Consider the following 57,304-nt stretch of genomic DNA (forward strand, 5'->3'; position numbering starts at 1 on the left):
CGAAACCTCCGGCCATGTGCTGGACATGCAGGGTCGGGTCGACACCCGGGCACCGAACGGCCGCGTCGGCACCTTGTTGCTGGATCCGACCAACATCTTCATTGCGACCAACCAGGCCAGCGCCACGGCGGCGGGCATGGTGGGCGGCGACACCTCGGCCAACACCTTCGTCGCCGCTGGCGCGGTGGGCGACTCGCTGCTGACCGTGGCGACCTTGCAGGCGGCACTTGCCAATACCCAGGTGATCGTCACCACCGACAACGCGGCGGGCACGGGCGCCGGCAACATCAACGTGGTTGACGCCGTGAGCTGGACCAGTGACACGAGCCTGACGCTCAATGCCACGGCGGACATCAACATCAACGCGACCATTACCGGTGGTGGCGGCAGCCGGCTCGCGCTCAACAGCGCCAATGGCAACATCAACCAGACCGCCGCCATCAGCATGGTGACGCTGTCGGCCACCGCGAGCGCCGGATCGGTCAACCTCACCAACCCGGGCAACCAGGTGCAGCGGCTGGCTGGTTTTGCCAATGGCGCCGGTGGCTTCAACTTCCGCAACAGCGGCACGCCCCTGACGATTGGCGCGGCCGGCCCGCAAACCGGCATCACGTCCGGGGGCAGCGGTCCGATCAACGTGAATGTGGCCGGCAGCCTCACGCTGCTCAGCCCCGTCACTTCGCGGTCGGGTGACATCGTGCTGGCCGGCAACACCCTGGACAACCAGTCCACCGTGAGTTCCACCAGTGGCGGCATGACGGTGCAGGGCGTTGTGCTGCGGCCGTCACTGACCAGTTGCATCGCGTCGCCTGCCACCAGCGGTTGTTCGGCGGTACTGCCGACTCTGTCGCAATGCGTCAACGCACCGACGACCGCCGGCTGCTCGGTGGTGTTGCCCTCGTTGGCCACCTGCGTCGCCGCGCCCGTCACCGCGGGTTGCGTCAGCGTGCTGCCGACCTTTACCCAATGCATCGGTACACCCACCCTGGCGGGCTGCGCGGCGGTGTTGCCATCGCTGGCACAGTGCTCCGCCAATCCCGCCATGTCGGGCTGCAATGTCGTGCTGCCATCGCTGTCGCAGTGCTCCGCCAACCCCACCTTGCAGGGTTGCGGTGCCGTGCTTCCGACGCTGGCGCAGTGCACGGCTTCGCCCGGCTTGCAGGGTTGCAGTGTCGTGTTGCCGACACTGGCCAAGTGCGCGGCGGCACCTGCTTCCCAGGGGTGCAGCAGTGTGCTGTCGTCCACCGCGACCGCCACCAATTCGTCCCTGGCCATGGCGTTGAATTCAACAGATGACCTCATCAACACCAGTGTCACTGGCGCTACCACCAGCGCTCCGAATAAGGCTGACGCCAAAACGGCCGATACCAGCAACGTCGTGGCCAAACGCGACGTGATTAAAAAAACGTATTGCAACTAAGCGGAGCAAACCATGAACATCTATTCGCCTGTCATAACTTCCTTCCTGTTCACCCTGTCTCTCTTCGTCCACCCGGCGGCCCACGCCGGCACGCCAGCGGGCAAGGTCACCCAGCTCAGCGGTTTCGTTTTGGCGCTCAAGGCCAGTGGCGGCCTGAAAGTGCTCGCACCCCAATCCGTGGTTGAAAGCGGTGACACCCTGGTGAGCGAGGACAACACCTACGTTCGTATCGACCTGGCCGACGGCCGCCAAGCCGTGCTGGGCCCCCAGACCCGACTGACAATTGCCAGCGCCACCACGCTGAGCCTGGCGACGGGCCAGCTTCAGGTCCTGGCGCCTGCGCAGCCCGGCACCGGTCGCCTGAGCATAGCGGCGGGAGAAACCACCGTCGATGCCGGCGCGGCCAGCTTCAATCTTTTTTACACGCCGGACCCCGCGACTGCCATCGCACAGCGCGCTTATGCGCGGGCCAGCCTGGCGGCACTGGGCCCGTCGGTGCAGAGTGATGCCACCACCGTCCTGCCAGTTTGGGAAAAAGTGGCGCAGGGCCCTGTGCCGCCGGTCCCAGGAGGCGCCAGGGCACCGGGCCTTTATGTGCAAGTGCTTGATGGGCTCATCACGGTCAAAAACCCTGCGGGAACGTCAAACTTCTCGGCCGGGCAGTTTGGATACACGCCTTCCTTCACGTCGCCACCGGTGATGGTGCCCACCAACCCCGGCCTGAAATTCTCGCCGCCACCCGTATTTTCGTCATCGACTCCCAGCGCAGGAAACAGCGCTTCGACGGCCGGGAGTAACAAAAGCGGCGCTGTCGACTGCGAAGTACGCTGACGCCTGCGGGACCTCCGGCCGCACAGGGTGCCCTTCCAGGCGGGTTGGCTCACGGAAGGGGATGCGCGGATCCGGTCCCACCGCGGAGTCATCGCCGCGTGCCGACTAGGCGGCCAGCGGAAGATCCAGGCGACCGTCATCAAACTGCCATCAAACCGACATGAACACGTCACCCTCGACTTCCAGAATCTCCCCATCAGTCAAAAAAACGATGGAGAGTGATTCATGGGTCAGGGATTCGGCAAGGATTACGAGCAGGGTGAAGGCGTCAACACGACGTCCAATCCCTTCATACATGAAGTAGACGGCGGGCGCCGCCATGTGCTGCGTTGCACGACGGCGGCGGTGGCGTTGCTGATGGGTTCGCACACCCTCACGGCACATGCCGCCACGGCAGCCAAAGGCCAACCACTGGGGTTTACCGGGGTGCCGGTGTCCAGCGACGATACGCTGGTGGTGCCGCCCGAGTACGAAGCCCAGGTGCTGTACCGCTGGGGTGACGCGACCGGCGTGGCCGGATCGGCAACGCCGGCTTTCAGCGCCGATGCGTCCAACAGCTGGCAGGAGCAGTTGCTGCAGTCGGGCATGCACCACGACGGCATGGAGTATTTTCCGCTGGACAGGAACCCGCGCCACGGCCTGCTGGCCATCAACCACGAATACACCGACGACGGCCTGCTGCACAGCGACGGCATGAAGACCTGGACCGCCGACAAGGTGCGCAAGTCGCAGGCGGCGCACGGCGTCAGCGTGATCGAGGTGGTGGAACGTGCCGGTGTCTGGCGCGTGATGCCCAATTCGCGTTACGCGCGCCGCATCACCGGCAACACGCCCATGCTGTTCAGCGGTCCGGCGGCCGGGCACGCACTGCTGAAAACTTCGGCCGATCCGGCCGGCCTGCGGCCGCTGGGCACGCTGAACAACTGCGCCGCCGGCCAGACGCCCTGGGGCACCTTTCTGACCTGCGAGGAAAACTGGAACGGTTACTTCTCGGCTCAGGACAAGCCGAACCCGGACGAAGCGCGTTACGGCCTGCGTGCCAAGGGTTTTGGTTACCGCTGGCACGAATTTGACGAGCGTTTTGACGCAGTCAAAAACCCCAACGAGCCGCATCGTTTCGGCTGGGTGGTGGAGATCGACCCGCAGGACCCGACACAGACCCCGATCAAACGCACGGCGCTGGGCCGCATCAAACATGAGGGGGCCACGACAACCTTGAGCCGCGATGGCCGCGCGGTGGTCTACATGGGCGACGACGAACGGTTTGAGTACATCTACAAGTTTGTCAGCCGCGACAAGGTCAAGCCGGGTGGCTACCGCGCCAACCAGGACATTCTGGACCACGGCACGCTGTATGTGGCGCGCTTTGATGCACAGGGTTACGGCCGCTGGCTGCCGCTGGTGCATGGCGAGGACGGCCTGAATGCCGCCGCCGGCTTTGCCAGCCAGGCCGAGGTGCTGATCAAGTGCCGCCAGGCCGCCGATGCCGTGGGCGCCACCAAAATGGACCGCCCCGAATGGGTGGCAGTGCATCCCAACACCGGCGAGGTGTTCGTCACGCTGACCAACAACAGTAGCCGCGGCAAGGACGGCCGCATGACCGATGCGGCCAACCCGCGCAATGACAACATCATGGGCCACATCATCCGCTGGCGCGAAGGCAAGAGCCGCCAGGACAGCGCGGTCAGCCGGCTCGACGGCGACGCAGGTGCCACCGAGTTCCGCTGGATGCACTTTGCGCTGGCCGGTGACCCGAATGCCGGCAAGGCCGAATACCGCGGCACCATCAAGGGCGACATGTACGGCAGCCCGGACGGCCTGCAGTTCGACGCCGGTGGCCTGCTCTGGATACAGACCGACATCTCGACCTCGGCCATGCACAAGGGCGCCTACCAGGGCATGGGCAACAACATGATGTTGTGCGCCGATCCGGCGACCGGCGAGACCAAACGCTTTTTGACGGGCCCGGCCGGCTGCGAGATCACCGGGGTGAGCTTCACGCCGGATCGCCGCGCGGTGTTCATCAACATTCAGCATCCGGGCGAAACCGCCAGCGAACGCAGCGACCCGGCCCAGCCGAAGGCGGTGAGCCATTGGCCGGACGGCCCGGCGGGCGGGCGGCCGCGTTCGGCCACCGTCGTCATCCGGCGCAAGGATGGCGGCATCGTCGGTACCTAGTCAGTCAGTTCAAAAGCCCCTGCAACGGGGCTTTTTTGCAGCGTTTGAGCGAATTTGCGGAAGACAACCAGGAGTCCACCATGAAAGAACTGCCCAACCCCACCTTTGCATTGTCGCCAGTCGCAATGCCACGGGGGTCACTTCATCAAAGCTCTCATGCTGCCGATCCGGTCGCTGTTCAAGGGGCTGCGCCGGGGAAAATCCAGATAGGCTGGGCCCGGCACCAGGACGAGGTCCGGCAGGCGCAGCGCCTGAGGTACCAGGTCTTCGCGCTCGAGATGGGGGCGACGCTGCCCAGCACGGTGCCGGGCCACGACATTGACCTGTTCGATGATTTCTGCGAACACCTGCTGGTGCGCGACGAAGCCAGCCAGGAAGTCATAGGCACCTACCGCGTGCTCACGCCGACCCAGGCCAAACGCGTGGGCAGCACCTACAGCGATACCGAGTTCGACCTGACGCGTCTGCGCGGCCTGCGCGAGCGCATGGTCGAGCTGGGGCGCAGCTGTGTACACGTCGACCACCGCCACGGCGGTGTGATCCTGGCCTTGTGGGGTGCGCTGGCCGAGTTCATGGCGCGCAACCAGCTCGACACCATGATCGGTTGCGCCAGCATTCCGATGCAGCACAGCGGCCACCCGGAATACGGCAGCGGGCATGCCGCAGCCAGCATCTGGCGCCAGGTGCGGCAAAGCCATCTTGCCGCCATCGAATACCACGTGACACCGCGCCTGGCCCTGCCGGTCGAGCAGCTTGACGACTCGCTGGACGTCGAGCCTCCCGCGCTGATCAAGGGATACCTGCGCCTGGGCGCCAGGGTGCTGGGCGCACCGGCCTGGGACCCGGACTTCAACTCGGCCGACTTGCCCATGATGATGCGCATTGCCGACCTGCCGCCGCGTTATCGCAAACATTTTTCCGCGCGGGGTGCCTGATGCGCACGATGTTCGACAAGCTCGGCTCGCTCAACCCGGGTCTCCCCTCGGGGGAAGAGGATGCGCATGACGACGCCGCGCTGCGCAAGCGCTACCGCAGCATCTTCATCTCCGACCTGCACCTGGGCACGCCCGGCTGCCAGGCCGCAGCGCTGCTGGACTTTCTCCGGGCGCACCCGAGCGATTACCTCTATTTGGTGGGTGACATCGTGGACGGCTGGCAATTGCGGCGCAAGTGGTACTGGCCGCAGTCACACAACGACGTGGTGCAAAAGCTGCTGCGGCGCGCACGCAAGGGCTGCCGGATTGTCTACGTGCCCGGCAACCACGATGAGTTTGCGCGTGAATTTATCGGCCACCAGTTTGGCGGCATCGAGGTCATGGAGGACGCGGTCCACGTCACGGCCGATGGCCGCCGCCTGTGGATCGTCCACGGCGACTATTTCGACGCTGTCGTGCAGTGCGCCCGCTGGCTGGCCTATGTGGGCGACAACCTCTATGAATTCACGCTCAAGCTCAACCGTCACCTCAACAGCCTGCGCGCGCGCATGGGTCTGCCGTACTGGTCGCTCTCGGCCTACCTCAAACACAAGGTCAAGAGCGCGCTGAACTACGTCACCGACTTTGAAGTGGCTGTGGCCAACGAAGCGCGGCGGCGCGGCCACCAGGGAGTGGTCTGCGGCCATATCCACCGCGCCGAGATGCGCGACATCGACGGCGTGCTGTATTGCAACGACGGCGACTGGGTCGAAAGCCGCACCGCGCTGGTGGAGCACTACGACGGCAGGCTGGAGCTGCTGCACTGGGCGCCGTCCCATGAAACCCCTCGAAGGGAGCCGGTGCAAAACGTGGTTAGCGGAGAGGACTCCCCTCTGTTCGAGCCGGGGCCGCGGAACTGGCTTGGCCAGGCCGCAGGCGCAGCGGCCCCCTCGGGGGGCAGGGCCCTACACGAAGTGAGCAACCGTGGGGGCCAGTTACAGTCATGAAAATTGCCCTTGTTACCGACGCCTGGCAGCCGCAGGTCAATGGCGTGCTGACCACGCTGGTGGAGCTGGTGCGTGAACTGCAGGCCCTGGGCCACACGGTGGAAGTCATCCATCCCGGCCTGTTCAAAACGCGACCTTGCCCGGGTTATGCCGGCATCGACCTGGCCGTGCGTCCGAAAGCCTTGCTGACCAACCGGCTGGATGCCTTTGCGCCCGAAGCCATCCACATCGCGACCGAAGGCCCGCTGGGCTGGGCGGCGCGCAGCTACTGCCTGAAGCGAGGCCTGCGTTTTACCACCGCTTTCCACACCAAGTTTCCGGAAATCCTCAATGCCGCGCTGAAAATTCCGCTGTCGTGGGGGTATGCGCTGTTCCGGCATTTCCACAAGGCGTCCGCCGGGGTCATGGTTCCCACCCACGGCGTGTTGCGCATGCTGGAGCGGCGCGGTTTTCGCCAGTTGCGCAGCTGGACGCATGGGGTGGACACCGCCTTGTTCCCGTTTCATCCCGAGGCGCGGATTTACCCCCGCATGGGCACCCTGGTGCGGCCGGTGTCGCTGTTTGTCGGCCGGGTGTCGTATGAGAAAAACATCGAGGCCTTCCTGGCACTGGACATTCCGGGGAGCAAGGTGGTCTGCGGCGTCGGGCCGCTGGAGGCGTCGCTCAAGGAGCGTTTTCCGCAGGTGCACTGGCTCGGCGTGCTGCCGCGCGATGAACTGGCCAGGGTGTACGCCGCCGCCGATGTGTTTGTTTTCCCCAGCCGGTCCGAGACCTTCGGCCTGGTGATGCTCGAAGCCATGGCCAGCGGCACGCCGGTGGCGGCCTACCCGGTCGATGGCCCGCTGGAGGTGCTGGGCAAACCGGATGGCAGCCACCACGGCGGTGTGCTGGATGAGGACCTGCAACGGGCCTGTTACCGTGCGATGGCGGTCCCGCGCCATGAAGCCCGTATCCGTTCGCTGGACTTCAGCTGGACGCATGCCGCCCAGCTGTTCGAAGGGTATCTGGTGCCGGTACGTGGCCAGGCCCCCCAGCCCTCAGGTGACGGCGCCAGCCGCCGCCTGAAACATTTGTCATGATGTTGTCACGCTTCTGTCATCAAATCCGCGCACACTGACAAGTCAGATTCATGACAATTACCAGTTCAGACCGCATGTTTCAAAACTCTGCCAATTCGCCCCCGGCGGTGAGCGCCCCTGCCGCGGGTGCAGCCGTCCAGTTTCTGGACCGGGATCACAGCATCCTGGCGTTCAACGAGCGGGTGCTGGACTGGGCCAGGCGGCCCGACGTGCCGCTGCTGGAGCGGCTGCGTTTCCTGTGTATTGTTTCATCCAATCTGGACGAATTTTTCGAGGTGCGCGCCGCGCTGCATCTGACCGCCGCGCTCAATCAGGAGCAGAAGGCGCCTTATTCGGCCGAGTCTTTCAAAACCCTGTCTGCCGCCGCCCACGACATGGTGGCGCGCCAGTACGCGCTGTACAACGACGAGCTGATGCCGGAATTTGCGAAACAGGGCATTCGGATTGTTTCCCATGGCGACCGCAGCGCGGCGCAGCGCCGCTGGGTCAAGGCCTACTTCGAGCGTGAAGTCAGGCCGCTGTTGATCCCTGTCGGGCTGGACCCTTCGCACCCGTTTCCGCAGGTGGCCAACAAATCCCTCAATTTCATCGTCCGGCTCGGTGGCAAGGATGCTTTCGGACGCCAGAACGACATTGCGATTGTCAAGGTGCCGCGGGTATTGCCGCGTCTGATCCACATGCCCGACAAGGGCTCGCAGAAAAAGCTGCTGTTTGTCTCGCTGTCGAGCATCATCCGGGCGCATCTGGCCGACCTGTTTCCGGGCCGCGAAGTCGGGGAGTTTTCGCAATTTCGCGTGACGCGCCATTCCGACCTGGCGGTGGATGAGGACGACGTGAAAAACCTGCGTACTGCGCTGCGTCTGGGCCTGGAGCAGCGTCATTACGGGCAGGCGGTGCGGCTGGAGGTGTCGGCGGGTTGTTCCAAACACCTGTCGGACTTTCTGCTGAGCCAGTTCAGCCTGCCAGCCGAAGCGCTGTACCGGGTGCACGGCCCGGTCAACCTGGTGCGACTGACCCAGCTGGTGGACCTGGTCAATGACCCGAAGCTGCTTTTTCCGCCCTACAAGGCCTGTTACCCGACGCAGTTGGTGCCGGGGCAGTCGTTTTTCGAGCGGCTCAAGCAGGGCGACGTGTCCATCCACCAGCCCTTCGAGAGTTTCAACGGCGTGCTCGACTTCCTGCGCGAGGCCGTGAACGACCCGCAGGTGCTGGCCATCCGGCAGACCATTTACCGAACCGGGCCTGACTCCGAACTCATGGTCCTGCTGCGCGAGGCGGTACGTCGCGGCAAGGAAGTCACGGTGGTGCTCGAGCTCAAGGCGCGCTTTGACGAGGAAGCCAACATCAACTGGGCCGAGATGCTGGAGTCGATCGGGGCGCAGGTGGTGTACGGCGTGGTCGGGCTCAAGACCCACGCCAAGATGCTGCTGGTGACGCGGCGTGAAGGACGCCAGCTGGTGCGTTATGCCCATCTTTCCACCGGCAACTACAACCCGACCACCGCGCGGCTGTACACCGATGTGAGTTACCTGACCGGCGACCCGGCGCTGACCGCGGAAATCGACAGTGTCTTCGGGCATCTGGCCAGCCAGAGCAAGCTGCCCCGGCTGCAGCGCCTGCTGGTGGCGCCGTTTCAGCTGCACCGCAAGCTGATCGAAAAAATCGATGCGCTGGCGGAAGCTGCGGCGCTCGGCAAGGACACGCGCCTGGTGGCCAAGATGAACGCCCTGACCGACGAGGGCCTGATGCTGGCCCTGGTCAGGGCAGGGCAGCGCGGCGTGAAAATTGACCTGGTGGTGCGCGGCGCCTGCATGCTGCCGGCCGGCGTTCCGGGGGTGACAGACAACATCCGTGTGCGATCCATCATCGGCCGCTTCCTCGAACACTCACGCGTTTTCTATTTCCGCTGTGACGGCGAGGAAACCTTGTACCTGTCCAGCGCCGACTGGATGAACCGCAACATGCTGCGGCGCGTCGAACTGGCCTGGTCGGTGACCGATCCCTTGCTGCGCCAGCGCATCATTGACGAATGCCTGGTGGCCTACCTGCATGACAGCCTGGATGCCTGGGACCTGCAGCCCGACGGCAGCTACCTGCGCGCCGGTGCATCGCCGCAGGGCGAGCAACACGGTGCGCAGGCCGCGCTGATGGCCCGTTATTCGGCAGGTGGCGCCGTGATGGCAGCCTAGCGATGGACCTGATCCTGTGGCGTCATGCGGAGGCTGAAGAGCTGTCACCCGACGCGCAAGGCGGGAACGACCTCGAACGTTCATTGACCCCGAGGGGCGAGAAGCAGGCAGCCCGCATGGCGGCCTGGCTGGACCGGCAGTTGCCGGAGCGGGCGCGCATTCTGGTGAGTCCGGCGCGCCGCTGTGAGCAGACGGCGCTGGCGCTGGGGCGCAAGTACAAGATCCGTGCAGAACTCGGGCCTGACGCGCCGCCGTCGCAGCTGCTTGAACTGGTGCAGTGGCCGGTCAACAAGCTGCCGATTCTGGTGATCGGCCATCAGCCAACGCTGGGCCAGACCATTGCCCAGTTGCTGGGCCTGCAGGAAAGCGAATGCGCCGTGAAGAAGGGCGCGCTCTGGTGGCTGCGCACGCGTGAGCGCGAAGGGGGATTGCAGACCGTGGTGGTCACGGTGCAATCGCCGGAACTTCTTTGAATTGAACCGGTTGAACCCGTACCGCGGCGACCCGTAAAACTAGGCACCCGCCAGCACAACCGTCCACGGCGTTTTTTGCCAGGCCAGGACTTCCTCACGCAACAGGTGCGCCGACTGCGGAAAGGCCTCGGCCCAGCCCGGCCGGCAGACCAGCGTGAACTGGTGCTGGCCGGCGCCGGCGATCTGCATGTCCCTGACGTCCGGGTCGCGTCGTGCGTGGCAGAGAATCACCGCCAGCCGCAGGCACAGCAGCTGCAGCACAAACACCTCGTCCTCGAAATCGGCTTCCAGCTTGCGCAGCTTGCCGCGGTGGCCCAGCACCAGCAGGCTCAGGCGGTGCTGTTCCTGAAGGGTGAAGCCCGGTGCATCGGCGTTGTCCAGGATGTAGGCACCGTGTTTGTGGTAATCGCTGTGCGAGATGTGGCTGCCGATTTCATGCAGCAGGGCGGCCCAGTCGAGCTTGCGCTGGAAGCGCCCCAGTTCGGCCGCCGACAGGCCGGTGCTGGCTTGAGCGAAGAGGGCGCGGGCGACCTTGCTCACACGCTGCGCCTGCGCGGTATCGATGTCGAACTTGTGGGTCAGCCGCTGCACGCTCGTCGAGCGCAGGTCGGTCGTTTCTTCCTCTCGGTCCAGCAGGTCATACAACACGCCGTGGCGGAGGGCACCCTGGGCGGTTTGCAGCTGTTTGATGCCCATCAGCTCGAACACCGCGCGCAGCACGCTGACGCCGCCGCCAATCACGGCACGCCGGTCATCCTTCATGCCCTCGAGCTTGAGGCGCTCTGCACTCTGCGCCTTGAGCAGGCGGTCCAGCAGCCAGTCCAGCCCTTCGCGCGTGACCAGGCCCTGGGGCCAGCCGCCGGCCGTCAGCACGTCGCTGACCGCCCCCACGGTGCCCGACGAGCCATAGGCCACGTCCCAGCCGCCGCGGTAGAGGTTGATGGCTTCGTCCAGCACCGCCTTGGCGGCGACCTCGGCCGTCTGGAAGGCCCGCGCGGTGAACTGGCCGTCAGGAAAATACTTCATGGACCAGCCCACGCTGCCGACGCGGTAGGACTCCATGGTCACCGCGTCCAGGTCCTTGCCCAGGATCATTTCGGTGGACCTGCCGCCGATGTCGATGACCAGGCGGCGTTCGCCGGACTGGGGCAGCAGGTGCGCCACGCCCTGGTAGATCAGGCGGGCTTCCTCGCGCCCCGAGATCACGTCGATGGGAAAGCCCAGCACCTTGTGGGCGCGCTGCAGAAAAACGTCGCGGTTGCGCGCTTCGCGCAGGGTCTGGGTGGCGACAGCCCGCACTTCCCCTTTCCTGAAGCCGGCGAGGCGCTCACCAAACCGCGCCAGGCAGTCCCAGCCGCGTTGCATGGCTTCCGGCGTGAGGTTGCGTTCCTCATCCAGGCCGTTGCCCTGGCGCACGGTTTCCTTGAGGTATTCGGTACGGTGGATCTGGCCGTGATCGAGACGGCCTATTTCGAGGCGATAGCTGTTGGACCCAAGGTCCACGGCAGCCAGGCGGGTTCCATTTTGCATGTGTGAGCGTCTGAGAGGAGGCTCAGCATAGCACTCGCGCGGCACCCGCATCCGCAGTTGCGCGCCTATCCGACCAGACGGCCGTCCGCCGTGGTCATGCTTTGCGTCACGTAGGTTGCGCTGCGGCGCTGGGCGTCATAGCTGATGCGGAAACCGCCCAGATCGACATCGGCGCGCCGCTGGAACTCGGCCAGAGCGGTCTGGCGCGTCAGCGGGCCGTTGATGCTGCTTAAAACATCGTGGGTGTAACGAGCCGCGATGAAGCCCGCCAGGCTGAGCGGCACCGGCGGTTCGTCGAACAGGCGGCCCAGCGTTTCCCGATAGGTGCGCACCACCGGCAGGCTGGCGTTGACCAGGGGCACCACCTGCGTGGCGATGACCGGCGTGGTTCGCCCACCGCCCATCTGCATCATGGTCTGGATGTTCACATCGGCCAGCGCCACGATGTAGCGTTGCCGTGCCTGTTTGTCGAGGCCCTGCGTGAACTGGGCCAGTTCGGGGGTGCCGCCCAGAAACAGCAGGACCGCCGGAGTGCTTGGCGTGAGTTTCTGGCCCAGAACGCCCAGATCGCCCGAACCGCGCAGGGACAGCAGCTTGAGCCCCATGCTGCCGGCGATGCGTTCGACGTCGGTGCGATAGAGCGTCTGGTCCTGGTTCGAGGCGTACACCGCACCGAGCTCCTTCAGGCCCATCCCGGACAGGGTTTTCAGGGCGTAAGTGATCTGCTGCTGGCGGGCAGCAAATATGGGGAAGGTCTGGTCGTCGATGGCCAGGATGGAGGTTTGCAGCCAGGGGGCGACGTGGGCCATGGCCAGCCGGTCTTGCGACAGTTGTGCGACCACCTGACTGGCCACCTGGTCGCCGACGGTGCCGGAGAGCACGACGCATGAAGGGTCGTCCTTGATCTTGTCCAGCGCGGCGCGCACGCTGGCGGCGGTGCCGTCGGTTTCCAGCGTCAGATGCCGGACGTTTTTGCCGCGCAGGCCACCGCGGGCGTTGATGTCCTGCCAGGCCGCGCGCGACCCGATCAGAAAATCCTTGGAAACATCCTGCTGGGCCAGCGAGAAGTCAACCAGCTGTGCCACGCTGAGGGTGCGGGCGCTGCCCGCTGACTTCGCGGGCTGGGCCAGAGCGGGCATGGCGAGCTGAGCCGCCAGGAGGCCCGCCCCCTGCAGAATCTGTCGGCGCTGGAGCTTTGAGTGGGAATGCATGATCTTTTTCTCCACGGCGCAGCCCCGATGGCGTCACCGTCTGGTTTGAAATGCTATTGAATGAGTAGCGGCTCACGCCCGCTGAATGGGGGCGGAGGCCGAAATGCCTGCATAACGCAGAAAACCGGCGACAGCCGCCGCCGGATCAGGACATGATTTACTTTTTGACGGGAGGGATCATCACGCGGTCCACGGTGTGGATCACGCCGTTGGTGGCCACGATATTGGCGGTCTGCACCATGGATTCTTCAACGGTCACGAACTCGCCGGCCTTGGCCAGTGCCACGCTGGCGCCGTTGACGGTTTTGGCGGGGCCATTCTTGACGTCACCGCTCATCACTTTTCCGGCAAGGACGTGGTAGGTCAGCACATTCTTGAGCATGGCCGGGTCTTTGGCCAGCGCGTCCATGGTTTTGGCAGGCACAGCCTTGAAGGCGTCGTTGGTGGGGGCGAATACCGTGAACGGGCCGGTGCCGTTCAGGGTGGAGGCCAGGCCCGCCTTGACGATCAGGCTGTTGAGTGTGCTCAGAGATGGCGTGGCTGCGATGGTGTCAGCCACCGGCACGGGCGCGGATCGGGTTGCGCAGCCGGCCACCATGGCGGCTGCAGCGGCTATCAAAAGAAAACGGCGATGAAACATGGTGTTACTCCTGGTTAGAAAACAAGGCGATGCTAGGGATGTTCCGTGACAATTTCGTGACCTCTGCAGTGCACGGTGCTCCGGTGGGCATGTGCCGCCAGGGCTGGCCGGATGGGCGGGGGCGAGTTGTCATACGCCTGTCACACAAGCTTCCTACAGTCCTTACATCTTTCATCAACTCAAGAGGTGTACGAATGAATCTGAATTTCAAGGCGACCGTCGCCAGCGTGCTGGCCCTGACTGCTCTTTCTTTTGCATCCGTGGCCAGTGCCCAGGACGTCACCGGCGCCGGCGCCTCCTTCCCCGCGCCGATTTATGCCAAGTGGGCCGACGCCTACAACAAGGCGACCGGTGTGCGTATCAACTACCAGTCCGTGGGCTCCGGTGCCGGCATTCGCCAGATCCGTGGCAAAACCGTTGACTTCGGTGCTTCCGATGCGCCGCTGACCGATGCCGAATTGGCCAAGGACGGCCTGCTGCAGTTCCCCACCGTGATCGGAGGTGTCGTGCCTGTCGTCAACATCAAGGGCGTCGCCGCCGGCCAGATCAAGCTGACCGGCGCCGTGCTGGGCGACATCTACCTCGGCAAGATCACCAAGTGGAATGATGCGGCCGTCACCGCCTTGAACCCGGGCGTGCCACTGCCGGACGCTGCAATTGCCGTGGTGCGCCGTGCCGACGGTTCCGGCACCAGCTTCATCTTCACCAACTACCTGTCCAAGGTGAACCCAGAGTGGAAAGCCAAAGTGGGCGAGGGCACCGCAGTGAACTGGCCCACCGGTGCCGGCGGCAAGGGCAACGAGGGCGTCTCCGCCTTTGTGCAGCGTCTGCCCAATTCGATCGGGTATGTCGAGTACGCCTATGCCAAGCAGAACAAGCAGACCCACGTGGCCATGCGCAATGCAGCCGGCAGCTATGTCCAGCCCAGTGACACGGCGTTCAAGGCTGCTGCCGCAGGCGCTGACTGGAACAAGTCCTTCTACCAGATTCTGACCGAGCAGCCAGGCAAGGACTCCTGGCCCATCACCGGCGCGACCTTCATCCTGATGCACGCCAAGCAGGACAAGCCGGCCCAGGCGACCCAGACGCTGAAGTTTTTCGACTGGGCCTACGGCAGCGGTGACAAGATGGCCGATGACCTCGACTATGTTCCCATGCCCGACTCGGTGAAGGCTGTCATTCGCCAGTCCTGGAGCAAGATCACCGACGGTACCGGAAAGGCCGTTGCGGTCAAGTAAATACGCTTTGACGTGGGCGAAGCGACGGGCGTCGCTTCGCCTTTTTTCATATCTGTTTAGGAGCCAGCCGTGGCAGCTACACTTCCTGCAAGTTCATACAGCAGCAGAGAAACGACCATGTCAGTTCCCCCTTCTCCAACCAAGCGCCGATCAAGCCGGACTGCCGATCTGGTCTTTGAATGGATGGCGCGGCTGGCGGCTGTTGTCACCCTGTTGCTTCTGGCAGCCATCATTTTGGCACTCGTCCTGGGTGCCTGGCCGGCCATCAGGGAGTACGGCCTGAGTTTCCTCTGGACCTCCGAATGGGATCCGGTCCAGAACAAATACGGCGGCCTGGTGATGATCTACGGCACGCTGATGACCTCGTTTGTAGCGCTGCTGATTGCCGTGCCTGTGAGTTTTGGCATTGCATTGTTTCTGACCGAGCTGTCGCCGCGCTGGCTCAGGCGGCCGCTGGGCGTGGCCATCGAACTGCTGGCGGCCGTGCCCTCCATCGTTTATGGCATGTGGGGCCTGCTGGTCTTTGGCCCCATCCTTGCCCAATATGTGCAGGCGCCGTTGCAGGCCGCTTTTGGCGATGTGCCTTACCTGGGCGCGCTGTTTTCCGGTCCGCCTGTCGGCATCGGCATTCTGGCCGCGGGCATCATTCTGGCCATCATGATCATTCCGTTCATCGCCTCCGTGATGCGTGATGTGTTTGAGGTCACCCCGCCCATGCTCAAGGAGTCGGCGTATGCGCTGGGCGCCACCACCTGGGAAGTTGTTTTCCGAATTGTGTTGCCTTACACCAAGGCCGGTGTGATCGGCGGCATCATGCTCGGTCTGGGTCGGGCGCTCGGTGAAACCATGGCGGTGACTTTTGTGATCGGCAATTTCAACCAGCTCGATTCCCTGTCGCTGTTTCAGGCGGCCAACAGCATCACCTCCGCACTGGCCAACGAGTTTGCCGAAGCCAGTGAAGGCTTGCACCAGGCTGCGCTGATTTACCTGGGCCTGGTCCTGTTCTTCATTACCTTCGTGGTCCTGAGTCTGTCCAAACTGCTGCTGTCGCGTCTGCAGAAAAACGAAGGAGCCCGCACATGAGTACCGCCAGCCCCAACGCCGCGCAGAAAGCACGGTTGGCCAAATTCAACCACCGCAAGATGGTTAACGCGATTGCTATCACCCTGTCGATGGCAGCGATGGCATTTGGGCTGTTCTGGCTGATGTGGATTCTTTTTGAAACCTTTCGCCTCGGTCTGGGCGGGCTCAGCATCGCCCTGTTCACCGAGATGACGCCGCCGCCCAATGCCGAAACCGGCGGGCTGGCCAACGCCATCTTCGGTTCGCTCACCATGGTGCTGCTGGCGACTGCGCTGGGCACGCCGATTGGCGTGCTGGCTGGCATCTATCTCGCCGAATATGGCGCCCACACGCGCCTGGGCAAGCTGACCGGTTTTGTCAACGACATCCTGCTGTCGGCGCCGTCCATTGTTGTCGGCCTGTTTGTTTATGCCCTGATTGTTGCCCAGGTCAAAAGCTTCTCCGGCTGGGCCGGCGTGGTTGCCTTGGCGCTGCTGATCATTCCCGTGGTCATCCGGACCACGGACAACATGCTCAAGCTGGTTCCGAACGCGCTGCGGGAAGCCGCCTATGCCCTGGGCAGCCCCAAGTGGAAGGTGATCATGGGCATCACGTTGCGTGCCGCGCAGGCCGGTGTCGTGACGGGTGTGCTGCTGGCGGTGGCCCGCGTGGCCGGTGAAACCGCACCTTTGCTCTTCACTGCGCTGTCCAACCAGTTCTGGACCAGCGACCTGAGCCAGCCGATGGCTAGCCTGCCTGTGACGATATTCAAGTTCGCCATGAGCCCGTTCGAGAACTGGCAGAAGCTGGCCTGGGCCGGCGTGCTGCTCATCACGCTGGGTGTGCTGGCGCTGAACATCCTGGCGCGCGTGCTTTTCAGAAACAAGAATTGAGGAAGAAGCAAGATGCAAACAACTCCCCTGGCGCGCAATGAAACGGTCAAGATGTCGGTGCGCGACCTGAATTTTTACTACGGCAAGTTCCACGCGATCAAGAACGTCAGCCTGGACATTCCGGAAAAGAAGGTCACGGCCTTCATCGGTCCCTCGGGCTGCGGAAAGTCCACCCTGCTGCGGACCTTCAACCGCATGTACGAGCTTTACCCCGACCAGCGCGCCGAGGGCCAGGTCATGATGGGCGGCGAAAACATGATCACGTCCAAGGAAGACGTCTCGCTGATCCGCGCGCGCATCGGCATGGTGTTCCAGAAGCCGACACCGTTTCCGATGTCCATCTACGACAACATCGCCTATGGCGTGAAGCTGTTCGAAAGCCTCAACGCCAGCGACATGGACGAGCGCGTCGAATGGGCGCTGGGCAAGGCCGCTTTGTGGAACGAGGTCAAGGACAAGCTCAACCAGAATGGCGCCAGTCTGTCCGGCGGCCAGCAGCAGCGGCTGTGTATCGCACGCGGCATCGCGATCAAGCCGGAAGTGCTGTTGCTCGACGAACCCTGCTCGGCGCTCGATCCATTGTCGACCGCCAAGATCGAAGAGCTGATTGCCGAACTCAAGGAAGACTACACGGTGGTCATCGTGACACACAACATGCAGCAGGCGGCCCGTTGCAGCGACTACACGGCCTACATGTACCTGGGCGACCTGATCGAGTTTGGTGCCACCGAAGACCTCTTCTTCAAGCCCAAGCGCAAGGAAACCGAAGACTACATCACCGGCCGTTTCGGCTGAACCGGCACCAGGAGCGCACCATGCCCGAAAAACATTTGTCCACCCAGTTTGACAGCGAACTCAACACCGTCTCCTCCCGCGTGATGGAGCTTGGCGGGTTGGTCGAATCCCAGATTCGCCACGCCATTTATGCACTGTCGCAGTTCAGCGCCGAAACCGCCAACAAGGTCATTGAGACCGAAGCCCAGGTCAATGCGATGGAAATCGACATTGACCGTGATCTGTCGTCCATCATTGCGCGCCGCCAGCCGACCGCGCGCGATCTGCGGCTGCTGATTGCAATTTCGAAAACCACGGCGAATCTGGAGCGCGCCGGTGACGAGGCGGAAAAAATCGCCCGCATGGTCAAGTCCATCATTGAAAGCGGGTCCGCGCGGGCCCTGCCTGCCTCGGAGCTGAATGTGGCCGCGGAGTTGGCTTCTGCGCTGCTGCGCAAGGCACTGGATGCGTTTGCCCGTCTCGATACGGCCGCGGCTGTTTCCATCCTGAAGGAAGACGACCTGATTGACCAGGAGTTTGACGGCTTCGTGCGCAAACTCATCACCTACATGATGGAAGACCCCCGAACCATTTCGCCGAGCCTGGACCTGCTGTTCGTGGCCAAGGCCATCGAACGCGTCGGCGACCATGCCAAGAACATTGCCGAATTCATCATCTACATCGTCAAGGGCGCCGACGTGCGGCACAGCCCGATGGATCAGATCGAGTCGGCTGTCAAGTAATGGACTTCACTTTCCCATGAAACACCAGCCGCGCATATTGGTTGTTGAGGACGAACCGGCGATTGCCGAGCTCATCGCGGTGAATCTGACGCACGGTGGCTTCACCCCGGTGATAGCCGGCGACAGCGTGGCCGCACAGCGCGAGCTCGATGCGGTGCTCCCCGATGCGATTTTGCTGGACTGGATGCTTCCGGGACAAAGCGGGCTTTCGCTGGCGCGGCACCTGCGCAAACAGGCCCGTACCAAAAGCATTCCCATCCTGATGCTGACCGCCAAGGGAGACGAGCCCGACAAAGTCGCCGGTCTGGACGCCGGCGCCGACGACTACATCACAAAACCTTTTTCCACGCAGGAGTTGCTGGCCCGCATACGCGCGGTGCTGCGCCGCCGTGCGCCGGAGTCGGTCAACGACAGCGTGACGGTTGGCGAATTGATGCTTGACGCCGCCACGCACCGCATTTCCTTCCAGGGTCAGGAGCTCAAGCTCGGCCCCACGGAGTTCAAGCTGCTGCATTACCTGATGAAACATGCCGAGCGGGTGCACAGCCGCAGCACGCTGCTGGACAAGGTGTGGGGTGACCACGTGTTCATCGAGGAACGCACGGTGGACGTGCACGTCAAGCGCCTGCGCGAGGCGCTCGGCGCGGCCGGGGCGATGGTGGAAACGGTACGCGGCGCGGGTTACAGGCTGACGGCGCTGACAACCGTCGGCCAGCCCGCTGCTGCAAAATCGGGGACATGATCAATCGCTGGGTAACTTTTGCAGCCTTTTTGCTGCTCGGGTCTGGCCTGGGGTGGGGCTTGGCCGGCAAGGATGGCATTGAACCGGGGCTGCTGATCGCCGGGTTTGCATGGCTCGTGCTCGACACCCTGCAGATTGCGCGCCTGCTGAAGTGGTTGCGGGCCGAGCAGAACGCGGAAGAGCCGGGCTCGTTGTCCGGAGCGTCGCCGCCCACCGGTGGCGTGTGGGGCGAAATCGCCGACCGGACCCGCCGCATGCTGAAAAATCGTGATCGGCACTACCAGGAAAGCCAGGCACGTCTGAACGAATTTCTGGCGGCCATGCAAGCTTCGCCGAACGGCGTGGTGCTGCTCGATGCGGAAGGGCGGATTGAATGGTGCAACCAGACGGCCGCCCAGCATTTCGGTTTTGACGCTCAACGCGACGTGATGCAGCATATTGCCAACCTCGTGCGTGATCCTGCTTTCACGGCCTACCTCGCCTCGGGCAATTTCTCGCGCGATGTGATGATTCCCGGCGGCCGGTCAACGCCGGCGCGGCCGGTCAGGCTGGCGGTGCATCTGCATGCCTACGGCAGGGACCGCAAGCTGCTGCTGTCGAGGGACGTCACCGCGCTTGAACTTGCGGAAGCCATGCGTCGCGATTTTGTGGCGAATATGTCGCATGAAATCCGCACGCCGCTGACGGTGTTGTCGGGCTTTATTGAAACGCTGCAGACGCTGCCGCTCAAGGAGCCCGAGCGAGCCAGGTACCTGGGCCTGATGGCGCAGCAGTCGCAGCGCATGCAGACGCTGGTCAACGACCTGCTTACCTTGTCCCGGCTGGAAGGCAGCCCGTTTCCCGACACTGGGGAGTGGGTGACGACCGGTGCCTTGCTGGCGCAATGCGAGCAGGAGGCACGCTCGCTGTCGGCGGTGCTGGCCCCTGCGGGTCACAGGCTGGAGTTCGCACCGGGGCCGCCTTGCGAGCTGGCGGGCGTGCAGAACGAGCTGCTCAGCGCCATGTCCAACCTCGTGACCAACGCCGTGCGTTACACCCCGCCTGCGGGCCTGATCAGGGTCAGCTGGCGGGTGCTCGACGACGGCCGCGGAGAGTTCCAGGTGCAGGACACCGGGCCCGGCATCGCCGCGGAACACATCCCCCGCCTGACAGAGCGGTTTTACCGGGTGGATCGCAGCCGCTCACGCGAAACCGGTGGCACCGGGCTGGGACTGGCGATTGTCAAACACGTGACACAACGCCACGGTGCCGAGCTTCGTATCGAGAGCCAGCCCGGCCAGGGTTCGCGCTTTTCCATCGTTTTCCCCGCCACCCGGGTGCGCCAACTTCAGCCTGCCTGATTGTTCCGGCGGGTGCGGCCTTGACGGCCTGTGTCAGACCGTGGAGACGATCTCCACATCGTTGGCGTAAACGTCGACCCGTTTGTCGTACAGCGGGATGGTGGTGCCGTTGACCCGGTTGCTGACCAGCTTGCCGAGGTCCACGTCGGCAATCACGATCTGCTCCATGTTGGGCACACCCTCGGCAGCGATGCCGTCCCGCGCGAAGGGAAAGTCGGACGGGGTGATGATCGCGGCCTGGCCGAAATGAAGCCCCAGTCCCTCGACGGCAAGATTGCCCACCGTGCCGGTCACGGCAACGTACACCTGGTTCTCGATGGCGCGCGCATGGCAGCAGTAGCGCACACGCCAGAACCCCTGCCTGTCATCGGTGCAGGAGGGCACGAAAATGATGTCGGCTCCCTGTTCGCACACCTTTCTCGAGAGTTCGGGAAATTCGATGTCGTAGCAGATCAGGATGCTGATGCGACCGTACGGCGTTTCAAACACCTTCAATTCGTTGCCCGGATCGCCCTTCCATTTTTCCTTTTCCCAGCGTGTCAGGTGAATCTTGTCCTGGGTGAACACCTTGCCGCCAGGCGTGAAAAGATAGGCGGTGTTGAGCAGGCGTCCGTTGGTGATGGTCGGGTGGCTGCCGCCGATGATGTGCACTCCCCAATGCGCCGCCAGCTCGGTGAACAGCGCGATGTAGCGGCCGGTGTAGCTGTCCATTTCCCGCACGGCGCTGCGCAGGTCGCTGGTGTCCATGAAGGACAGCAGCTGGGTGGTAAAAATTTCCGGAAACATCACGAACTGGGGTTTGTAGTCGCCGGCAGCTTTCATCACGAAGCGGACCTGGTTCTCAAAACCGTCCCAGTCGCTGATGGCGCGCAGCAGGTATTGCACCGCGGCAATGCGTACGGTGGTTTGCTGGGGCTTGTGCGCGGGTTCGCGTGCGAGGTCGGTGGTACTCATGCTGTGGTCTCATTCAGGTTGGCTGCAAGTTGCAGGGCAGGGGTGATCGCAGGGTCGTAGTCCGGGTTGACCCAGGCGATCAGGGCGGCGTGCCCGAGGGAGTCGCTGTCTTCGGGCAGGTAGTTTTCCATGATGCCGCAGTAGCGGAATCCTTCACGCAGCTGGAAGCTCAGCACGGGGTCCACGAAATCACCCCATAACGTCTTTTTGGCATAGAGCTCTATCGACATTTGATGTGCGACAACGCTGTAGCCCGGCAACCTGCCGCAGGCAATGATGCGCCGGAGATTGAGTTGCCGGCAAATGCGGCGCCGTCCTTCATACAGGGCATGGCCGACGCGTTTGCCGCGCAGGCGCGGATCGACAAAAACCTCCGCACCGTACAAGGTGAATCCCGCCGGATTGTGTGTGTCGAAGGTGCCGGCGGCGGTGATCTCGGACCAGGTGTGTTCGTCTGCCCACTCGTCCCAGGCAATCACCAGTGCGCTGGCGCAGCCGACAATGCGCTGGTCCAGCGTGGCGACCAGCTGTCCTTCGGGGAACAGGTCCAGCTGGTGGGCCAACTGATCGCGCCGCCAGGGTGCGATGGTGGGGTAGACATGGGCCTGCAGCTTCAGCAAGGCATCAATGTCCGCGGGAGAGGTCGGACGGACGGATAGTTTGGTCATGCATCATTTTTCCCCTGCGGCCAGGCCCTTGCCAGAGGGGGTTGACGCAAATGGCCGTAGGAGAAGGGCCGCATTGCGCCCGTACATGTCTTTGCGCATGGCCTTGCGGCGCGGCGGGCGCTTACGGGCGCTGGCGGGCTGACGCCGTGCCCGGGCCGGCCGCCACGCTGACTCTTTTGTACAGCGCCACGTTTTCGTTCTTGTCGGTGGGCCGGCGCAGGGTGGCCAGGTAAGCCCAGTCGGGCATGTTGACGTGTTGGCTCAGCGTATCCTGCGCATCGGCGTCCACCACCAGGTAGGGACAGGCTGCCCGGGCACCGGCCTGGCGCAATTCAAGCTGACCGTGGTACTGAAAAGCAGCCACCTGGGCGCTGTTCAGGCCGTACACCTCGACGCAGGCACCGGGCTCGACGCGCGCAGCGACCTGCCGCGAGAGCGGTGCGTAGCTGCGCGCGTAGTCGAGCAGGGGCAGCCACAGCGTCATCAGCAGCAGCCAGCACAGCGTGGCACCGCCGGCGGGCAGTACCATGGATTTCCACACCGCCGCGCGCTGGCGGCCGGCCCGCCACTTGACCAGCCAGGCCCAGGCCAGGGTGGCGAGCGCCGCAGCCAGAAAGGCCAGCCACGAAAAGCTGGGTTCAAAGCCAGGCGCCAGCTTGGCGACGTTGGCAGCAGGCTGCCTGGGCACGCCGGTCTGCATGGCAATCCAGATCACCCAGATGATGATGGCGCAGCCGGTGAAAAACAGCAGCGTGAACCAGTCAATCAGCGAAGCCACGCTGCGCTTGAGCGTGGGCAGGGCAAAGGCCGCCAGGGCCGCCAGCGGCGGCAGGCTCAGCAACAGGCTGCGGTCCGACGCGGTGGTCGTCACCGTGGCGGCCAGCGCCACCAGCGCAAACCACAGCGGCAGGGCCACGTGCCGGCTGCTCAGTTGCCGGCGCCAGCGCCACAGGGTCCAGGCGGCCAGCGGCCAGGCGGGCCAGGTGAACCAGACCAGCAGGCGCGCCACGCTGCGCCATTCCTTGCGGTCGGCGGGACTTTCCAAGCCCGGAATTTCGATGCGCCAGCGCCAGAGATCCAGCGCCCAGGACAGGGCGGCCACCGCCAGGGTCAGGCCCCCGGTCAGCAGCACCCAGCGCCAGGCATGGGCCGGGTTGTTGTCAGGTCGCGCGCTGTGCGCATTGCCCAATGCCACCAGCGTGCTGCCGGCCCCCAGAAGGGCGGCCACCGCGGGGGCGCCGCTCAGGGCCAGTCCGGCCAGGCCCACCACCAGCCCGAGGGCCGGTCCCATCACCTTCCAGGCGTTGCGGTAGGCGCTGGCAGCCACGGCGTAAAAAACCAGTGCCGTGAAACCGAGCTGCGCCAGGGCGGGGGTGGTTTCATGCGAGAGCTGGGCCAGGCCCAGGCTGGCGATCAGGGCCAGCAGGGCAGCATCTGCAATGGCCCGGGCGTAATCGACCGGGCTGGCTTCTCCGCCAAAAGCAAACGCCACCGGCTGGGCCTGCGGGCTGCGCGCCAGGTAATAAACGGCGTACCAGGTGCACAGCAGCGTCAGCGCCAGCAGCAGGCCGAACGGTATCCGCGCCGCAAACGCCGGGTCGAGAAAAGGCAGGGCCTTGATCGCCAGTGCGCCCAGCCAGTAGGGCGCGAGTGCTTCAAACTCGCCGGCCTGCCCCAGCAGTTGCGGATGCAGCCAGCTGGTGTTGCCAGCGGCCAGTTCGCGCATGGTGCCGAAGGCCGCAATGTCGGCATTTTTCCATGGGCTGCGACCCAGGAAGCCGGGCAGGATATAGGCCACGCAGAACAGCAGCAGCGCCAGCCGTGGCAAGCGGCGAACTGCAGACTGGGCAATGATGGCTGGCGAGGGTTTGTTCAAGGGAGGTCAGGCTGGACGGAAGGCCCGATTTTGGGGCAAAAAAAAGCAGCCTGACATTCAGGCTGCTTTTTCGTGTGGTCGAAGCTGTTTCGCAGCTTACTCGGCGGCAGGTGCTGGAGCAGCGTCTTTGGCAGCGGTCTTGCCAAAACGGTTGCGGAATTTCTCGACGCGGCCACCCATGTTGTCCACGGATTTCTGTGTGCCGGTGTAAAACGGATGCGATTCGCTCGAGGTATCGAGTTTGTACAGCGGCAGTTCGCGGCCGTCTTCCATCTTCACCATTTCTTTGGTGTTGGCGCAGGAACGGGTCACAAACTTGAAGTTGTTGGACATGTCCAGGAAACAAACTTCGCGGTAGTTGGGGTGAATGCCTTCTTTCATGATCTTTCCTTGTTCGTTTCGGGAGCCACTCAAAACCATTCTGAGCACTTTCCGTGAAGCCTCATATTATGTCACGAAATCAAGCACTTAGCGCAGATTCGATGGTATTAAGCGAGCCGGGGCCGCGGATCCGGCTTTGCCGGTCCGCAGGCGCAGCGCCCCCTCGGGGGCAGAGAGCGACACGCAGTGCGCGAACGTGGGGGCTCTATTGATTAGCCGCCGCGCCGCATCATGTCAAAGAACTCGTGGTTGTTCTTGGTGGCCTTCATGTTCTTGAGCATCAGCTCCATGGACTCGATTTCGTCCATGTTGTACATGAATTGACGCAGGATGCGCGACTTCTGCAGGATTTCGGGCGCCAGCAGCAGTTCTTCCTTGCGGGTGCCGCTGCGGTTCAGGTGAATCGCCGGGAACACGCGTTTTTCGTAGAGGCGGCGGTCCAGGTGGATTTCGCAGTTGCCGGTGCCCTTGAACTCCTCAAAGATCACCTCGTCCATGCGGCTGCCGGTATCGACCAGCGCGGTGCCGATGATGGTCAGGCTGCCACCTTCCTCAATCTTGCGGGCGGCGCCGAAGAAACGCTTGGGGCGCTGCAGCGCGTTGGCATCGACACCACCGGTCAGCACCTTGCCCGACGAGGGCAACACGTTGTTGTAGGCACGGGCCAGGCGGGTGATCGAGTCCAGCAGGATCACGACGTCCTTGCCGAGTTCGACCAGGCGCTTGGCGCGCTCGATCACCATTTCGGCGACATGTACGTGGCGCGCGGCGGGTTCGTCAAAGGTCGAGGAGATGACTTCGCCGCGCACGCTGCGCTGCATCTCGGTGACCTCTTCGGGGCGCTCGTCGACCAACAGCACCATCATGACCACTTCGGGGTAGTTGGCGGTGATGGCGTGCGCGATGTTCTGCATCATCACGGTCTTGCCGGACTTGGGCGGCGCCACCAGCAGGGCGCGCTGGCCCTTGCCGATGGGAGCAATGATGTCGATGATGCGGCTGGTCAGGTTTTCCTCGCCCTTGATGTCGCGCTCGAGCTTGAACTGCTCGCGCGGGAACAGCGGCGTCAGGTTCTCGAACATCACCTTGTGCTTGTTGGCTTCAGGCGCGCCGTCGTTGACCTTGTCGAGCTTGTTCAGTGCAAAGTAGCGCTCGCCGTCTTTCGGAGTGCGCACTTCGCCTTCGATCATGTCGCCGGTGTGCAGGTTGAAGCGGCGGATCTGGCTCGGGCTGATGTAGATGTCGTCGGTGGAGGCGGTGTAGCTGGAGTCCGGCGCCCGCAGGAAGCCGAAACCGTCGGGCAGCACTTCGAGCACGCCGTCGGCGACGATGGTTTCACCCGTCTTGGAGCGCTTCTTGATGATCGCGAACATCAGCTCCTGCTTGCGCATGCGGCCGGTGTTTTCGATCTCGAGTTCTTCGGCCTGCTTGAGGACTTCAGACACGTGCAGTGCCTTGAGTTCGTTTAAGTGCATGGGGAAACCTTGCGTGAAGTCAACTCCTCGCGGAGTTCAGATAAAAAACGGGGGAGGTCTGAAAGGAAGCTAGAGGCGCTTCACAAACCGGGAACTCGAACCGGCCGGCAACAGCCGGTCAGCGAACAGGGCCATTATGACAGGAAATTGACGGTGGCTATCGGGGTGATGGGGGTGCGGGAGCTGGTCCCGCCGATCCGCTTCATGCCGGATGGCGCACCGGCAGGCTGTGCAGGGACAGCGTGCCGGTGGCTGGGGACAAGGCTCAGGAGGTCGTTCAGGCCAGTTGCTGGTCGATGAAGGCGGTCAGCTGCGCCTTGCTCATGGCGCCGACCTTGGTGGCGGCGAGCTGGCCGTCCTTGAACAGCATCAGCGTCGGGATGCCGCGAATGCCGAACTTGGCGGGAATGTCGCGGTTTTCGTCCACATTCATCTTGGCGATCTGCAGGCGCCCGTCGTAACCGGTGGCGACTTCGTCCAGAATCGGGGCAATCATCTTGCAGGGGCCGCACCACTCGGCCCAGTAGTCCACCAGCACGGGTTTGGAGGCCTGCAGCACGTCGGCTTCGAAGGTGGCATCGGTGGTATGTTTGATCAGTTCGCTCGCCATGGCGGCTCCTTTGTCTGGTTAGGATGGTTACGATACGTTAGGGGCTAAAGTTGCAGTCATTGTGGCAGAAAGCAAGCGGCCGGGTCGGGCGCGCCGGGGCTATGGCTCCGATAGCGATCATTCAATTTACAGCTTTTGGCCACCGCGCCCGCTTCATTTCACGGACTTTGCACATTCCTTTCCTGCGAACAGCCTTTCCCCAACCCCGCCATGCCACTTACCCCGACCGCTGACGCCGCCTTGCGCACGCCTGATGCGCTGTGCTGGCAGCAGGCCATTGGCGAGCTGGCAGCCGTGGTGCGGGCGCGGGACGTCCACCCGGCAGAGGTCGTGGTGCTGCTGCCTTATGCCCAGCTGATCCAGCAGGCCCGCCGTGCCTGGGCTGCGCAGGCGGGCGAGACCTTTTTTGTTCCCCGCTTTGAAACCACCATGAACTGGGCCAGCAGCCTGGGCGGCACGCTGGGCCTGTATATGCCCTCGGGTGACGATGTGCGCATGGATGTGGCGGTCGACATGCTGACGGCCGCCTCGCTGCTGGGCCGCGCTGGCCTGGGCGCCCAGCAGGATGCACTGGCTGGCCGGCTGGTCGAAGCGGCGTGGAGCCTGGCCGGCGTGGCCGCTGCCGTTGTGCCGGCCGGGCGCCGGGCCTGGAGCGAGGGGCTGGCGCTGACGCTGGGCGTCGGCCTGGATTCGCCGGTGCTGGCACTCGAGGCTGCCGTGGGGCGCATTGCGCTGGCTTGGGTTGCTGCTTCAAGCTATCCGACAGACCGCCTTTTTGAGGCGAAACCACAGCTGTTGGCGGTGCTGGAAGGCTTTCAGGCCGACCCGCTCACCGAAGCCCTCAAGGCGCATTTCGGCGAACGTTCGGTTTCCATTCCGCTGTGCGTTTCGCTGGAAGGGCCAGCAGAGCCGCCAGCGCTGCATGTTGCGCAGGACGCTGAAGACGAAGCGGGCCGTGCCGCTGCCTGCGTACTGGCGCACCTGGCGCAAGGCCGCAGCCCGGTGGCGTTGATTGCGCAGGACCGGCAACTCACGCGCCGCGTCGGCGCCATGCTGGCCGAGCGTGGCATCGCCATGCGCGACGAAACCGGCTGGAAGCTCTCGACTACCCGCGCCGCCGCCAGCCTGATGAGCCTGCTGCGCGCCATGCCCTGGGATGCATCGACGGACGCGGTGCTGGACTGGCTGAAAAACGCAGCGGCATTTGACGCCGCCCTGGTCACCGCTGCCGAAACCGAACTGCGCAAGACTGGCGTGCGCGCCTGGCGCGACCTGCCGGATTTTCCGGAAGAAGACATCCTGCCGCCCGCCTTTGCGGCAACAGGGCCGTTGGCGCGCGAAGTCAACGTTTTGCGCAGCCCGTTCGGACGGGCCCGCCCTCTGGCGATGTGGCTGCGCGACCTGCGCACCCTCCTGCAATCGGCGGGGCAGTGGGATGCGTTGGCGCAGGACGAGGCCGGACAGACGGTGCTGGATGTGCTGCGCCTGCATGAAGGCGCCGAGACCGAATTCGAAGCATCGCCGGTGATGCGGCTGCATGACTTCACGCAGTGGGCCAACCAGGCGCTCGAAGGCGGCAAGTTTTCCCCAGTGCACCCGCCCGCAGAGCAGGTGGTCATCTTGCCGCTGCCGCAACTGCTCGGCCGGCCCATGCAGGCGGTGGTGCTGCCCGGCTGCGATGAAATCCGCCTGCCGGTGTCGCCGGAACCTGCCGGGCCCTGGACGCCCGGCCAGCGCGAGCTGCTGGGCCTGCCGTCGCGGGAAGTGCTTGCCGCCGCCCAGCGCCAGGCCTGGCACTATGCCCTGCACATGCCGCATCTCGATGTGCTCTGGCGCACCAGCGAATCCGGCGAACACCTGATCCCCAGCGGCTTTGTGCAGGAGCTGCTGCTGGACTGGGACGGGGACGCGTCACAAGGCATGGCCACCGACCCCCGCAGCCTGCGTGCCGTGGCCACCCAGCCCACGCGCCATCCCTTTCCGACTGGTGAGGCTTTGCCCGTCAACCGTCTTTCGGCCAGCGCCTATGAGGACTTGCGGCGTTGCCCCTACCGCTTTTTTGCGCTGCGCCAGCTCCGGCTGCAGGAGCCCGAAGAACTCGAAAGCGAGCTGGGCAAGCGCGACTTCGGCAACTGGCTGCACAGCCTGCTGCGCCATTTTCATGAAGCACTCAAAGCCGCGCCAACGATCGATATATTGGCGCGGGTAGCAATGATCAATATGGCGGCCGAGCGCGCCACACAGGAGCTGGCACTCAGCGACAGCGAGTTTTTGCCCTTTGCCGCGGCCTGGCCCGGTGTGCGCGAGGGCTATTTGAAATGGCTGACCGACCACGAAGCCACCGGCGCGGCATTCGACGAAGCCGAAGTCTGGCGCGAGGTGCCCGTCGGCACGCTCACGCTGCTCGGCAAACTTGACCGCATCGACCGCCAGCCCGACGGGCATGCCCTGGTGATTGACTACAAGACCGAGCCGCGCACCACCACGGCCGAGCGCATCAAGAACGGCCAGGAAGACACGCAGCTGGCGTTTTATGCCGCCCTGATGAGCGACGACACGCTGGCAGCGGCCTACGTCAACCTTGGTGAGAAAGAGCCGACCAAAACCTACGAGCAGCCCGACATCGTCGGCCTGCGCGACGAACTCATCGACAGCATCCTGACCGACATGGCGCGTATCGCACGCGGTGCCAGACTGCCGGCGCTGGGCGAAGGCAAGGCCTGTGATTACTGCGCTGCCCGAGGACTCTGTCGTAAAGACTTCTGGAGTCTGGACGGGGAATCCACGGCAGGAGAGGGCGCATGACGCCGCCAGCCAACACGCTGATCCCTCACACCGCTGCCTACGAGAGCAACGGCGAGCCGGTCTCCGCCGAGGCGTTCTACGCCATCGCCTGCGACCCGCGGCGCAGCGTGGCGGTGGAGGCCTGCGCCGGCGCCGGCAAGACCTGGATGCTGGTGTCGCGCATCGTGCGGGCCTTGCTTGACGGGGCCACAGCCGCACCTGGGCAGCAGGTCTTGCCGCACGAGATCCTGGCGATCACCTTCACCAAAAAAGCCGCCGGCGAAATGCGCGAGCGCCTGGACGAATGGCTCAAGGCCTTTGCCCATGCCGACGACGAGACCCTTCGGCTCGAACTAGAAATACGCGGCGTCCGGGTTGATTTTTCAAGCCAAAAGGGCCTGCAGTCCGCACAGGCCGTGCGCGAACAGCTATCAAATTTATACCGCTCCATCCTCGCCAGCGGCCGCTCGGTTCAGATCCGCACCTTCCACAGCTGGTTTGCGGCCCTGCTGCGCAGCGCGCCGGTGGCGGTGCTGCAGCGCCTGGAGCTGCCGGTGAACTACGAACTGCTGGAAGACGACGCACCGGCGCGCGCGCTGGTGTGGCGGCGCTTTTATGCGGCCGTCTCGGCTGACGCGTCGCTCAAGGCCGACTTTGAAGACGTGGTGCTGGCCTATGGGCGTTTCCAGACCGACAAGGCCTTGCAGGCCGCACTCGACAAGCGCACCGAGTTCACGCTGGCGGATGAAAAAGGCGTGATCGCCGCTTCGGTGCAAGCCTTCGGCGCGCAGTTCACCGAATTCGACGGCCTGGATGAACCGGAGGAACTGCTCAGTACCAATAGCTTTCACCGGCAAACCCTCAGTGACGCCGCCGTGGCGCTGGGCCGAGCGAGCGCACCGACTTTTTCGGCCAAGGGGGTGGAGCTGGAGCGCGCCCTGACCGCCGGCGACTTCCCCGCGGCCATCGCGGCCCTGCTCACCGACAAGGGCACGCCGCGCAAGTTCGGCGAAAAAATCGTCGGTATCGAACAGGTGCGCATGGCCCAGGATCTGGTGCTGCGCGTGGTGGCGGCCCGCCAGCAGCACGACGCCTGGCTGTACCAGCAGCGGATGGCACGCCTGACGCGTGTGCTGATTGCCCAGTTCACCGCCCTGAAGCGCGAGCGCGGCTGGGTCGACATGAACGATGTCGAACGCGCCGCGCTGCTGATGCTGGCCGACCCTGTCCTGTCGGGCTGGGTGCAGGAGCGGCTGGACGCGCGCATCCGGCACTTGATGATCGACGAGTTCCAGGACACCAACCCGCTGCAGTGGCAGGCGCTGTATGCCTGGCTTATCGGCTACTCGGGTGCGGGCAGCGCGCCCAGCGTGTTCCTGGTGGGCGACCCCAAACAAAGTATTTACCGCTTCCGCCGCGCCGAGCCGCAGGTGTTTCGCGCTGCACAGGCTTTTGTGGTGCATGGGCTGGGCGGAGATCTGCTCAGCTGCGACCACACCCGGCGCAACGCCGAAGCGGTGATCGACACCGTCAACTCGGTCATGGCCACAGCGCGTGAAACCGACGCGTACGAGGGCTTTCGCGAACACACCACGGCCTCGGGCCTGGCCGGCGCCGTGGGCCGCCTGCCGCCCATCCCGCGCAACAAGGACGAGGAAGAAGCCTCGCCGCTGGCCGCCGGCTGGCGTGACAGCCTGACGACACCGCGCGAGCTGCCCGAAGAAACTCTGCGCACGCGCGAAGCGCGGCAGGCCGCCGCCTGGATTTCAGAACAGGTCGCGGGTGGCCTCAAGCCGCAAGACATCATGGTCCTCTCGCGCAAGCGCGCCGGCCTGCTGCCGCTGCAGGACGAGCTGCGTGCGCTGCATATTCCCGCGCAGGTGGGCGAAAAAACCGAGCTCATCGACTGCTGCGAAGTGCTGGATGTGGTGGCGCTGCTCGACGTGCTGGTGTCGCCGCAGCATGACCTGTCGCTGGCACGCGCGCTGCGTTCGCCGCTGTTCGGCCTGGCCGACGAGGGCCTGGTGCAACTGGCCCTGCTGCAGCGCGAGCACCACCTGCCGTGGTACAACTTGCTACAAAAAGAGGAGCTGCTTGCGCCCGATCTGAAAGGGCTGGGACCCGTTTTGCTTAAGTGGAGGAGCTGGCTGGACCGCCTGCCGCCGCACGATGCGCTGCAGGGCATTTACGACGACGGCGACGTGCTGGCGCGTTTTGGCGCGGCGGCCCCGGCGGCGCAGCGCAGCGCGGTGCTGGCGAATCTGCGCGCGCTGCTGGGTGTGTCGCTGGCGCTGGACGGCGGGCGTTACGCCACGCCCTATGGTTTCGTGCGCGCGCTCAAGGCCGGTGGCACGCAGGCGCCGGCAGCCGTCAGCAGCGAGGCGGTCCGGCTGCTGACCATCCACGGCGCCAAGGGACTCGAAGCCGAGGCCGTGCTGCTGCTGGACACCGACACCGTGGAGCGCAATGCCGACAGCATGGGTGTGCTGGTCGACTGGCCCGGCGAGGCGACCGAACCGCGCAAGTTTGTCTTTCTGGTCAGCGAAAGCCGCCCGCCGGCCTGCGCAGCCGACACGCTCGCCAGCGAGCTGGCTGCCCGCAAGCGCGAAGAACTCAACGCCCTGTATGTGGCGCTGACGCGCGCCCGCCGTACGCTGGTCATCTCGTCGATCGAGCCGCACCGCGTGACTACTGAAAGCTGGTGGCAGCGCCTGCAGGCGCTGGTGGGCGGGTTGCCGGCACCGGTGGCCGATGAATCCGCCGCGGCGCGGCCTGACCTGGCGGACACCGGCGTGTTCTACCTGCCTGAGCTGCCGGCCTTGCCGGAAGGTCTGGCGCCCGCTGCGCCTGCTGTGGAGCGGGTGGATGAAGACTCGCTGACGGCGCGCATCGGCAAGGCCATGCACCGTCTGCTGGAGTGGGGCGGTGCCTTGTCAGCGGAACAGGTGAAGGCAGCGGCGCGCGAGTTTCGGCTGAGCCCGGCGCAGGCGGCCGAGGCTGCCGGGCTGGCCGGGCGCATTCTGGCGGGCGAGGGCGCCTGGGCCTGGCACCCGGATGCGGTGGCCTGGCACGGCAACGAGGTCCACCTGGTTTACGCTGGCCAGGCCTTGCGGCTGGACCGCCTGGTGCAGCGCAAGGACGCCGGTCATGAAGGCCACTGGTGGGTGCTTGATTACAAATCGGCAGCCGCGCCCGAGCTGCAGCCTGCGCTGGTGGCCCAGTTGCAGGACTACCGGGCGGCGGTGCAGCTGATTTACCCCGGTGCGCCAGTGAAGGCGGCTTTCCTGACCGGGCGGGGAACGGTGGTCGAGCTTCCCGGCGAACTGCAATAATCAGGGCATCAGCGAATCGGCCTGGCGCCGGCACCATTTCCAGGTCTCAGGTCTTTATGCATCGCAGCCCCTGAGGGACGGGCGCTGCCAGCTATAAAAAACAGAGCAGACCGGCTTGACCGGTAGGCCCTGCATCCTGTGCCCTTTCACATTGCCATCACGTGCAGACGGACATTTTCTTGAACGATTCAACTTCTCCTGCCCCGCCACGGCGTGTGGCCATCATCGGCGGCGGTCCCGCCGGACTCATGGCGGCCGAGGTGCTGGCTGCGGCCGGCCCGGCCCTGTCCGTGCAGGTGTACGACGCCATGCCTTCGGTGGGACGCAAGTTCCTGCTGGCCGGCAAGGGCGGGCTCAACCTCACCCATTCCGAAGCGGCCGAACCTTTCCTCAGCCGTTACGGCGAGCGCAGCGCGCAGCTGCAGCCGCTGCTGGCCGCGTTTGGCCCCGCCGAGCTGCGCGCCTGGGCCCAGGCCCTGGGGGTGGAGACCTTTGTCGGCAGCTCCGGCCGTGTGTTTCCCAAGGACATGAAGGCCGCGCCGCTGCTGCGCGCCTGGCTGCAGCGCCTGCGCGCCGCGGGCGTGAAGTTCTCCATGCGGCACCGCTGGCTGGGTTGGGCCGACGACGGTTCGCTGACGTTTTCCACCCCCGCCGGCCCGGTGCAGGTACAGGCCGACGCCGTGGTGCTGGCCCTGGGCGGCGGCAGCTGGGCGCGGCTCGGTTCGGACGGCGCCTGGGTGCCGCTGCTGGCCGCGCGCGGCGTCGCGGTGGTGCCGCTGCAGCCCTCGAACTGCGGCTTTGACGTGGGCCCCGAGCCGCACGCGCTGGCCACCGCCGAACAGGGCGAAACCCGCCGCGCGTTTTTCCGGGAACTGGTGGGGCAGGGCCCGTCGCAGCAGCCGGGCTGGACCGAACACTTTGCCAGCCGTTTTGCGGGCCAGCCCTTCAAGTCGGTCGCCATCCATTTCACCGATTCGCAAGGCCGCAGCTTCAGCCGCAAGGGCGAGTTCGTCGCCACCGCCACTGGCGTCGAAGGCAGCCTGATCTACGCCGCATCCAGCCTGCTGCGCGAGGAAATTGCGCGCAAGGGCAGCGCGACCTTTCTGCTCGACCTGCTGCCCGACAAGTCGCCCGAGCAGGTGCTGGTCGAGGTGCGTCATCCGCGCGGCTCGCGTTCGCTGTCCAGCCACCTCAAGAGCCGGCTGAATCTCGACGGCATCAAGGCCGCGATGCTGTACGAGCTGCTCGGCAAGGACGCGATCAACGACCCGGTGAAACTGGCGCACGCAATCAAGGCGCTGCCGGTCCGGCTGGTGGCGGCCCGGCCGATCGACGAAGCGATCAGCAGCGCCGGTGGCGTGCCGTTCGAGGCCCTGGACGGCCAGCTGCACCTGCAGACGCTGCAGGGTGTGGCGCAACCGGTGTTCTGCGCCGGTGAAATGCTCGACTGGGAAGCGCCCACGGGTGGCTACCTGCTGAGCGCCTGTTTTGCCAGCGGCCGTGTGGCCGGGCAGGGCGTTTTAAGCCATTTCGGCCTGTAGTCCATGCTGTGTGGGCGAGGTCTGCTATTTATTCGATAGCGTATCGAGTTTTTATTTTTGAAGAGGTATGGCCATGATCGTGCGTTTCCACATTGACCCGATGGAGCAGGACCAGTACGAGTACCGCGTCAGCTACGAGGGCGAGGACCTGTACAGCGACGCCGGGCTGGACAGCATCGAGGCCTGCATCGTGGCCGCCACCGAAGGGCTGGGGCAGGACGCGATTGCCGCCGAAGTGGCCTACAAGGGCATCATCAGCGGCACCTACGCACTGGCCTCACTTGCCCTGGTCTCGGCGCAGATTGCCGAACATGCGTTGCAGACCACGGCGGCGATTGAAGAGGCTCTGGAAGGCTGATTTCCTAGATGGCCCCATCGCGGCGCTCGAAGTAATTGCTCCAGGCGTTCAGCCGTTCCGACTCGACATGCAGCCGCAGGAAGTCCTCCGGCCCCACCTTCGACAACTCGTAGATGGCCTCCAGCCGTTGTGACTCCGCCTTGATCAGCCGGCCCAGTGCTTTCAGGTAACGGGCCAGTTCCTCGTGGGTTGGTTTTTCAAATGTGTCCATGCAAAAAATTCTAGAAAAAAATCTGCGATGGAGAAACCCCAAAACGGCAGGCTGGCGCCGCCTCCGTTTGTAGGAATTGGGCGTGCCCGTCGCGATTTGTTAACCTTTTACTCACCGTGCGGCCGCACAGGCGAAAAAAAACAGGACATGCCTGAATGTCCTGTTTTCTTGAATAAGGTGACGGACCTTGACCCCGGCACTGGCTCCGCAGTTAGGGCTGCTTGGTTCCCCATCTGACCCGGTTGGCCGCTTCACCATGCGGGAAGGCCCGTCATTGACTATTGTAAGGGCGGGAGCCGGGACTTAAAGAGCTGTGACCATAAAAACCCTGCGGCCCGCGCTTTAGAATCATCCGATGTCCTACCTCGTCCTTGCCCGCAAATACCGCCCCCGGAATTTTTCTGAAATGGTCGGGCAGTCGCATGTGGTGCAGGCGCTCAGCAACGCACTGGGCACGCAGCGACTGCACCATGCCTACCTGTTCACCGGCACGCGCGGCGTCGGCAAGACCACCATCTCGCGCATCCTGGCTAAGTCGCTGAACTGCGTGGGCGTGGACGGACAGGGCGGCATCACCGCCACGCCGTGTGGCGTGTGCCAGGCCTGCACCGACATCGACAGCGGCCGGTTCGTTGATTACACCGAGCTCGACGCGGCTTCCAACCGCGGCGTCGACGAGATTGCGCAGTTGCTTGAGCAGGCGGTCTACAAGCCGGTAGTGGGGCGCTTCAAGGTCTTCATGATCGACGAGGTGCACATGCTGACGAACACGGCGTTCAACGCCATGCTCAAGACGCTGGAAGAGCCTCCCGAGTACCTCAAGTTTGTGCTGGCCACGACCGACCCGCAGAAGGTGCCGGCCACGGTGCTGTCGCGCTGCCTGCAGTTCAACCTGCGCCCGATGGCGCCGGAAACCATTCTTGAACACCTGACGCAGGTGCTGCGCGCTGAAAACATCGAATCCGAGCCGCAGGCCCTGCGCCTGCTGGCGCGCGCTGCACGTGGCTCCATGCGCGACGCGCTGTCGCTGACCGACCAGGCGATCGCCTTCGGCTCGGGCCAGCTGCAGGAAGCCAGCGTGCGCCAGATGCTGGGCAGCGTGGACCGCAGTTATGTGTTCCAGTTGCTCGATGCGCTGGCACGCGGTGATGGCAAAAGTGTGGTCGAGACTTCCGAGGTGCTGCGCCTCAATGGCCTGAGCGCCGCCTCCACCCTCGAGGAAATGGCTACCGTGCTGCAGCGCATGGCGGTGCTGCAGGCGGTGCCCGGCATCGACGCAGGCGACGACGATTCCGACCCCGAGATCGCTGCCACCGCGCGCCTGGCGCAAACCATGCCGGCCGACGAAACACAACTGCTGTACAGCCTGTGCCTGCATGGCCGGGCCGAGCTGGGCCTTGCGCCCGACGACTATGCAGCGCTGACTATGGTGCTGTTGCGCCTGCTGGCCTTCAAGCCCCCGGGCGCGACGACGGCAGCCGCCGCACAGGGGGTCGCCGTCGAGCCCCCAAAAAAGTCCCAGCCTGAGAGGGCGCCGGCCAGCGTTGTGGCCGCCCGTCCGGTGGCCGCGCCTGTCGCTGCCCCGGTGCCAGTTCGCCCGCCGGTGGCTGCACCGCCGGTCCGCCAATCTTTGGAGGGAAATCGGCCTTCCGCCCTTGTGCAGCGGGCGCCAGCAGCTCCTGATTTTGTAGCGTCACGGGAACCCTTGCCGTGGGAAGACGCCTTGCCCATGCCGGCTTCGGCGGTGGTACTGGCGCCGGCGCCGGCACCGGCATCGGCATCGGCGCCCGTACCGGTCGCCGCCGCTGCGCCGGCGCCTGCCGCACCCCTTTTCACGAACAGCCCGCTCGGCGACGTCTGGACGGCGCTGGTCAACCGCATGGTGGCTGCCGAAACGATAGGTGCGCTGGCGCGCGAACTGGCGCTGCAGTCCGAGCTGCGCACGCAGGCCGACGGGGTCTGGACTCTGCGCGTGGAACGCGAGTCGCTGAACCAGGCCGCCGCGCGCGAAAAACTCCAGCTGGCCCTGCAGGCCGCGCTGCAGGACAGCGGCCAGGCGCCGACACTGGTGGTCGAACTCGGCCCGGTCGGCGATTCGCCGGCGCGGCGCAATGCCGCGGCCGCGCAGGAGCGGCAACGCCTGGCCGAGGAGACTATTCAGAACGACCCGTTTGTGCAGGACATGATGCGCGACTGGGGTGCCAGAATTGTCCCGGGCAGCATCAAACCGCTCGCCCCGGTGGCGGGCAAGCCGATATGATTACCATCAAGTTTTAAAGGAAAAAAGACATGTTCAACAAAGGACAACTCGCCGGCCTTATGAAGCAGGCGCAGGCCATGCAGGACAACCTGAAAAAGGCCCAGGACGAGCTGGCGTTCATTGAAGTCACGGCGGAGTCCGGCAACGGCATGGTCAAGGTCACCATGACCTGCAAACACGACGTCAAGCGTGTCGAGATCGACCCCAGCCTGCTGACCGACGACAAGGACATGCTCGAAGACCTGGTGGCCGCCGCCTTCAACGCGGCCGTGCGCAAGGCCGAAGACCTGAGCCAGGAAAAAATGGGCAAGCTCACGGCCGGCATGCCGGGACTGCCCGGCGGGATGAAACTCCCCTTCTAGAAGTTTTGGACCCCCACGTTCGCTCGCTGCGCGTAGCTCTCTGCCCCCCGAGGGGGCCGCTGCGCCTGCGGCCCGGCAAAGCCGGTTCCGCGGCCCCGGCTGGTCTGGTCTGTAGTTATGCATGCGCCGCAGGCGCTGTCCCGCATGGCTGACTCCAATGCCCTTGAGGGCCTGACCCAGGCGCTGCGGCGCCTGCCGGGCGTGGGCGCGAAGTCGGCCGCGCGCATGGCGTTTCATCTGCTGCAGCACGACAAGCCCGGCGCATTGCAGATCGCCCGCGCACTCGAACATGCGGTGCACAGCGTCAAACACTGCGCGCTGTGCAACACGCTGACCGAGCTCAACATCTGCAGCACCTGCGCCAACCCGGCGCGTGACCGCAGCAAGCTGTGTGTGGTCGAAACACCGGCCGACCAGGCGGCGCTTGAGCGCACGCTGGCCTACCGCGGCCTGTACTTTGTGCTGATGGGCAAGCTCAGCCCGCTCGACGGCATCGGCCCGCACGACATCGGCCTGCAAAAGCTGTTCGACCGCGTGTTGCCCAGGGACGCGCAGGGTGATCCGCCCGCTGCCGCAGAGCGTGAGGTGCAGGAAGTCATCCTGGCCACTAACTTCACCGCCGAAGGCGAGGCCACTGCGCATGTGATCGCGCAGGCGCTCAAAAGCCGCGGCGTGCAGGTCACCCGCCTGGCGCGGGGCGTGCCGGTGGGCAGCGAGCTCGAATATGTGGACCTCGGCACGATTGCCCATGCGCTGGTGGATCGCCGCTAGCGCACGGCTGTGCCCATTTATCTGCTACCATTTTTATAGCTGACCGCGCCCACTTCTCCATGACTGCAAGCCAGAAAGGCACTTTTCAATGACTTATGCACGTTTCACCGTGGCCTACTGGTGCCTGCTGGCCGCAGCCTTGTTGCCGATCGCCTGCGCGGCGCTGGCCAAGTGGGGCACGATGACGACCCCGGCGAACAGGGGCGGCTTCGACAACCACAACCCGCGTGCCTGGCTGGCGCGCCAGACGGACTGGCGCGCGCGTGCCAACCATGCGCAGGCCAACACTTTTGAAGCCTTGCCCTTCTTTTTTGCCGCCGTGATCATTGCGCACCAGCTTCAGGCCTCGCAGGTGCGGCTCGACGTGTTTGCGTTTGTGTTTGTCGTGCTGCGTATCGCCTACGTCATGATGTACGTCGCCGACATGGCCAAGAGCCGCAGCGTGATCTGGTTCCTCGCACTGCTGGTCAACATCGGCATTCTTTTTCTGGGCTATCGGTAACGTCTGGTAACCAGAAACCGTTCCGTACAAACCCGCACGGGATGATACCGATGCGGTTTTTTTTCGCGCTGGCTAAGCTCTTTCCGAAGCCAAAAAAATCAGAGAGAGAACCCGCCCCATGAACCATCTCACCGTCAACCGCAGGACTTTCGCCAGTGCGGCCGCACTCGGTGCCGCTTCCCTGGCCTTTCCGGTCCTGCGCGCGCAAGGCAAGCTGGAAAAAACAAAAATCGCGCTGGCTGTGGGCGGCAAGGCAGCGTTTTATTACCTGCCGCTGACCATCAGCGAGCAACTGGGCTACTTCAAGGCGGAAGGCCTGGATGTGGAGATCAGCGACTTTGCCGGCGGTGCACGGGCGCTGCAGGCCGTGGTGGGCGGCTCGGCCGATGTGGTGTCGGGTGCCTACGAACACACCATCAACCTGCAGTCGAAGAACCAGATGTTCCAGGCCTTTGTGCTGCAGGGCCGGGCGCCGCAGATTGCCTTTGGCGTGTCCACCAAAAACATGCCCAGCTACAAAACGGTGGCCGACCTCAGAGGTAAAAAAATAGGCGTGTCCGCACCAGGCTCGTCCACCAACATGATGGCCAACCTGGTGCTGTCGCGCGCCGGGCTCAAGGCCAGTGATGTGAGTTTCATCGGTGTCGGAACGTCTGCCGGTGCGTTGGCGGCCCTGCGTTCCGGCCAGATCGACGCCATGAGCAACACCGATCCGGTGATGACCATGCTGGAGCAAAAAGGCGATGTGAAAATCATCTCGGACACGCGCACGCTCAAAGGCACGATCGACGTGTTTGGCGGTCCCATGCCGGCGGCCTGCCTGTACGCCCCGCTGGACTTCATCCAGAAAAATCCCAACACCTGCCAGGCGCTGGCCAATGCCATCGTGCATGGCCTGAAGTGGCTGCAAACGGCCGGGCCCGGCGACATCATCAAGACCGTGCCCGACAACTACCTGCTCGGCGACCGGGGCCTGTACCTGGCGTCCTTCAACAAGGTGCGTGACGCGATTGCGCTGGACGGCCTCATTCCTGAAGAAGGTGCCAGGACGGCGCTCAAGGCCCTGGCCAGTTTTGATCCCAGCATCAAGGCCGACAGGATTGTCCTGGCCAAGACCTATACCAACGAGTTTGCCCGGCGCGCCAAGGACAAGTTCAAGGCATAAACAGGCCCCCACGCTTGTCACTGCGTGTACTACGCTGCCCCCCTGGGGGGTCGCTGCGCCTGCGGCCCGGCGGAGCCGGTTCCGCGGCCCCGGCTGGTATGCAGCCCCACAGCAACTTCTCTTGCCATTCTCGTGTAATGAACCTGCCTCGTTCGCGTACACAATCCAACCATGCCGCCATCCGCCACCGACCACGCGCTTGAACTGCTGGCCGTCACCTGCACCTTCCGCGCGCGGGACGATGCGGGCCAGGCCTACACCGCTGTCGGTGCATCCACGCTGCGCATACGGGCGGGCGAATTTGTCTCGGTGGTGGGGCCGACCGGTTGCGGCAAGTCCACCTTGCTCAACATCGGTGCGGGCCTGCTGCCGCCCACCTCCGGTACGGTGAAGGTGTTCGGCCAGCCGCTGGCGGGCATCAATACCCGCGCCGGCTACATGTTCCAGACCGAGGCGCTGATGCCCTGGCGCAGCGCGATAACCAACGTCATGGTCGGCCTGCAGTACCGCGGTGTGCCCGATGCCGAGGCGCGTGCGCAGGCGCAGGCCTGGCTGGAGCGGGTCGGCCTGAGCGGTTTCGGCGACCGTTACCCGCACCAGCTGTCGGGCGGCATGCGCAAGCGCACCGCGCTCGCGCAGGTATTGGCGCTGGACCCCGACATCATCCTGATGGACGAGCCTTTTTCGGCGCTCGACATCCAGACCCGCCAGCTCATGGAAAACGAGGTGCTGGACCTGTGGGCGGCCAAAAGGAAGGCGGTGCTGTTCATCACGCATGACCTCGACGAGGCGATTGCCATGAGCGACCGCGTGGTGGTGCTGTCGGCCGGCCCGGCCACGGTGCCCATGGGTGAGTTCCTGATCGACCTGCCGCGCCCGCGCAACGTCGCCGAGGTGCGTACCCAGCCGCGTTTCATCGAGCTGCACACGCAGATCTGGGACGTGTTGCGCGACGAGGTGCTCAAGGGCTACGCCCAGCAACTCCGAAAGGTCTGAACTGCATGTGGTCCGTTCTCAAGCCCTCTGACAAAAACCTGCGTGTCTGGCAAATCGGCATGCTGGTGGTGTTCCTGGGCCTGTGGCAGCTGGCCTCACGCGACCAGCAGCTGGCGTTTTTCCTCGGCGAGCCGGTCAAGGTGGCGGGGCGTGTCTGGTCCTGGTTCATGCCTTTCGGCTTCGGCCCCAGTCTGCTGTTCCCGGACGGCCTGCCGGGCAACGCCGACATCTACCTGCACCTGGGTACGACGCTGCTCGAGACCGTGCTGGCCTTCGGCATCGGCACCGTGCTGGGCCTGGCCTGCGGCCTGTGGCTGGCACTGGCGCCCATGGCCAGCGCGATCATGGATCCCTACATCAAGGCCGCCAACTCGATGCCGCGCGTGATCCTCGCGCCGATTTTTGCGATGTGGTTCGGCCTGGGCATCTGGAGCAAGGTGGCGCTGGCGGTCACGCTGGTGTTCTTCATTGTGTTTTTCAATGTCTACCAGGGCGTCAAGGAGGTCAGCCCGGTGGTGCTGGCCAATGCGAGGATGCTGGGCGCGAACCAACGACAGTTGCTGCGCACCGTCTACCTGCCCAGCGCCACCAGCTGGGTGTTTTCCAGTCTGCATACTTCTGTCGGCCTGGCCTTTGTCGGGGCCGTGGTGGGCGAATACCTCGGTTCGGCGCGCGGCGTCGGTTACCTGATCCTGCAGGCCGAAGGCACCTTCGACGTCAACACCGTGTTTGCCGGGATCGTGGTGCTGACGGCGTTTGCGCTGGTGCTCGACGGCATCGTCGGACGCATCGAACGCAAGCTCATGAAATGGCAACCCCGCACCGGGGAGACGGAGAAACTCTGATGGAACATCTTTCTGCACCGATACGCCTGTACTCCGGGCCGCTCAGCATGTTCGGCGCCAAGGTGCAGATCGCCGCGCTGGAAAAAGGGCTGGACGTCGAACTGGTCATGGTGCCCTTTGACATGCAGCGCCTGTACCAGCCCAAACATCCCGAGGTGCTGCGCATCAACCCCAGGCAGCAGGTGCCGGTGCTGGTGCATGGCGCGCTGGAACTCTTCGACTCGACCCAGATTTTTGAATACCTCGAAGAGCTGCAGCCCGAACCCGCGCTGTGGCCGGCAGGGGTTGCTGCGAAAGCCCGGGCGCGTCTGCTCGAGCACCAGTCGGACGAAGTGTATTTCCCGCCCATCGTCCGCCTGATGAGCCTGCAGGACCAGCCGCAGGATCCGGTGGCGGTTGCGGCGCGCGAGGCGTCCGCACTTTTTTACCTGAAGATGGAGGCCCTGCTCGCGGAACGTGATTACCTGGCCGGCGCCTATTCCTTTGCAGACATCGCGTTTTACATGGCGCAGCTGTTCGGCGAACGCATGGGCGCCGCGATGGATGGACTCACGCCGCGCCTGCTGGCCTGGCGCGAGCGGCTTTCGCGGCGGCCGGCCGTGCGCCAGGTGGCCGGCGCGATGGCGGCCTACCTGCGGTCGCAGGGCCGGCCGCTGCCGGGTTTTCTGGCGGCGATGCTGCCGCCTCCACCGCTGGCACCGGCCGACCGGGCCTGATGGTCTGATGGTCTGATTCTTCGATCTGGTCGTATCGTCCTACATACACGCGGCGGGCCGGTGGCTACATTGGTGCCAGCCACGCCGCCGTGCCCTCACGGCTGGCGACATTCATTCACTCGCGCAAGGAATCTCCCCATGAATCTCCATCTCAGCATCGGTCCCGTCGTCTCCCTGATTGCAGGCATCCTGATCCTGATCATGCCGCGCCTGCTCAACTTCATCGTGGCGATTTACCTGATCATCATGGGTCTGCTCGGTCTGTTCGGGACCGGCTCGCTCAAGCTCTAGGCATCCGCGCGGCAGAAGGCGCTTCGGGTCTTCAGCGTTTTGCCCGCGCCAACGCCAGCAGGGCCTGTTGCTGGGCGGGGGTACGTCCGGCAATCAGCGCCAGCAGACCGGTGCGGTCCATCAGGTTGATGCCGTTGTCCTTCGCAAACTTGCGCGCATTCTCGCTGCAGACCGACGACGTCGCGCAGGTGCCGCGCTTGAGCTGGCGCGAGCGCAACAGATCGAGCAGGGGCTGCAGTTCGCGCACGCCCACCGGCTGGCCCGACCACTGCTTGCACCAGGCCACTGCCGCCGGGCTGTCCTTGCCCTGCTGCGCATGACGCGAGTAAAGCCATAAGGTCACGCCGCCGGCTGCGCCATGAGACTGGCCCCGGATCTCAAAGCCGCCCTGTGCAAACAGCGCTTCACACACCGCGTCAAACTGCTGCGCCGACACCTGGTCAAACAGGGCCGGCGTCCATGAGGGCTGCGCCACAGGCGCTGGCGCTGGCGTTGGCGCTGGCCCGCTTCGGGCAGCTGGCGTTGATGGGGCGGGTCGGCTGGTTGCGGGGGCGGCGGGAAAGTCCATCAGCTTGTCGAGGGAAAAGGCCGTGCCGGGGGCGACGGCAAGCTTGCCGGGAGCAGGCAGCCGCGGCGGCCCCGCGCCCCTTGCCAGCTTGCTCCAGGGAGGCTCGAAGGCCAGGGGGTCCACAAAAGCTTCGGCCTGGAGCCGGTCGGTCAGATAACTGCCCACCAGAACAACCCCGAGCAGCAGGGCTGCGGCTCCCGCAGGCAGCAAGGACCGTTGGTTCAGGGACATCACCAGCAGCGTCATGCCAATGGCGACGGCCAGCAGTCCGATGGTGAACAGGGACCGAAAGACAGCGCTGGGCTTGACTGGCTTTCCGGGCTTGCTGACGGCCATGGCGCGGGTGATCCTAGGGCTGCTTGACCGATGGCTGCAGGCGCAGGCGGAAGTGGATCATGGCGCCATTTTCCGAAGGGTCCTAGCGCTTTTTGGTCTTGATCACCGTTTTGCCCGGCGCACGCTTGACGGCTTGTACCCCGGCCTTGCCCGGCGCACGACTGACCGCCTGGACCCCGGCCTTGCCGGCCCTGGGCCTGGCCGCACTGGCGGCCTTGACCGGCAGGAACACCACCACCTGTTGCCCGAGCTTGAAAGCCGCTGAAGCACCGACCTTGTTCCACTCGGCAACGGCGTCCGCACTCAGGCCGTAACGCCTGGCAATGCTGGCCACGGTTTCGCCCTTGCGCGCCTTCACGGTGCTCCGGCGCGTGACGATTTCCGGCGCCAGCGTCATCTGCGCGGTGTCGGCGACATGGCTGGTCACGTCGTTGTCCATTTTTGCGTTGCGCGACACCATCAGGGTCGACCCCGCCTTGATCAGCATGCGGGGTGGAATGTTGTTGACGCCGCGCAGGTCGTTCTCGCTCATGCCGACACGCCTGGCGGCGTCGCTGACGCTCAGGGTCGCAGGGGCGGTCCAGGCCGTCCAGCTGGCGTATTGCCCCTGGGAGTAGGCCTCGAAGTTGCGCTGGAAGATCTTGGCATTGTCCCAGGGCAACAGGATGTGGGGCATGCCGGCCGCCAGAATCACGGGGCGATGGGCCGACGGGTTGAGGGCCTTGAAGTTGCTGATTTCCACGTCGGCCAGCTTCGCAGCCAGCGCCACATCGATGTCACGGGTGATCTGGACCTGCTGGAAGTAGGGATGGTTTTCAATCAGTGGCAATTCGGCACGGAAGTTCTGCGGGTTGGCCACGATGTTCTTGACCGCCTGCAGCTTGGGCACATAGAGACGCGTCTCGTCGGGCATGCGCAGGTCCATGTAACCGGTGCCCAGGCCGTCCTTCTTGTTTCTGGCGATGGCGCGGCCCACACTGCCTTCGCCCCAGTTGTAGGCGGCCAGGGCCAGATGCCAGTCGCCAAACATGCCGTGCAGTTTCTGCAGGTAGTCGAGCGCGGCACGCGTCGAGGCCAGCACATCGCGGCGGTCGTCGCGGAAGGCGTTCTGTTTCAGGTCGAAGTACTTGCCGGTGGCCGGCATGAACTGCCACATGCCGGCAGCCTTGGCGCTGGAGACGGCCTGCGGATTGAAGGCGCTTTCAATGTAGGGCAGCAGCGCGAGTTCGGTCGGCATGTTGCGGCGTTCGAGTTCTTCGACGATGTGGAAGAGGTATTTGCTCGAGCGCTCCGTCATGCGCTGGATGTAGTCCGGCCGGCTGGCATACCACTGCTCGCGGTCGGTCACCAGCTCGCTTTCGAGGTTGGGCATGGCGAAGCCGCGGCGGATGCGTTCCCACAGATCGGCAGGCGGCTGCAGGCTGGCCACAGCGCTCGACGGGGTCTGGGCCGAATGGATGGGCGACAAGGGGCCGCCTGGATAGACCGGCTGGCTCGCCGATGGCGAGGTGCTCAGGACCGGGTCATCGGGCAGGCCGAGCTTGCTGTTGCTGCTGGCACAGCCGGCGAGCACGACCACGGCGACGGAGACAGCGAAGGTTCTGAGGGGGGAAAGCAGCCGTGCAAGACGGTCGGAGAAAGCCGGAAAAAAAGCCGGAGAAACGGGGGAGGGGTTGAAAAACGCTGGCTGCGGCTCGGTCATTTGAATTGGTTCTTCCACTGCCGGATGGCGGCAAATACGGTGTTGTCGTCATGCGCCGCCGGATCAAAGCGCCGGGCGGCGGCCATGACCGTGGCCTGTCGGGTACGCAAAAAGGGGTTGATCAGCAACTCCTGGGCAATCGAGGTGGGCAAGGTGGGTTCCCCGTCGTCTCTCAAAGCGGCACAACGTGCATGGTAACCAATCAGCTCGCGGTTGTCAGGTTCTACCGCCAGCGCAAAACGCAGATTGCCCATCGTGTATTCATGCGTGCAGCAGACGCGGGTGTCCCCGGGGAGGGCGGCTAGACGGTCCAGCGACGCCAGCATCTGCGCCGGCGTGCCCTCGAACAGGCGTCCGCAGCCGCCGGAAAACAGCGTGTCGCCGCAGAACAGCAGGGGCCGACCGTCCACGCGGGGGCAGTAAAACGCAATATGGCCGGCGGTGTGGCCCGGCACGTCGATCACCCGGAAATCAAGGTCCAGCGCCTGCACCGTGTCGCCGTCCTGGAGGGGGGTGAAAGGCGTGGGGATGCGCTCGCGGGCCGGGCCGAACACCTTCGCGCCGGTGGCTTCGCGCAGCGCATCAACGCCCCCGGTGTGATCGGGGTGGTGGTGCGTGACTAAAATCGTCTCTAATTGCAGTTGCCTGTCCTGCAGCGTGCGAAGCACCGGCTGCGCGTCGCCGGGATCGACCACCAGGGCGCGCCGGCCGTCGTGCAGCAGCCAGAGGTAGTTGTCGTCAAAAGCAGGGATGGGAATCAGGTACATGCAGCGGTCTCGATGGGCTCTCAAATTATAGGTTTCACAAACTGGTTCAAAACCCCGCCCGGCGAGTATTTGCTGGCGTGGGAGCGTGAGCGATTCGACGAGGCCGTGGCCGACATGTTTGGCTACCACGCCTTGCAACTGGGCCTGCCCGAGCTCGACGCGTTGCGCAGCAACCGCATGCCGCACAAATGGCTGGCACTGCAGGGCACGGAGTCGGAACTTCTTGCCGGAGCCAGCGCAAGCGGTGACGCCAGTCCGATCCCCGCACCTGGCGCAAGTTCCCCGCGTGTGGCCCTGCTGACCCATCCAGCCGCCTTGCCCTTTCCCGAGAACAGCCTCGACCTCGTGCTGCTGCCGCACACGCTGGAGCTCAGCAGCGACCCCCATGCGACCTTGCGCGAAGTCGAACGTGTGCTGGTGCCCGAGGGCCGCGTGGTGATCAGCGGCCTGAACCCGGCCAGCCTGTGGGGCCTGCGCCAGCGGCGCGCGCACTTTTACCGGCGCCTCGGTTACGGCGAACTCTTTCTGCCCGAGGCCGGCGAGTTCATTGGCTACTGGCGCCTGCGCGACTGGCTGCGCCTGCTCAGTTTTGAAGTCGAGTCCGCCCGGTTCGGCTGCTACCGGCCGGCCGTGAGCCGGCTGGCATCGCTGGAACGCTTTGCCTGGATGGACAAGGCCGGCGAACGCTGGTGGCCGATTTTCGGCGCGATGTATTTCCTGGTAGCCGTCAAGCGCGTGCGCGGCATGCGCCTGCTTGAGCCCAACTGGAAAACGCAGAAGGCCACGGCCCAGGCTCCGGTGGTCATAGCCAACCAGGTGCGCCGCCCCGACTCGCCCTGATCATTTCCTTTTTCCCAGAACAACAACCATGGACTTTCGCAACGCATGACTGATCTTCCGCCGACCACCGCCCAACATGTGGTGATTTATACCGACGGCGCCTGCAAGGGCAACCCTGGCCCCGGTGGCTGGGGCGCGATGCTGACCAGCGGTGACACGGTCAAGGAGCTGTTTGGCGGCGAGATGGGCACCACCAACAACCGCATGGAGATGACGGCGGTCATCGAAGCGCTGGCCGCGCTCAAGCGTCCCTGCCGTGTCACGCTGTACCTCGACAGTGAATACGTGCGCAAGGGCATCACCGAATGGATCAGCGGCTGGAAAGCGCGCGGCTGGCGTACTGCGGCCAAACAGCCGGTGAAAAACATCGATCTCTGGCAAAAACTTGACAACCTGATCACCAGCAGTGGCCACACCATCGAGTGGCGCTGGGTCAAGGGCCATGCCGGTGACCCCGGCAACGAACGCGCCGATGCCCTGGCGAACAAGGGTGTGGTTCTGGCGCTGTCCAGGGGCTGACCCTGCCGGGAGTGGCGGCGGTTGATGGTGTCAATGTAAAGGCGGCGTAAATCCGGCCCCGATTTTGCTCGGGATTTCCCCCTGATGACGCAGGTGGCGCAACCTGCTGTTACATTGATCGATTGTCAAAGTTTTGATCTTCATCAACCGTTTCCCCATGGCATCAAAAGCAATTTATTCCGTCGTCGCGGTGCTCGGCATTGCCGGCCTGTCCGGTGCCGCATGGTGGTACCAGAACAAGGCACCGGCCAAGGCTGCGTCGACGGGGGCATCGCAGCCGGCAGCGGGTGCGCGACCGACGGTTGAGGCCGCCAGGGTCACGGTCGTGAAACTCGTGGATGACGCCCAGGCCGTCGGCAGCCTGCGTTCACGGCGCAGCGTGGTGCTGCGCCCCGAGGTCAGCGGCCGCATCACCCAGCTCAATTTCACCGACGGCCAGCGCGTGCGCAAGGGGCAGGTGCTGGTGCAGTTTGACGACCAGTTGCCGCTGGCGCAGGTGCAGCAAAGCCAGGCCGAGTTGTCCATCGCCCAGGCCAACCAGAAGCGCAACCAGGAACTGGTCGCGCAAAACTTTGTCAGCCAGCGTTCCCTCGATGAAAGCGCGGCCAATCTGCAGGTGGCGCAGGCCAGGTTGTCGCTGGCCAGGGCCACCGCCGCCAGGCTCAAAATCGTCGCGCCCTTCGACGGCATTGCCGGTATCCGCCAGGTCAACCCCGGCGACTACCTCAAGGACGGGGCCGACATTGTCAATATTGAAGACATCGACGCGGTGTTTGTCGACTTCCGCCTGCCCGAGCGTTTCCAGAACAAACTCAAGCGCGGCCAGACCGCCCTGGTGGACATGGATGCACTGCCGGGACGGAAATACACGGCGGTGGTGCAGGCGATCGATCCGCTGATCGACGCCAACGGCCGCTCGGTGGCGGTGCGGGCCTGCATCGACAACCGGCAGCTGCAGTTGCGTCCCGGCATGTTTGCCCGTGTCAACGCGGTGTTCGGCGAGCGGGACAACGCCCGGGTCATTCCGGAAGAAGCGCTGGTGCCGCAGGGCGACAAGCAATATGTCATCAAGCTGCAGCCCGGACCGGAAGCCCAGACCTGGGTCGCGCGGCGAGTGGCGGTGCAGGTGGGTATCCGGCGGCCAGGTCAGGCGGAAATCACCAGTGGGCTGGAGCCCGGCGACATGGTGGTCACCACCGGCCAGCAACGCATTCAGCGTGACGGCATGACCGTGCGGGTGGTGGATCTGAGCGCGCCCGCTGCCTCGCGGCCGTCCGATGGCGGGTCTGCCGCCGCGCCAGTGGCGGCGGCAGCGCCCGAGGCTGTGCGTGTGCTGCCGGAAAAACCCATGGGCGGTGCCAACCCCTGCCTGGTGGGCATGCGTGAGGCGGGTCCCGCGCCTGCGCTGTCCGGAGCGTCACGCAGCAGTGCTCCGGCACCGGCTCCGAACGAAGCCATGCCTGAAGCCCGGGCCCGGGCGACACGCAAGCCGGCCTGAGTCCGAAGCCATCCCCCTGACTGGACCCCTCTGATGCAACTGGCTGAAGTCTCGATCCGCCGCCCGGTGTTTGCCACCGTGCTGTCCCTGCTGATCGTGCTGATCGGTGCGGTCAGTTTCCAGCGCCTGACGGTGCGCGAGTACCCGAAGATCGATGAGCCGGTGGTGACGGTCAGCGTGCGTTATCCGGGTGCCTCGGCCGAGGTGATCGAATCCCAGGTGACCAAGCCGCTCGAGGACTCGATCGCCGGCATCGACGCGGTGGATGTGCTGACCTCGATCAGTCGCGCCGACCAGAGCCAGATTTCCGTGCGTTTCCGCCTCGAAAAAGACGCCGACGCCGCGGCCGCCGAGGTGCGCGACCGCACCTCGCGGGTGCGCAACAGGTTGCCGCAGTCGATTGAGGAGCCGGTGATTGCCAAGGTCGAGGCCGATGCGTTTCCGGTGATCTGGCTCGCTTTCACCAGCGACAGCCTGACCCGGCTGCAGATCAACGACCTCGTCAACCGCATCGTCAAGCCGCGCCTGCAAACCGTGACCGGTGTGGCCGATGTGCGCATCTTCGGTGAACGCAAATACGCGATGCGGGTCTGGCTCGATCCCCGCAAGATGGCGGCCTACCGCCTCACGACGCAGGACATCGAGGACGCCATCCGCCGCAGCAACCTGGAGGTTCCAGCCGGCCGCATCGAGTCGCAGCAACGCGAGTTCAGCGTGACCTCCGAGACCGGCCTGGTGCGTCCCGAGCAGTTCGGCGAGGTGGTGATCCGCAGCGTCAACGGCTTCCCGGTCAAGGTGCGCGATGTGGCGCGTGTCGAGGAAGGGGCGGCCGATGAGCGCAGCGGCGTGCGGCTCAACGGCCGGGCGGCCATCGGGGCCGGTGTGATCCGCCAGGCCACGGCCAACCCGCTGGACCTGTCGCAGGGCGTGCGCAACATGATTCCACAGCTCAAGGCCGACCTGCCGCCGGAAGTCAACATCGACATCGCCAACGACAACTCGGTGTTCATCGACCGTTCGGTCAAAAACGTGTACCAGACCATTGCCGAAGCGGTGGCGCTGGTGGCGCTGGTGATTTTTGTGTTCCTGCGCACCTTCCGCGCGTCCATCATTCCCATCATCACCATCCCGGTCAGCCTGATCGGCACCTTTGCGTTGATGGCGCTGGCGGGCTTCACCATCAACACCCTGACCCTGCTGGCGCTGGTGCTGGCCATCGGTCTGGTGGTGGACGATGCCATCGTGATGCTGGAAAACATCTTCCGCCACATCGAGGAAGGGCTGGACCCGTTTTCGGCGGCCATCAAGGGCGCGCGCGAAATCGGTTTTGCCGTGATCACCATGACGGCGACGCTGGTGGCGGTTTACGCGCCTCTGGCCTTCACCCCGGGACGGACCGGCCGGCTGTTTGTCGAGTTTGCGCTGGCGCTGGCCGGCGCGGTGGTCGTGTCGGGCTTTGTGGCGCTGACCCTGACGCCCATGTTGTGCGCCAAGCTGCTCAAGCACAACCCGGCACCGAATGTTTTTGACCGCAGCATGGAGCGCTTCCTCAATGCAGTCTCCGACCGATACGCCAGCGCACTGCGCTGGGTGCTCACGCGGCGTTACCAGCCGGTGCCCGGTCCGGGTGCAGCGGGCGGCGGAAAAGTCAGGGCGTGGGTGCTGCAGGCGCGCTGGATCGTGGTGGGTGTCATGCTGGCCAGTGCGCTGGCCATCCTGCTGATTTTCCCGACCATGAAGCAGGAACTGTCGCCGCTGGAAGACCGGGGCACCATCCTGGCCACGGTCAATGCGCCCGACGGCGCCACGCTGGACTACACCAACCGTTATGCGCAGGCGCTGGAAAAAATGGGCCAGCCCTACAAGGAGTTCGACCGGATTTTTGCCAGCATCGGCAACCCCACCGTGTCGCAGGCCAGTGTCATCTACCGCACGGTGGACTGGGATGACCGCAAGCGCAGCACGCTGGAGATGGCACGCGAACTGCAGCCCAAGTTTGCCAGCCTGCCCGGCGTCACCGCCTTTCCGATCACGCCGCCTTCGCTTGGCCAGGGCTTTCGCGAGCGGCCCCTCAATTTTGTGATCCAGACCTCGGACAGCTACGAAAACCTGGACCGGGTGGTGGAGCAGATCCTCGCGGAGGTCGCCAAAAACCCGGGCATCCAGTCGCCGGTGTCGGACCTGCGCCTGAACAAGCCCGAGTTGCGCATCGACGTCAACCGCGAGAAGGCTGCCGATCTGGGCGTCAGCGTGGAAGTGGTGGCCAAGGCGATCGAGACCATGCTGGGCGGGCGCAACGTGACACGCTACAAACGCGACGCCGAGCAGTACGACGTGATCGTGCAGACCGAGGCCAGTGGCCGCAGCACGCCCGAAGACATCGAGGGCATTTATGTGCGCGGCCGCAGCGATGCGATGATTCCGCTGTCCAGCCTGGTCACGGTGCGCGAGGCGGTGTCGCCACGCGAGCTCAACCACTTCGGCCAGCGGCGGGCCGCCTCCATCACTGCCAACCTGGCGCCCGACTATTCGCTGGGCCAGGCGCTGACCTTCATGAATGAGATCTCGGCCAAGGTCCTCAAGCCCGGCTACAGCACCGACCTGAACGGCACCTCACGCGAGTTCAAGAACTCCCAGGGAGCGCTGGCCATCGTGTTCGTGCTGGCACTGGTCTTCATTTTCCTGGTGCTGGCCGCGCAGTTTGAAAGTTTCATCGATCCGCTGGTGATCATGCTGTCGGTGCCGCTGTCGATGATTGGTGCGCTGATAGCGCTCAAGCTGTCAGGCGGTTCGCTCAACGTCTATTCGCAGATCGGGCTGATCACGCTGGTCGGCCTGATCACCAAACACGGCATCCTGATTGTCGAGTTCACGAACCAGCTGCGCGGGCAGGGCATGGACATGCTGGAGGCGCTGATCAAGGCGTCCGCGCAGCGCCTGCGCCCCATCCTGATGACCACCGGCGCCATGGTGCTGGGCGCCTTGCCACTGGCGCTGGCCACCGGGGCCGGCGCCGAAAGCCGCATCCAGATCGGCTGGGTGATTGTGGGTGGCATGTCGCTGGGCACGCTGCTGACCGTGTTCGTGGTGCCGACCATGTACGCGCTGTTTGCCCGCCGCACGATTCCGGGTGCCAACAAGGCGGTGGCAAAAGAGTCACCCGCCGAAGGCGGCCACGGCGAACTCATCGCCAAATAAAGGGCCCCACGCTCGCGCGGTTCGCGTAGCTCAGGCCCGCAAGAGGTCCTCCAAAACCAGCCAGGGCCGCGGAACCGGCTTCGCCGGGCCGCAGGCGCAGCGGCCGCCTCGGGTGGCAGCGCATGACACGCAGTGAAAAGCGTGGGGGCCTTAAATACTGCCTTCAAACATCATCACGTCCACCTCCTCGCCCACGGCCACGCTGCCCTGCGCATGGTGCAGCACGATCAGGCCATTGGCCTGCGCCATGGATGAGAGGACACCCGAGCCCTGGTTGCCGGTGGTCCTGACCTGCAGTGAACCATCGGCGGCGGTGGACACCCAGCCGCGCTGGTACTCGGTGCGGCCCGGCTTCTTGCGCAGGGGCTCCAGGCTGCGGGCCCTGAGCAGCGGTGGCGCCGCGGCCGTGCTGCCCATCATCTGCAGCAGGGCCGGGCGTACAAAAGCCAGAAATGTCACCATCACCGCGACCGGGTTGCCGGGCAGACCGAACAGGATGGCGCCATTCGGGTTGCTATTGGTTTGATAGCTGCTTGCGTCCGCATTCATTGGGCTGGAGGCCGATTTGTCTTGAGAGATCCGGCCCACGGCCATGGGCCGGCCGGGCCGCATGGCAATTTTCCAGAAGGCCACGTCGCCGAGTTTTTTCATCATGGCCTTGGTGTAATCGGCCTCGCCGACACTGACACCGCCGGACGTGATGATGGCATCGGCCTGCGCCGCGGCCCGGGTGAAGGCCGCTTCCAGCAGGGCCGGGTCGTCGCGCACCACGCCCATGTCGATCACCTCGCAGCCCAGCCGCGTGAGCATGCCGAACACCGTGTAGCGGTTGCTGTCGTAGACTGCACCTTCGCGCGGCGCTTCGCCCAGCGAGAGGATTTCATCGCCGGTGGAAAAGTAGGCCACGCGCAGCGGCCGGAAGGTGCTCACGATTTTCAGGCCCAAAGAGGCCACCAGCCCAAGCCGGGCAGGCGTGAGTAGCTCACCTTTTGATAGCGCCGACCGGCCCTGCATGAGGTCTTCACCGCGCAGCCGGCGGTTGTCGCCGGGCTGCAGCAGTTGGGCGGGCAGGGTGATGTTGTCGGCCTGGATGCTGACAAATTCCTGCGGCACCACGGTGTCCAGCCCGGCCGGCATGATGGCGCCGGTCATGATCTTCAGACACTCGCCGGCGCCGACCGTGCCCTGCCAGGCTTTACCGGCCAGTGCCGTGCCGACCACTTTCAGGGTCAGGGCTGTGCCCGCGGCGAGGGCGGCGCCGTCAAAGGCATAACCGTCCATGGCCGAGTTGTCGTGCGGCGGCACGTCAAACGGCGAGACCACCTCAGCCGCCAGCACGCGGCCCAGCGCCTCAAACAGCGGAAGCTCCACCACGTCCTGCACCGGTTCGACCAGCTGCGACAGGAAGCGCAGCACATCGGCAGCGGACAGGGCCTGCGGATCGTAGCCCTGCAGTTCGGCGGCGATCTGGGCGATGCTTTTCACGGGCGCAGGGCTTCGAGCTGGTGCAACTCGGCCAGCGTGTTGGCGTTGAAGAAGGCGCGCGGGTCGTCGCCCGGCTTGTTGAAGGGCACCAGAACGGTTTTGTGCTGCGCCGTCCATGCATCGATCTTGCGCCCGCCGCTGGTGGTGAACAGCATCAGGCTTTCCAGCAGGCGGGTGCGCAGCAGGCAGAAGACCGGCTGCGCGCGCAACTGGCCATCTTCCTCGGGGGCGGCCACCACGGCAATGTCGGCGTCTTCGCGCGCCATCGCCTCGGCCAGGCGGGCGACCAGGTCCTCGCTGAACAGCGGGGTGTCGCAGGGCACGGTCAGCAGGTAGGGCGTCTCGCAACGCTCCAGCCCGGTCAGAAAGCCGGCCAGCGGGCCGGAAAATTCGCCGAGCCCCGCCGCATCGGGCCAGACCGGCACGCCAAACGATTCGTAGGCCGCGAGGTTGCGGTTGGCATTGACCATCACTTCTCCAACCTGTGGCGACAGGCGCAGCAAGGTGTGCAAGGCCAGCGGCACACCGTTGAAATTCTGCAAGCCCTTGTCGGCACCGCCCATGCGTGAGCCGCGTCCGCCGGCAAGGATGATGCCGGTGATTTCTGCGCCGTCTATCGTGTCAATCATGGAGTTCCAATCGTCATCGCGAGCACTTCAATGCCCACAGCTATTCTTTGCCAGCCGGGGCCGCGGAACCGGCTTTGCCGGGCCGCAGGCGCAGCGCCCCCTCGGGGGCAGAGAGCGACACGCAGTGCGCGAACGTGGGGGTCATATTCAGCCGCCTATGTAGCTCATCTCGACACGCCTTGCGCCGTCGCTGCCGGGCACCGAGGCGTCCGGCGGCAGCGCTGCGCGCAGCTCCGAATACCGGTCGTCGCGTCCCTGCCAGATGTGGGCGACGGCGCCGGAGATCTGCTCGTCTGAAAAGTTGCCGTCGCGCAGCAGGGTGCGCAAATCATGGCCCTGGTGGGCGAACAGGCACAAGAACAGCTTGCCTTCGGTGGACAGGCGCGCGCGGTTGCAGTCGCCGCAAAAGGCCTTGGTCACGCTGCTGATCACACCGATTTCGCCGCCGCCGTCCGCATAACGCCAGCGCTCGGCGGTTTCCCCCAGGTAGTTGGGATCGATGGCTTCGAGCGCAAACTCCTGCTGCAGGCGCTCGATGACTTCGGCCGAGGGCATCACCTCGTCCATGCGCCAGCCGTTGGTGGCGCCCACGTCCATGTACTCGATGAAACGCAGCACCACGCCGGAGTTCCGGAAGTGGCGGGCCATGGGCAGGATCTCGGCATCGTTGGTGCCGCGCTTGACCACCATGTTGACCTTGATGGGCGCCAGGCCCACCTTGTGCGCGACCTCGATGCCCTTGAGCACGTCGGCCACCGGAAAATCCACATCGTTCATGCGCCGGAACACCGCGTCGTCCAGCCCGTCCAGGCTCACCGTGACGCGCTGCAGGCCGGCGTCTTTCAGGGCCTGGGCCTTCTTGACCAGCAGCGAGCCGTTGGTCGTCAGGGTGATGTCGAGCGGTTTGCCCTGCGGCGTCTTGAGCTGCGCCAGCATCCCGATCAGCACCTCCAGGTGTTTGCGCAGCAGCGGCTCGCCGCCGGTCAGCCGGATTTTCTCAACACCGTGCGCGACGAAAATTTTCGTCAGGCGCGTGATCTCTTCGAAACTGAGCAGCGAGGTCTGCGGCAAAAACGCGTAGTCCTTGTTGAAGACTTCGCTGGGCATGCAGTAGCTGCAGCGGAAGTTGCAGCGGTCGGTCACGCTGATGCGCAGGTCGTGCAGCGGCCGCGCCAGCCTGTCGGCCAGCAGGCCGGTGGGCGCCTGCAGCTGCGCAGGAATGTGCGGCACGCGCGCGGCGTAGCGGATGTCTGCGAGGGGAATGATTTTTTTCTCGGTCATGTGCACCTTCTTACCCGCAATTTAACGCATTGGGGCCGTGCCGGCCGTTTGGCTGCCGCTTGCCCCTGCTGCCCGCGCTTAAACGCAGCGGCCGCCGTCCACCTCGATACACACACCGCTGATGAAGGCCGCTTCGTCGCTGGCCAGATACAGCGCGGCGTTGGCCACGTCGAGCGCCGTCGAAAAGCGCCCGAGCGGAATGCTGGACAGGAATTTGGCGCGGCGCGCTTCGCCTTCGGGGCCGGTGACCGTGCCGCCGGCAAACTGGGTGGACAGCGCGGTGTCTGGGTTGAACACCGGGTTGATGCAGTTCACGCGGATGTTGTCAGGGCCAAGCTCGGCCGCCAGCGATTTCGAGGTCGTGATGACCGCACCCTTGGAGCCGTTGTACCAGGTCAGGCCGGGGCGCGGGCGCACGCCGGCGGTGGACGCGATGTTGATGAAGCTGCCGCCGCCCTGGGCACGGAACACCGGCGTGGCGTGGATGGTCGAGAGATAGATGCTTTTCACGTTGATCGCGTAGCAGCGGTCGAACTCTTCTTCGGTGGTTTCCAGCGCGGGCTGGTTGCGATGCGTCCAGCCGGCGTTGTTGACCATCACGTCGAGCTTGCCGTAACGCTGCACGGCCGCAGCCACCAGCGCCTGGACCTCGGCGGTTTTTGTTACGTCCGCCTTGAAGAAGGATGCGGTGCCGCCGGCCTTGACGATGTCGGCCACGACTTTTTCACCCAGGGCAGTGTTGATGTCGTTGACGATGACCTTCGCGCCTTCGGCGGCCAGGCGTTTGGCAATGCCTTCGCCGATGCCGCCACCGGAGCCGGTGACGATGATGGATTTGTCCTGGAGTCGCATGGTGTTTCCTTGGGTGCTGTAAAAGATATAGCTGCTAGCGCCCAAACGGAAAGGGCTGCAGCCTGTTTTGTCTTGAAAAATGATGGACGGGTTCAGCCGTGCCGGATGGCGACGGTCTTCAGCGTGGTGAAGCCGTACAGCGCCTCAAAGCCTTTTTCGCGCCCGTAACCCGACGACTTGACGCCGCCGAAGGGCAGCTCCACACCGCCACCGGCGCCGTAGTTGTTGATGAAGACCTGGCCGCTCTGGACCCGTTTGGCCATGCGGAACTGGCGCCCGCCGTCGCGGGTCCAGATACCGGCCACCAGGCCGAACTGGGTGGCGTTGGCGAGTTCGACCGCGTGGTCTTCGCCCTCGAAACTCATCGCGCAGAGCACTGGGCCGAACACTTCTTCCTGCGCCAGCCGGTGCATCACCGGGACGTCGCGCAGCAGGGTCGGCGCCTGGTAAAAACCGGTGTCCGGCGCTTCGTCCACGATCTGGCCTTGCGCCACCATGGGGATGCCTGCGACCTGCGCATCGCTCAGAAAGTCCCAGACGCGTTGCTGCTGGGTCTGGCGGATCAGCGGGCCCACGTCCAGGTCCATGGTGGCGGGGCCGACGCGCAGCTTCTCGAAGGCCTGGCCCAGGCGTTCCAGTAGCGGTTCATAAATCTGCTGGTCGATCAGCAGGCGCGAGCCGGCCGAGCAGGTCTGGCCGGCGTTTTGCACGATGGCGTTGACCAGCGCAGGAATGGCCTGCTCCAGGTCGGCGTCGGCAAAAACGATTTGCGGGCTTTTGCCGCCCAGTTCCAGCGTGACCGGGCAATGGCGTTCGGCCGCCACCTGCTGGATCAGGGTGCCCACCGTCGGGCTGCCGGTGAAGCTAATGTGGTGGATGCCCTTGTGGCGGGCCAGGGCGTCGCCGACTTCATGGCCGTAACCGGTCACGATGTTGATCGCACCGGCCGGAAAACCGGCCTCGGCGGCCAGCTGGGCCACGCGGATCAGCGACAGGCAGGCGTCTTCGGCCGGCTTGACCACGCAGACGTTGCCGGCAGCCAGGGCGCCGCCGACGCTGCGGCCGAAAATCTGCATCGGGTAGTTCCACGGGATGATGTGGCCGGTCACGCCGTGCGGCTCGCGCCAGGTCATCACGCTGTAGCCGTCCAGGTAGGGCAGGGTCTCGCCGTGCAGCTTGTCGCAGGCGCCGGCGTAAAACTCGAAATAACGCACCAGCGCGGCGGCGTCGGCCCGGGCCTGCTTGGTGGGTTTGCCGCAGTCGCGCT

Annotated in this window: 50 protein-coding genes and 1 other RNA gene (1 of these 51 cut by a window edge); 32 read left to right on the forward strand and 19 right to left on the reverse strand. The window is 64.7% G+C overall.

Translation table 11 applies throughout. The features are described from left to right. From AAG813_RS15910 to AAG813_RS15945, 8 genes are all read left to right on the forward strand, one after another. On the forward strand, positions 1-1,420 hold a 1,420-nt coding region (locus AAG813_RS15910; RefSeq protein WP_341916651.1), incomplete at its 5' end, for a hypothetical protein. A 12-nt stretch (positions 1,421-1,432) separates the two neighbouring features. Beyond that, positions 1,433-2,251 carry an iron dicitrate transport regulator FecR gene (locus tag AAG813_RS15915; protein WP_341916652.1) on the forward strand — a complete coding sequence of 273 codons (819 nt, stop codon included), beginning with the start codon at positions 1,433-1,435 and terminating at the stop codon, positions 2,249-2,251. A 225-nt stretch (positions 2,252-2,476) separates the two neighbouring features. After that, positions 2,477-4,429, forward strand: coding sequence for a PhoX family phosphatase (locus tag AAG813_RS15920; protein ID WP_341916653.1), 1,953 nt, complete (start codon positions 2,477-2,479; stop codon positions 4,427-4,429). Positions 4,430-4,509: 80 nt separating this feature from the next. Further along, a complete protein-coding gene (locus AAG813_RS15925) occupies positions 4,510-5,364 on the forward strand; it encodes a GNAT family N-acyltransferase (protein WP_341916654.1) in 855 nt (284 codons plus the stop codon). Continuing rightward, entirely contained in the window at positions 5,364-6,350 is a 987-nt protein-coding gene (locus AAG813_RS15930) for a UDP-2,3-diacylglucosamine diphosphatase (RefSeq protein WP_341916655.1), read from the forward strand. The genes AAG813_RS15925 and AAG813_RS15930 overlap by 1 nt, the downstream gene beginning before the upstream one ends. Continuing rightward, positions 6,347-7,429, forward strand: coding sequence for a glycosyltransferase family 1 protein (locus tag AAG813_RS15935; protein ID WP_341916656.1), 1,083 nt, complete (start codon positions 6,347-6,349; stop codon positions 7,427-7,429). Before AAG813_RS15930 ends, AAG813_RS15935 begins: the two co-directional genes overlap by 4 nt. A gap of 74 nt (positions 7,430-7,503) precedes the next feature. Next, on the forward strand, positions 7,504-9,618 hold the full coding sequence (ppk1, locus tag AAG813_RS15940; RefSeq protein ID WP_341916657.1) for a polyphosphate kinase 1: 2,115 nt from the start codon (positions 7,504-7,506) through the stop codon (positions 9,616-9,618). Between the two features lie 2 nt (positions 9,619-9,620). Next, the gene (locus AAG813_RS15945) at positions 9,621-10,091 is read left to right on the forward strand and encodes a histidine phosphatase family protein (RefSeq protein ID WP_341916658.1); all 471 of its coding nucleotides are present in this window, start codon (positions 9,621-9,623) and stop codon (positions 10,089-10,091) included. Between the two features lie 39 nt (positions 10,092-10,130). On the opposite strand, the gene ppx is transcribed toward AAG813_RS15945, so the two are convergent. The 3 genes from ppx to AAG813_RS15960 all read right to left on the reverse strand — a co-directional run bounded on the left by ppx (position 10,131) and on the right by AAG813_RS15960 (position 13,472). Continuing rightward, the gene (ppx, locus tag AAG813_RS15950; protein WP_341916659.1) at positions 10,131-11,621 is read right to left on the reverse strand and encodes an exopolyphosphatase; all 1,491 of its coding nucleotides are present in this window, start codon (positions 11,619-11,621) and stop codon (positions 10,131-10,133) included. Positions 11,622-11,686: 65 nt separating this feature from the next. Then, complete coding sequence (locus tag AAG813_RS15955; protein ID WP_341916660.1) at positions 11,687-12,832, reverse strand: ABC transporter substrate-binding protein; 1,146 nt, start codon at positions 12,830-12,832, stop codon at positions 11,687-11,689. Between the two features lie 157 nt (positions 12,833-12,989). Next, positions 12,990-13,472, reverse strand: a complete 483-nt coding sequence (locus AAG813_RS15960) for a fasciclin domain-containing protein (protein WP_341916661.1) — start codon at positions 13,470-13,472, stop codon at positions 12,990-12,992. Positions 13,473-13,666: 194 nt separating this feature from the next. Between AAG813_RS15960 and pstS the strand changes: the two genes are divergently transcribed. The 7 genes from pstS to phoR all read left to right on the forward strand — a co-directional run bounded on the left by pstS (position 13,667) and on the right by phoR (position 20,264). Continuing rightward, complete coding sequence (pstS, locus tag AAG813_RS15965) at positions 13,667-14,710, forward strand: phosphate ABC transporter substrate-binding protein PstS (protein ID WP_341916662.1); 1,044 nt, start codon at positions 13,667-13,669, stop codon at positions 14,708-14,710. A 117-nt stretch (positions 14,711-14,827) separates the two neighbouring features. Further along, positions 14,828-15,793: a phosphate ABC transporter permease PstC gene (gene pstC, locus AAG813_RS15970; protein WP_341916663.1), complete on the forward strand. Its 966-nt coding sequence runs from the start codon at positions 14,828-14,830 to the stop codon at positions 15,791-15,793. Continuing rightward, on the forward strand, positions 15,790-16,665 hold the full coding sequence (gene pstA, locus AAG813_RS15975) for a phosphate ABC transporter permease PstA (protein WP_341916664.1): 876 nt from the start codon (positions 15,790-15,792) through the stop codon (positions 16,663-16,665). Before pstC ends, pstA begins: the two co-directional genes overlap by 4 nt. A 12-nt stretch (positions 16,666-16,677) precedes the next feature. Next, a complete protein-coding gene (pstB, locus tag AAG813_RS15980; protein WP_341916665.1) occupies positions 16,678-17,460 on the forward strand; it encodes a phosphate ABC transporter ATP-binding protein PstB in 783 nt (260 codons plus the stop codon). 20 nt (positions 17,461-17,480) lie between these two features. Further along, complete coding sequence (gene phoU, locus AAG813_RS15985; RefSeq protein WP_341916666.1) at positions 17,481-18,182, forward strand: phosphate signaling complex protein PhoU; 702 nt, start codon at positions 17,481-17,483, stop codon at positions 18,180-18,182. Between the two features lie 16 nt (positions 18,183-18,198). Continuing rightward, complete coding sequence (gene phoB / locus AAG813_RS15990) at positions 18,199-18,924, forward strand: phosphate regulon transcriptional regulator PhoB (RefSeq protein ID WP_341916667.1); 726 nt, start codon at positions 18,199-18,201, stop codon at positions 18,922-18,924. Next, the gene (gene phoR / locus AAG813_RS15995; protein WP_341916668.1) at positions 18,921-20,264 is read left to right on the forward strand and encodes a phosphate regulon sensor histidine kinase PhoR; all 1,344 of its coding nucleotides are present in this window, start codon (positions 18,921-18,923) and stop codon (positions 20,262-20,264) included. Before phoB ends, phoR begins: the two co-directional genes overlap by 4 nt. Positions 20,265-20,297: 33 nt before the next feature. On the opposite strand, the gene AAG813_RS16000 is transcribed toward phoR, so the two are convergent. The 6 genes from AAG813_RS16000 to trxA all read right to left on the reverse strand — a co-directional run bounded on the left by AAG813_RS16000 (position 20,298) and on the right by trxA (position 26,228). Next, positions 20,298-21,218, reverse strand: coding sequence for a carbon-nitrogen hydrolase family protein (locus AAG813_RS16000; RefSeq protein WP_341916669.1), 921 nt, complete (start codon positions 21,216-21,218; stop codon positions 20,298-20,300). Then, the gene (locus AAG813_RS16005) at positions 21,215-21,886 is read right to left on the reverse strand and encodes a GNAT family N-acetyltransferase (protein ID WP_341916670.1); all 672 of its coding nucleotides are present in this window, start codon (positions 21,884-21,886) and stop codon (positions 21,215-21,217) included. The genes AAG813_RS16000 and AAG813_RS16005 overlap by 4 nt, the downstream gene beginning before the upstream one ends. A 121-nt stretch (positions 21,887-22,007) precedes the next feature. After that, positions 22,008-23,762, reverse strand: coding sequence for a hypothetical protein (locus AAG813_RS16010; RefSeq protein WP_341916671.1), 1,755 nt, complete (start codon positions 23,760-23,762; stop codon positions 22,008-22,010). 96 nt (positions 23,763-23,858) lie between these two features. After that, positions 23,859-24,143 carry a type B 50S ribosomal protein L31 gene (locus tag AAG813_RS16015; RefSeq protein WP_096662681.1) on the reverse strand — a complete coding sequence of 95 codons (285 nt, stop codon included), beginning with the start codon at positions 24,141-24,143 and terminating at the stop codon, positions 23,859-23,861. A 212-nt stretch (positions 24,144-24,355) separates the two neighbouring features. Continuing rightward, a complete protein-coding gene (gene rho, locus AAG813_RS16020; RefSeq protein WP_096662678.1) occupies positions 24,356-25,618 on the reverse strand; it encodes a transcription termination factor Rho in 1,263 nt (420 codons plus the stop codon). A 277-nt stretch (positions 25,619-25,895) separates the two neighbouring features. Then, complete coding sequence (gene trxA / locus AAG813_RS16025; protein ID WP_077594529.1) at positions 25,896-26,228, reverse strand: thioredoxin TrxA; 333 nt, start codon at positions 26,226-26,228, stop codon at positions 25,896-25,898. A 210-nt stretch (positions 26,229-26,438) separates the two neighbouring features. Here trxA and AAG813_RS16030 point away from each other — a divergent pair, with 210 nt between their 5' ends. From AAG813_RS16030 to AAG813_RS16045, 4 genes are all read left to right on the forward strand, one after another. Continuing rightward, positions 26,439-29,033: a PD-(D/E)XK nuclease family protein gene (locus tag AAG813_RS16030; RefSeq protein WP_341916672.1), complete on the forward strand. Its 2,595-nt coding sequence runs from the start codon at positions 26,439-26,441 to the stop codon at positions 29,031-29,033. Next, positions 29,030-32,344, forward strand: a complete 3,315-nt coding sequence (locus AAG813_RS16035) for a UvrD-helicase domain-containing protein (RefSeq protein ID WP_341916673.1) — start codon at positions 29,030-29,032, stop codon at positions 32,342-32,344. Before AAG813_RS16030 ends, AAG813_RS16035 begins: the two co-directional genes overlap by 4 nt. Positions 32,345-32,523: 179 nt before the next feature. After that, positions 32,524-33,885, forward strand: coding sequence for a TIGR03862 family flavoprotein (locus tag AAG813_RS16040; RefSeq protein WP_341916674.1), 1,362 nt, complete (start codon positions 32,524-32,526; stop codon positions 33,883-33,885). A gap of 73 nt (positions 33,886-33,958) precedes the next feature. Further along, entirely contained in the window at positions 33,959-34,243 is a 285-nt protein-coding gene (locus tag AAG813_RS16045) for a hypothetical protein (RefSeq protein WP_096662665.1), read from the forward strand. Positions 34,244-34,247: 4 nt separating this feature from the next. Here the strand turns inward: AAG813_RS16045 and AAG813_RS16050 are convergent, their stop codons facing one another. Further along, positions 34,248-34,454 carry a hypothetical protein gene (locus AAG813_RS16050; protein WP_096662663.1) on the reverse strand — a complete coding sequence of 69 codons (207 nt, stop codon included), beginning with the start codon at positions 34,452-34,454 and terminating at the stop codon, positions 34,248-34,250. Between the two features lie 176 nt (positions 34,455-34,630). Then, positions 34,631-34,727, reverse strand: an RNA gene (gene ffs / locus AAG813_RS16055) — signal recognition particle sRNA small type. An 82-nt stretch (positions 34,728-34,809) separates the two neighbouring features. On the opposite strand from ffs, the gene dnaX reads away from it, so the two are divergent. The 9 genes from dnaX to AAG813_RS16100 all read left to right on the forward strand — a co-directional run bounded on the left by dnaX (position 34,810) and on the right by AAG813_RS16100 (position 42,362). Further along, entirely contained in the window at positions 34,810-36,714 is a 1,905-nt protein-coding gene (gene dnaX / locus AAG813_RS16060) for a DNA polymerase III subunit gamma/tau (protein WP_341916675.1), read from the forward strand. Between the two features lie 29 nt (positions 36,715-36,743). Continuing rightward, the gene (locus tag AAG813_RS16065) at positions 36,744-37,076 is read left to right on the forward strand and encodes a YbaB/EbfC family nucleoid-associated protein (RefSeq protein WP_096662652.1); all 333 of its coding nucleotides are present in this window, start codon (positions 36,744-36,746) and stop codon (positions 37,074-37,076) included. A 144-nt stretch (positions 37,077-37,220) separates the two neighbouring features. Then, a complete protein-coding gene (gene recR, locus AAG813_RS16070; protein ID WP_341916676.1) occupies positions 37,221-37,847 on the forward strand; it encodes a recombination mediator RecR in 627 nt (208 codons plus the stop codon). An 88-nt stretch (positions 37,848-37,935) separates the two neighbouring features. Continuing rightward, complete coding sequence (locus AAG813_RS16075; RefSeq protein ID WP_341916677.1) at positions 37,936-38,349, forward strand: MAPEG family protein; 414 nt, start codon at positions 37,936-37,938, stop codon at positions 38,347-38,349. A gap of 118 nt (positions 38,350-38,467) precedes the next feature. After that, on the forward strand, positions 38,468-39,514 hold the full coding sequence (locus tag AAG813_RS16080; RefSeq protein WP_341916678.1) for an ABC transporter substrate-binding protein: 1,047 nt from the start codon (positions 38,468-38,470) through the stop codon (positions 39,512-39,514). A 171-nt stretch (positions 39,515-39,685) separates the two neighbouring features. Further along, the gene (locus AAG813_RS16085; RefSeq protein WP_341916679.1) at positions 39,686-40,510 is read left to right on the forward strand and encodes an ABC transporter ATP-binding protein; all 825 of its coding nucleotides are present in this window, start codon (positions 39,686-39,688) and stop codon (positions 40,508-40,510) included. Between the two features lie 5 nt (positions 40,511-40,515). Then, positions 40,516-41,355 (forward strand): ABC transporter permease, encoded by an 840-nt coding sequence (locus AAG813_RS16090; RefSeq protein ID WP_341916680.1) that lies wholly within the window; start codon positions 40,516-40,518, stop codon positions 41,353-41,355. After that, a complete protein-coding gene (locus AAG813_RS16095) occupies positions 41,355-42,071 on the forward strand; it encodes a glutathione S-transferase family protein (protein WP_341916681.1) in 717 nt (238 codons plus the stop codon). The genes AAG813_RS16090 and AAG813_RS16095 overlap by 1 nt, the downstream gene beginning before the upstream one ends. Before the next feature lie 138 nt (positions 42,072-42,209). After that, positions 42,210-42,362, forward strand: a complete 153-nt coding sequence (locus AAG813_RS16100) for a DUF3096 domain-containing protein (protein ID WP_341916682.1) — start codon at positions 42,210-42,212, stop codon at positions 42,360-42,362. Between the two features lie 31 nt (positions 42,363-42,393). On the opposite strand, the gene AAG813_RS16105 is transcribed toward AAG813_RS16100, so the two are convergent. From AAG813_RS16105 to gloB, 3 genes are all read right to left on the reverse strand, one after another. Continuing rightward, on the reverse strand, positions 42,394-43,266 hold the full coding sequence (locus tag AAG813_RS16105) for a restriction endonuclease (protein WP_341916683.1): 873 nt from the start codon (positions 43,264-43,266) through the stop codon (positions 42,394-42,396). 82 nt (positions 43,267-43,348) lie between these two features. Continuing rightward, positions 43,349-44,968: a transglycosylase SLT domain-containing protein gene (locus tag AAG813_RS16110; protein WP_341916684.1), complete on the reverse strand. Its 1,620-nt coding sequence runs from the start codon at positions 44,966-44,968 to the stop codon at positions 43,349-43,351. Continuing rightward, on the reverse strand, positions 44,965-45,735 hold the full coding sequence (gloB, locus tag AAG813_RS16115) for a hydroxyacylglutathione hydrolase (RefSeq protein ID WP_341916685.1): 771 nt from the start codon (positions 45,733-45,735) through the stop codon (positions 44,965-44,967). The genes AAG813_RS16110 and gloB overlap by 4 nt, the downstream gene beginning before the upstream one ends. A gap of 12 nt (positions 45,736-45,747) precedes the next feature. On the opposite strand from gloB, the gene AAG813_RS16120 reads away from it, so the two are divergent. From AAG813_RS16120 to AAG813_RS16135, 4 genes are all read left to right on the forward strand, one after another. Then, complete coding sequence (locus AAG813_RS16120; RefSeq protein WP_341916686.1) at positions 45,748-46,575, forward strand: methyltransferase domain-containing protein; 828 nt, start codon at positions 45,748-45,750, stop codon at positions 46,573-46,575. 45 nt (positions 46,576-46,620) lie between these two features. After that, complete coding sequence (rnhA, locus tag AAG813_RS16125) at positions 46,621-47,094, forward strand: ribonuclease HI (protein ID WP_341916687.1); 474 nt, start codon at positions 46,621-46,623, stop codon at positions 47,092-47,094. 157 nt (positions 47,095-47,251) lie between these two features. Beyond that, positions 47,252-48,592 carry an efflux RND transporter periplasmic adaptor subunit gene (locus AAG813_RS16130; protein ID WP_341916688.1) on the forward strand — a complete coding sequence of 447 codons (1,341 nt, stop codon included), beginning with the start codon at positions 47,252-47,254 and terminating at the stop codon, positions 48,590-48,592. Between the two features lie 33 nt (positions 48,593-48,625). Beyond that, the gene (locus AAG813_RS16135; RefSeq protein WP_341916689.1) at positions 48,626-51,790 is read left to right on the forward strand and encodes an efflux RND transporter permease subunit; all 3,165 of its coding nucleotides are present in this window, start codon (positions 48,626-48,628) and stop codon (positions 51,788-51,790) included. A gap of 150 nt (positions 51,791-51,940) precedes the next feature. On the opposite strand, the gene glp is transcribed toward AAG813_RS16135, so the two are convergent. The 5 genes from glp to AAG813_RS16160 form a co-directional block, all read right to left on the reverse strand. After that, on the reverse strand, positions 51,941-53,275 hold the full coding sequence (glp, locus tag AAG813_RS16140; protein ID WP_341916690.1) for a gephyrin-like molybdotransferase Glp: 1,335 nt from the start codon (positions 53,273-53,275) through the stop codon (positions 51,941-51,943). Next, positions 53,272-53,904 carry a molybdenum cofactor guanylyltransferase MobA gene (gene mobA / locus AAG813_RS16145; protein ID WP_341916691.1) on the reverse strand — a complete coding sequence of 211 codons (633 nt, stop codon included), beginning with the start codon at positions 53,902-53,904 and terminating at the stop codon, positions 53,272-53,274. The genes glp and mobA overlap by 4 nt, the downstream gene beginning before the upstream one ends. A gap of 147 nt (positions 53,905-54,051) precedes the next feature. After that, positions 54,052-55,185 (reverse strand): GTP 3',8-cyclase MoaA, encoded by a 1,134-nt coding sequence (gene moaA, locus AAG813_RS16150; protein ID WP_341916692.1) that lies wholly within the window; start codon positions 55,183-55,185, stop codon positions 54,052-54,054. Between the two features lie 78 nt (positions 55,186-55,263). After that, positions 55,264-56,037: an SDR family oxidoreductase gene (locus AAG813_RS16155; protein ID WP_096662609.1), complete on the reverse strand. Its 774-nt coding sequence runs from the start codon at positions 56,035-56,037 to the stop codon at positions 55,264-55,266. Positions 56,038-56,129: 92 nt separating this feature from the next. Then, on the reverse strand, positions 56,130-57,304 hold the 3' portion of the coding sequence (locus AAG813_RS16160) for an aldehyde dehydrogenase family protein (protein ID WP_341916693.1). It continues 259 nt past the right edge of the window; the window shows 1,175 of its 1,434 coding nt (coding positions 260-1,434); its start codon lies off the right edge, out of view; its stop codon occupies positions 56,130-56,132.

The organism is Polaromonas sp. YR568, assembly GCF_943371715.1.
In the GTDB taxonomy this organism is placed as follows: domain Bacteria; phylum Pseudomonadota; class Gammaproteobacteria; order Burkholderiales; family Burkholderiaceae_C; genus Polaromonas.

Bases quoted from the DNA above. Each gene is read 5' to 3' on its own strand.
- AAG813_RS16110 (WP_341916684.1), bottom strand. From the start codon at position 44,968: ATGACCGAGCCGCAGCCAGCGTTTTTCAACCCCTCCCCCGTTTCTCCG.
- AAG813_RS15945 (WP_341916658.1), top strand. From the start codon at position 9,621: ATGGACCTGATCCTGTGGCGTCATGCGGAGGCTGAAGAGCTGTCACCC.
- AAG813_RS15925 (WP_341916654.1), top strand. From the start codon at position 4,510: ATGAAAGAACTGCCCAACCCCACCTTTGCATTGTCGCCAGTCGCAATG.
- AAG813_RS16045 (WP_096662665.1), top strand. From the start codon at position 33,959: ATGATCGTGCGTTTCCACATTGACCCGATGGAGCAGGACCAGTACGAG.
- AAG813_RS16075 (WP_341916677.1), top strand. From the start codon at position 37,936: ATGACTTATGCACGTTTCACCGTGGCCTACTGGTGCCTGCTGGCCGCA.
- dnaX (WP_341916675.1), top strand. From the start codon at position 34,810: ATGTCCTACCTCGTCCTTGCCCGCAAATACCGCCCCCGGAATTTTTCT.
- pstS (WP_341916662.1), top strand. From the start codon at position 13,667: ATGAATCTGAATTTCAAGGCGACCGTCGCCAGCGTGCTGGCCCTGACT.
- AAG813_RS15915 (WP_341916652.1), top strand. From the start codon at position 1,433: ATGAACATCTATTCGCCTGTCATAACTTCCTTCCTGTTCACCCTGTCT.
- AAG813_RS16130 (WP_341916688.1), top strand. From the start codon at position 47,252: ATGGCATCAAAAGCAATTTATTCCGTCGTCGCGGTGCTCGGCATTGCC.
- AAG813_RS16035 (WP_341916673.1), top strand. From the start codon at position 29,030: ATGACGCCGCCAGCCAACACGCTGATCCCTCACACCGCTGCCTACGAG.
- AAG813_RS16005 (WP_341916670.1), bottom strand. From the start codon at position 21,886: ATGACCAAACTATCCGTCCGTCCGACCTCTCCCGCGGACATTGATGCC.
- phoU (WP_341916666.1), top strand. From the start codon at position 17,481: ATGCCCGAAAAACATTTGTCCACCCAGTTTGACAGCGAACTCAACACC.
- pstC (WP_341916663.1), top strand. From the start codon at position 14,828: ATGTCAGTTCCCCCTTCTCCAACCAAGCGCCGATCAAGCCGGACTGCC.
- recR (WP_341916676.1), top strand. From the start codon at position 37,221: ATGGCTGACTCCAATGCCCTTGAGGGCCTGACCCAGGCGCTGCGGCGC.
- moaA (WP_341916692.1), bottom strand. From the start codon at position 55,185: ATGACCGAGAAAAAAATCATTCCCCTCGCAGACATCCGCTACGCCGCG.
- AAG813_RS16090 (WP_341916680.1), top strand. From the start codon at position 40,516: ATGTGGTCCGTTCTCAAGCCCTCTGACAAAAACCTGCGTGTCTGGCAA.
- pstB (WP_341916665.1), top strand. From the start codon at position 16,678: ATGCAAACAACTCCCCTGGCGCGCAATGAAACGGTCAAGATGTCGGTG.
- AAG813_RS16155 (WP_096662609.1), bottom strand. From the start codon at position 56,037: ATGCGACTCCAGGACAAATCCATCATCGTCACCGGCTCCGGTGGCGGC.
- AAG813_RS15920 (WP_341916653.1), top strand. From the start codon at position 2,477: ATGGGTCAGGGATTCGGCAAGGATTACGAGCAGGGTGAAGGCGTCAAC.
- rho (WP_096662678.1), bottom strand. From the start codon at position 25,618: ATGCACTTAAACGAACTCAAGGCACTGCACGTGTCTGAAGTCCTCAAG.
- phoR (WP_341916668.1), top strand. From the start codon at position 18,921: ATGATCAATCGCTGGGTAACTTTTGCAGCCTTTTTGCTGCTCGGGTCT.
- AAG813_RS16050 (WP_096662663.1), bottom strand. From the start codon at position 34,454: ATGGACACATTTGAAAAACCAACCCACGAGGAACTGGCCCGTTACCTG.
- AAG813_RS16120 (WP_341916686.1), top strand. From the start codon at position 45,748: ATGGGCTCTCAAATTATAGGTTTCACAAACTGGTTCAAAACCCCGCCC.
- AAG813_RS16100 (WP_341916682.1), top strand. From the start codon at position 42,210: ATGAATCTCCATCTCAGCATCGGTCCCGTCGTCTCCCTGATTGCAGGC.
- mobA (WP_341916691.1), bottom strand. From the start codon at position 53,904: ATGATTGACACGATAGACGGCGCAGAAATCACCGGCATCATCCTTGCC.
- pstA (WP_341916664.1), top strand. From the start codon at position 15,790: ATGAGTACCGCCAGCCCCAACGCCGCGCAGAAAGCACGGTTGGCCAAA.
- gloB (WP_341916685.1), bottom strand. From the start codon at position 45,735: ATGTACCTGATTCCCATCCCTGCTTTTGACGACAACTACCTCTGGCTG.
- phoB (WP_341916667.1), top strand. From the start codon at position 18,199: ATGAAACACCAGCCGCGCATATTGGTTGTTGAGGACGAACCGGCGATT.
- AAG813_RS15960 (WP_341916661.1), bottom strand. From the start codon at position 13,472: ATGTTTCATCGCCGTTTTCTTTTGATAGCCGCTGCAGCCGCCATGGTG.
- AAG813_RS16085 (WP_341916679.1), top strand. From the start codon at position 39,686: ATGCCGCCATCCGCCACCGACCACGCGCTTGAACTGCTGGCCGTCACC.
- AAG813_RS15935 (WP_341916656.1), top strand. From the start codon at position 6,347: ATGAAAATTGCCCTTGTTACCGACGCCTGGCAGCCGCAGGTCAATGGC.
- ppk1 (WP_341916657.1), top strand. From the start codon at position 7,504: ATGTTTCAAAACTCTGCCAATTCGCCCCCGGCGGTGAGCGCCCCTGCC.
- AAG813_RS16015 (WP_096662681.1), bottom strand. From the start codon at position 24,143: ATGAAAGAAGGCATTCACCCCAACTACCGCGAAGTTTGTTTCCTGGAC.
- trxA (WP_077594529.1), bottom strand. From the start codon at position 26,228: ATGGCGAGCGAACTGATCAAACATACCACCGATGCCACCTTCGAAGCC.
- AAG813_RS16095 (WP_341916681.1), top strand. From the start codon at position 41,355: ATGGAACATCTTTCTGCACCGATACGCCTGTACTCCGGGCCGCTCAGC.
- ppx (WP_341916659.1), bottom strand. From the start codon at position 11,621: ATGCAAAATGGAACCCGCCTGGCTGCCGTGGACCTTGGGTCCAACAGC.
- rnhA (WP_341916687.1), top strand. From the start codon at position 46,621: ATGACTGATCTTCCGCCGACCACCGCCCAACATGTGGTGATTTATACC.
- AAG813_RS15930 (WP_341916655.1), top strand. From the start codon at position 5,364: ATGCGCACGATGTTCGACAAGCTCGGCTCGCTCAACCCGGGTCTCCCC.
- AAG813_RS16065 (WP_096662652.1), top strand. From the start codon at position 36,744: ATGTTCAACAAAGGACAACTCGCCGGCCTTATGAAGCAGGCGCAGGCC.
- AAG813_RS16080 (WP_341916678.1), top strand. From the start codon at position 38,468: ATGAACCATCTCACCGTCAACCGCAGGACTTTCGCCAGTGCGGCCGCA.
- AAG813_RS16105 (WP_341916683.1), bottom strand. From the start codon at position 43,266: ATGGCCGTCAGCAAGCCCGGAAAGCCAGTCAAGCCCAGCGCTGTCTTT.
- AAG813_RS16030 (WP_341916672.1), top strand. From the start codon at position 26,439: ATGCCACTTACCCCGACCGCTGACGCCGCCTTGCGCACGCCTGATGCG.
- AAG813_RS16135 (WP_341916689.1), top strand. From the start codon at position 48,626: ATGCAACTGGCTGAAGTCTCGATCCGCCGCCCGGTGTTTGCCACCGTG.
- AAG813_RS16000 (WP_341916669.1), bottom strand. From the start codon at position 21,218: ATGAGTACCACCGACCTCGCACGCGAACCCGCGCACAAGCCCCAGCAA.
- AAG813_RS15955 (WP_341916660.1), bottom strand. From the start codon at position 12,832: ATGCATTCCCACTCAAAGCTCCAGCGCCGACAGATTCTGCAGGGGGCG.